The organism is Bacteroides sp. RTP21281st1_H5_RTP21281_210402 (assembly GCF_040918965.1).
Classification (GTDB): domain Bacteria; phylum Bacteroidota; class Bacteroidia; order Bacteroidales; family Bacteroidaceae; genus Bacteroides; species Bacteroides congonensis.
The window spans coordinates 495,447-553,117 of the sequence record NZ_JBCOWR010000001.1 but is presented as its reverse complement, the minus strand read 5'-3'; the positions used below and the strand labels follow the sequence as shown (position 1 = coordinate 553,117).

35 protein-coding genes and 1 pseudogene (1 of these 36 only partly in view) are annotated in these 57,671 nt (G+C 42.5%); 29 read left to right on the top strand and 7 right to left on the bottom strand.

Annotated features, from left to right (window positions below):
- The 19 genes from AB5443_RS02210 to AB5443_RS02120 all read left to right on the top strand — a co-directional run.
- Nucleotides 1-301, top strand: partial view of a TonB-dependent receptor gene (locus AB5443_RS02210; RefSeq protein WP_301424291.1) — the 3' portion only. Its footprint begins 2,951 nt before the window's first position; 301 of the gene's 3,252 nt are visible here — the last part of the coding sequence; its start codon lies off the left edge, out of view; the stop codon is at nt 299-301.
- Between the two features lie 28 nt (nt 302-329).
- Nucleotides 330-2,108 carry a RagB/SusD family nutrient uptake outer membrane protein gene (locus AB5443_RS02205; RefSeq protein ID WP_277131028.1) on the top strand — a complete coding sequence of 593 codons (1,779 nt, stop codon included), beginning with the start codon at nt 330-332 and terminating at the stop codon, nt 2,106-2,108.
- Between the two features lie 24 nt (nt 2,109-2,132).
- On the top strand, nt 2,133-3,308 hold the full coding sequence (locus AB5443_RS02200) for a DUF5013 domain-containing protein (protein WP_181990096.1): 1,176 nt from the start codon (nt 2,133-2,135) through the stop codon (nt 3,306-3,308).
- A 25-nt stretch (nt 3,309-3,333) separates the two neighbouring features.
- Nucleotides 3,334-4,830 carry a DUF5013 domain-containing protein gene (locus AB5443_RS02195; RefSeq protein WP_277131027.1) on the top strand — a complete coding sequence of 499 codons (1,497 nt, stop codon included), beginning with the start codon at nt 3,334-3,336 and terminating at the stop codon, nt 4,828-4,830.
- 24 nt (nt 4,831-4,854) lie between these two features.
- A complete protein-coding gene (locus tag AB5443_RS02190; RefSeq protein WP_022136967.1) occupies nt 4,855-6,177 on the top strand; it encodes an alginate lyase family protein in 1,323 nt (440 codons plus the stop codon).
- Between the two features lie 129 nt (nt 6,178-6,306).
- Nucleotides 6,307-7,896, top strand: coding sequence for a glycoside hydrolase family protein (locus AB5443_RS02185; protein ID WP_277131024.1), 1,590 nt, complete (start codon nt 6,307-6,309; stop codon nt 7,894-7,896).
- Between the two features lie 11 nt (nt 7,897-7,907).
- Nucleotides 7,908-9,815, top strand: coding sequence for a glycoside hydrolase family 97 protein (locus AB5443_RS02180; RefSeq protein ID WP_277131022.1), 1,908 nt, complete (start codon nt 7,908-7,910; stop codon nt 9,813-9,815).
- Nucleotides 9,816-9,965: 150 nt separating this feature from the next.
- Nucleotides 9,966-11,891, top strand: a complete 1,926-nt coding sequence (locus AB5443_RS02175; RefSeq protein WP_277131020.1) for an alginate lyase family protein — start codon at nt 9,966-9,968, stop codon at nt 11,889-11,891.
- 42 nt (nt 11,892-11,933) lie between these two features.
- Nucleotides 11,934-16,013 (top strand): hybrid sensor histidine kinase/response regulator transcription factor, encoded by a 4,080-nt coding sequence (locus AB5443_RS02170; protein WP_277131018.1) that lies wholly within the window; start codon nt 11,934-11,936, stop codon nt 16,011-16,013.
- A 115-nt stretch (nt 16,014-16,128) separates the two neighbouring features.
- The gene (locus tag AB5443_RS02165; RefSeq protein ID WP_277131016.1) at nt 16,129-16,503 is read left to right on the top strand and encodes a hypothetical protein; all 375 of its coding nucleotides are present in this window, start codon (nt 16,129-16,131) and stop codon (nt 16,501-16,503) included.
- Nucleotides 16,504-16,741: 238 nt separating this feature from the next.
- On the top strand, nt 16,742-17,272 hold the full coding sequence (locus AB5443_RS02160; protein WP_044655309.1) for a sigma-70 family RNA polymerase sigma factor: 531 nt from the start codon (nt 16,742-16,744) through the stop codon (nt 17,270-17,272).
- A 49-nt stretch (nt 17,273-17,321) separates the two neighbouring features.
- Nucleotides 17,322-20,570 carry a SusC/RagA family TonB-linked outer membrane protein gene (locus tag AB5443_RS02155; protein ID WP_368113124.1) on the top strand — a complete coding sequence of 1,083 codons (3,249 nt, stop codon included), beginning with the start codon at nt 17,322-17,324 and terminating at the stop codon, nt 20,568-20,570.
- Nucleotides 20,571-20,594: 24 nt separating this feature from the next.
- A complete protein-coding gene (locus AB5443_RS02150) occupies nt 20,595-22,382 on the top strand; it encodes a RagB/SusD family nutrient uptake outer membrane protein (RefSeq protein WP_277131006.1) in 1,788 nt (595 codons plus the stop codon).
- A gap of 36 nt (nt 22,383-22,418) precedes the next feature.
- A complete protein-coding gene (locus AB5443_RS02145; RefSeq protein WP_368119584.1) occupies nt 22,419-23,612 on the top strand; it encodes an IPT/TIG domain-containing protein in 1,194 nt (397 codons plus the stop codon).
- 40 nt (nt 23,613-23,652) lie between these two features.
- The gene (locus AB5443_RS02140; protein ID WP_277131004.1) at nt 23,653-25,719 is read left to right on the top strand and encodes an IPT/TIG domain-containing protein; all 2,067 of its coding nucleotides are present in this window, start codon (nt 23,653-23,655) and stop codon (nt 25,717-25,719) included.
- 68 nt (nt 25,720-25,787) lie between these two features.
- The gene (locus AB5443_RS02135) at nt 25,788-27,089 is read left to right on the top strand and encodes an alginate lyase family protein (protein ID WP_022136978.1); all 1,302 of its coding nucleotides are present in this window, start codon (nt 25,788-25,790) and stop codon (nt 27,087-27,089) included.
- 133 nt (nt 27,090-27,222) lie between these two features.
- Nucleotides 27,223-28,632, top strand: coding sequence for a glycosyl hydrolase family 28 protein (locus AB5443_RS02130; protein ID WP_195406881.1), 1,410 nt, complete (start codon nt 27,223-27,225; stop codon nt 28,630-28,632).
- 303 nt (nt 28,633-28,935) lie between these two features.
- A complete protein-coding gene (locus AB5443_RS02125) occupies nt 28,936-32,400 on the top strand; it encodes a family 78 glycoside hydrolase catalytic domain (protein WP_277131001.1) in 3,465 nt (1,154 codons plus the stop codon).
- A gap of 660 nt (nt 32,401-33,060) precedes the next feature.
- Entirely contained in the window at nt 33,061-35,553 is a 2,493-nt protein-coding gene (locus AB5443_RS02120; protein WP_368113119.1) for a family 43 glycosylhydrolase, read from the top strand.
- 111 nt (nt 35,554-35,664) lie between these two features.
- Here AB5443_RS02120 and uxuA read toward each other — a convergent pair whose 3' ends face one another.
- Both uxuA and AB5443_RS02110 read right to left on the bottom strand, forming a co-directional pair.
- On the bottom strand, nt 35,665-36,852 hold the full coding sequence (gene uxuA / locus AB5443_RS02115) for a mannonate dehydratase (protein WP_368113118.1): 1,188 nt from the start codon (nt 36,850-36,852) through the stop codon (nt 35,665-35,667).
- Nucleotides 36,853-36,892: 40 nt separating this feature from the next.
- The gene (locus tag AB5443_RS02110; protein WP_073348236.1) at nt 36,893-37,708 is read right to left on the bottom strand and encodes an SDR family oxidoreductase; all 816 of its coding nucleotides are present in this window, start codon (nt 37,706-37,708) and stop codon (nt 36,893-36,895) included.
- Between the two features lie 119 nt (nt 37,709-37,827).
- On the opposite strand from AB5443_RS02110, the gene AB5443_RS02105 reads away from it, so the two are divergent.
- Nucleotides 37,828-38,709, top strand: a complete 882-nt coding sequence (locus tag AB5443_RS02105) for an AraC family transcriptional regulator (protein ID WP_368113116.1) — start codon at nt 37,828-37,830, stop codon at nt 38,707-38,709.
- A gap of 2 nt (nt 38,710-38,711) precedes the next feature.
- On the opposite strand, the gene AB5443_RS02100 is transcribed toward AB5443_RS02105, so the two are convergent.
- Both AB5443_RS02100 and AB5443_RS02095 read right to left on the bottom strand, forming a co-directional pair.
- Nucleotides 38,712-39,167, bottom strand: a complete 456-nt coding sequence (locus tag AB5443_RS02100) for a PIN domain-containing protein (RefSeq protein WP_195406886.1) — start codon at nt 39,165-39,167, stop codon at nt 38,712-38,714.
- Complete coding sequence (locus AB5443_RS02095; protein WP_195406887.1) at nt 39,164-39,439, bottom strand: hypothetical protein; 276 nt, start codon at nt 39,437-39,439, stop codon at nt 39,164-39,166. Before AB5443_RS02095 ends, AB5443_RS02100 begins: the two co-directional genes overlap by 4 nt.
- Nucleotides 39,440-39,576: 137 nt before the next feature.
- Here AB5443_RS02095 and AB5443_RS02090 point away from each other — a divergent pair, with 137 nt between their 5' ends.
- Nucleotides 39,577-41,529, top strand: coding sequence for a glycoside hydrolase family 97 catalytic domain-containing protein (locus AB5443_RS02090; protein ID WP_368113114.1), 1,953 nt, complete (start codon nt 39,577-39,579; stop codon nt 41,527-41,529).
- Between the two features lie 234 nt (nt 41,530-41,763).
- Here AB5443_RS02090 and AB5443_RS02085 read toward each other — a convergent pair whose 3' ends face one another.
- Nucleotides 41,764-42,606, bottom strand: coding sequence for an aldo/keto reductase (locus AB5443_RS02085; RefSeq protein WP_044654913.1), 843 nt, complete (start codon nt 42,604-42,606; stop codon nt 41,764-41,766).
- 233 nt (nt 42,607-42,839) lie between these two features.
- Here AB5443_RS02085 and AB5443_RS02080 point away from each other — a divergent pair, with 233 nt between their 5' ends.
- On the top strand, nt 42,840-44,456 hold the full coding sequence (locus AB5443_RS02080; RefSeq protein ID WP_368113113.1) for an alpha/beta fold hydrolase: 1,617 nt from the start codon (nt 42,840-42,842) through the stop codon (nt 44,454-44,456).
- Between the two features lie 25 nt (nt 44,457-44,481).
- On the opposite strand, the gene AB5443_RS02075 is transcribed toward AB5443_RS02080, so the two are convergent.
- Both AB5443_RS02075 and AB5443_RS02070 read right to left on the bottom strand, forming a co-directional pair.
- Nucleotides 44,482-44,865, bottom strand: coding sequence for a DUF3037 domain-containing protein (locus AB5443_RS02075; RefSeq protein WP_022137430.1), 384 nt, complete (start codon nt 44,863-44,865; stop codon nt 44,482-44,484).
- Nucleotides 44,843-45,625, bottom strand: coding sequence for a HipA family kinase (locus tag AB5443_RS02070; protein WP_368113112.1), 783 nt, complete (start codon nt 45,623-45,625; stop codon nt 44,843-44,845). Before AB5443_RS02070 ends, AB5443_RS02075 begins: the two co-directional genes overlap by 23 nt.
- A gap of 164 nt (nt 45,626-45,789) precedes the next feature.
- Here AB5443_RS02070 and AB5443_RS02065 point away from each other — a divergent pair, with 164 nt between their 5' ends.
- From AB5443_RS02065 to AB5443_RS02035, 7 genes and pseudogenes are all read left to right on the top strand, one after another.
- Complete coding sequence (locus AB5443_RS02065; protein ID WP_368113110.1) at nt 45,790-47,721, top strand: glycoside hydrolase family 127 protein; 1,932 nt, start codon at nt 45,790-45,792, stop codon at nt 47,719-47,721.
- Between the two features lie 18 nt (nt 47,722-47,739).
- Complete coding sequence (locus AB5443_RS02060) at nt 47,740-49,662, top strand: alpha/beta fold hydrolase (protein ID WP_368113109.1); 1,923 nt, start codon at nt 47,740-47,742, stop codon at nt 49,660-49,662.
- A gap of 180 nt (nt 49,663-49,842) precedes the next feature.
- A pseudogene (locus tag AB5443_RS02055) lies at nt 49,843-49,956 on the top strand (type II toxin-antitoxin system RelE/ParE family toxin); the annotation flags it as partial.
- A complete protein-coding gene (locus AB5443_RS02050; RefSeq protein WP_004296976.1) occupies nt 49,928-50,230 on the top strand; it encodes a helix-turn-helix domain-containing protein in 303 nt (100 codons plus the stop codon). The pseudogene AB5443_RS02055 and the gene AB5443_RS02050, both read left to right, overlap by 29 nt.
- A 221-nt stretch (nt 50,231-50,451) precedes the next feature.
- Nucleotides 50,452-53,280, top strand: coding sequence for a two-component regulator propeller domain-containing protein (locus tag AB5443_RS02045; protein WP_368113108.1), 2,829 nt, complete (start codon nt 50,452-50,454; stop codon nt 53,278-53,280).
- Nucleotides 53,281-54,222: 942 nt separating this feature from the next.
- On the top strand, nt 54,223-54,738 hold the full coding sequence (locus AB5443_RS02040; protein WP_368113107.1) for a sigma-70 family RNA polymerase sigma factor: 516 nt from the start codon (nt 54,223-54,225) through the stop codon (nt 54,736-54,738).
- A gap of 181 nt (nt 54,739-54,919) precedes the next feature.
- Nucleotides 54,920-57,671, top strand: a 2,752-nt coding sequence (locus tag AB5443_RS02035; protein WP_368119589.1) for a SusC/RagA family TonB-linked outer membrane protein, incomplete at its 3' end; no start/stop codon positions are given.

Below are 57,671 nucleotides of genomic sequence, written 5' to 3'. Positions count from 1 at the left end.
AGAGTTCCCGCGTCTGACTGTTTATACAGACCGTTCAAAATGGAATTATGAGAACAATGACTTCATGTTGCAGAACAACCGGTATATCCGTTTGAAATCATTGGTTGTCGGCTACACCTTGCCGCAAGTATGGACAAGAAAGGCGAAACTGGAGAAAGTCCGTGTTTATTTCTCCGGCAATGACTTGTGGGAGGCAACGAGTATTAAGGACGGGTTTGACCCGGAAATGGGAGAGATGTCACAGAACACTGGTTATCCATTCTCCAGAACATGGTCGTTCGGTATAAATGTCGGTTTCTGATTGTGTAACTTTTATAAATTTGATGGATATGAGAAAATTATATATAACAATTCTTTCCGGTTTATTGCTTGGCTTGTCAAGTTGTGCGGATACATTTCTGGATTTGGAACCACAAGACAAGCGAACCAATGTGGTCTATTTCAAAAAGCCTGCGGATTTTAAAGAATACGCCACCGGTTTTTATAACCAGCTCCTGGGGTGGCGCACACCGTATGGCAAATACTCTATTTACGAGTTTATGGATTCCTCTTCGGATCTGGCTGCCAATTTTGTGACTTCGTCCGACGTAGGTCGTGGCACTATTTCTATTTCATCTTCCGACGAACGCTGGGATCAATGTTATACTTACATACGCACGGTGAATATCTTGTTCGAGAAAGCGAAAGATTATCCGGGCAGTCAGTCGGAAATAGCGCCCTATCTGGCAGAAGCTTATTTCTTTCGCGCTTACAATTACTTTACGTTGCTGAAAGCTTTTGGCGGTGTGCCTGTGGTTACTTCCGTGATGGATACGGATTCCCCGGAACTGCGTTCGCCCCGAAACAGCCGTTATGAGGTAATCGACTTGATTCTTTCGGATCTGACGAATGCGATAGCGTCTCTTCCTATCGAACAGAATATCCCGGAAACGGAGAAAGGACGTGTCAGCAAATGGGCTGCCGAAGCCTTTAAGGCACGTGTACTGCTTTACGAAGCTACCTGGAGAAAATACAACGGAACGTCTACCGACTTTGAAGGTTCGGCAGGCCCCGCCAGAGACCAGGTGAACGAATTTCTGGAGGAAGCTATCTCTTTGTGCGACGATGTAATGAAGAAAGGCGGATATCAAATCTGGAATTATAACAGCAATGACAAGATAAAGAATCAAAGCAATTTATATCTGTTTAACCTTGAAGATGCGGGAAGTAATCCGGCAGGACTGACAAAAAGCAGTAATAAGGAATTTATTCTCTATGGCGTTTACGATATCAATCTAAGAACAGGCGGGGTCAATTTGAGCCATACTGTGTCGCTGATGATTCCGAGCCGCAAGCTGATTGACATGTTCCTTTGCACGGATGGTAAACCTATTGACAAATCCGACCTGTTCCAGGGATATCATAAAACCGGTGACGAATTCAAGAACCGTGATTATCGTCTGATGAATTATATCAATGGCGGAGTAGACCCTGCACCGGGTTCGGTGACATTGGACAAAGGTCTGGCGGGTTATGATTGTGCAAAATTCAAGGCTTACAATTATCCTACCTACCGTAAGGCAAACGATGAATCCGCCAATTATCCGGTATTACGTCTGGCGGAAGTATATCTGAACTATGCGGAAGCCTGTTATGAACGTTACGGTAAAGTGACTGATACACAATTGGACGGAATCAATGAATTGCGTGCCCGTGCGGGTGTGGCCGCCTTGACCAACAAGCTGGTTGAAGATAATGGACTGGATATGCTGGAAGAAATCCGTCGCGAACGTGCCATCGAACTTTATATGGAGGGCGCCCGTTTCGACGATTTGAAACGTTGGGGAATTGCGGAGAATGCACTGAACACTTCACGTTGTGGTATGGTTGTCGGCGGTGACGGTTATGAAACAGAATTTAAATCGGCGGACGGGACTCCCACAAACCGTTATGCAAAGAATTCTTTCGTCTGGGGAGAGGAAAAAGTACAGACGGGAGACGGAGTCTTGAATTGTGTGGTAATCAGTAGTGCTGCCAACCATTCTTTCATGAAGAAGCATTATTTGTGGCCTATACCCCAGAAACAGATTGATTTGAATCCGAGCTTGAAACAGAATCCGGGATATTGATAAATTATTTAAATGGATAAGATTATGAAGCGTTTATTTATAAAAACCATAAGTTACTGTCTGCTGGCTTTGGGAACAGTAGTCTTTACAAATTGCGAAAAAGACAGTAATATCAAACAGTATGTATATCCTGCTCCCGAAGTGTCGGGCTATTCGCCTGCGGCAGGTTATGTGAAGTCGCGTGTGGCGATATTGGGACATAATTTCGGTGACCGTACAGAAGCGGTAAAAGTCTCTTTCGGCGGAATACTGGCGGATAAGGTATTGTCCTGCAATAATAATTGTGTGGTAGTGGAAGTGCCTGAAGAGGCGATGAGTGGTGACATTACCTTGCAGGTATGGACTAATTCGGTAACAGTGGGAAGTTATGAGATATGGCCGTCGCCTATTGTTTCCGAAATGCTGACGGAGAGTGGCTCTACTATTATCAGGCCGGGAGAAACGGTGACAATCAAAGGTACAGGTTTCGGTACGGCAAAGGAAGATGTTGTTGTGAAGTTCGGTGGTGTTAATGCGGTAGTGACCAACTGGTCTGAAACAGAAGTCCATGTAGTCGCGCCGGAAGAGTTTCCTACCGGCGAGGTGGTTATCGTTGTGAATGGCTTTGAAGTAGTAGCCGGAACGGCGTTGAATCCGTTAGCCAAAGGAGATGTTTCGATTGCTTATTTGAAGAATTACAGGCAGCCGTTCAAGATTGACCCTAATATGACGGATGCGCAACTGGGTACTTCTCCCGGAACTTACCTTCCGGCTGACTGGATAGTGAACGATGCTGCACGCAGTATGCAGAATGGGGGAGCTTCAGAGAAAGTGGCCGGGTTGAACAGTGATAATCTGCTTTTGCAGGCCGGTTGGGGAGCAAACGACTTTACAAATGGTAAACTTTATCAGACAACGACATTGCCGAAGGGAAAATATCGTCTGACAGTAAACCTGAAAGAGTATGGAGTGAAGAAGAGTACGCTCTATATAACTGTTGCTGAAGGAAATGAGTTGCCTGACGTTACTGATATTAATAAGGAGAATGAAAAGGTGAAAGGTTTTTACTTGTTTAATCAGGTAGAGAACATGAGCCCTTCTTCAGTACAGTTTGAGTTTGAACTTACGGAGGAAAGTACGGATGTTGCTCTCGGATTTGTTTGTTCTATGACCGCCAACGGCTGGTTTAGAGCAACAGAATTGAAATTGGAGTTATTATAAACAGATTCTAAAAACAAAGAAACAGATGAGAAAGATATATTTAATATTACCGTTGTTGTTCTCATTGCTAGTCATTTCTTGTGATGACGATGCGGAAATAGTACAGTTGACAAATGAAGACCCTGTTCTGTCGGTTTCCAATATTTCACCCCAACGTGGCTATGCCGGAGCGGAAGTTACTATTGAAGGGACTAACTTCGGAGCCGCGAAAGAATTGGTGAAAGTATTTTTTGCCGGTATGGAAGAATCTGCGGAACTGCTTACTTGCGAGGATACCAAATTAGTAGTGAAGGTTCCTGAAAATGCAACCAGTGGTGCTTTGACTATCGAAGCGAACAAGATGAAGATTGTAACGTCGGATCAGCCTTTTACGGTTATTCCCGATCCTGAAATGACGGAGATATCTTCGGCAAGAGTAGTAGGCAATGCGGAAGTAACGATTACCGGTGAGAATTTTGGTACAGTGATAGAAGATGTGCAATTATATTGTACGATAGACGGAGAGGAGATGCCTTTCATTGTAACTTCATGTACGGATGAGGAAATAAAGGCTACAGCTCCCGAAACTACCGTATTTGGAGAGTTTGACCTTAAACTACGCATTCAGGGAAAAGCTGCAAAGAATACGCTGAAGATTACCTTGTTGGAGAAACCGACTATTACCTCTGTGAAGTCTGACAATGTCTTGAATGAAAGTTTTGCATTCGCTGGGGACAAAGTGACAATTTCCGGTACAGGCTTTGGCACCGAATCTAATGCTGTTACAGTGAAATTCGCAGGTATTGACGCCGCCGCTTCCATTGAATCTTGCGTGAATGATAAGATAGTCGCAATAGTTCCGGATGGTTTTACCGGTGGTACGGTTACCGTGACGAAAGACGGACTTTCTTCTACTTCTACGGATGAACTGAAAATATTGGAAGATGATACGGATATCTCAAGCTATGTTTTGAAGAACTATAAAGCTCCTTTTACTCCGAAGCCTTTTGAAGACGGACAGGGAGGTAATAATAACTCTTGGGCTGTACCTGCTGACTGGACGGTGAATGAGGCGGTGCAGAATATGTTTAACAAACAGGATGGACAGTTCTGTTCAAAGCCTGTCGGAGGATTGAATACGGATGCACAGGTATTGACTATGCAGGCAGGTTGGAATAATGACGCTGTTGAGGCTGCCAAAGTAATGACGAATGGTAAGATGTATCAGAACATTACTTTACCAAAAGGCTCTTATGAAATGGTAGTAACTTATGGGGAAGTGGTAGTGAATGGTGGACATCCTTATATGGCGGTTTGTAAGAATAAGACCGAATTGCCGAATTACGGAGAATTATCAGAAGTAAATGGCGATGTGTATTGGAAATTTGAAGGTCATAACAGTAGTCTTACTACTCACACTCTCAATTTTGAATTGACGGAGACGACGGACGTTTGCCTTGGCTTTACGGCAAGTATGCCTCAAAATTCTTGCTTTAAGGTTAAAGAACTCCAACTGGTTTATAAAAGTAATGCTGTGCAATAGTTCTAATTTATAAAAAGAATAGGTATGAAAAAAATATATTATTTGATGTTCACAAGCTTGTTATCATTGTCGGCAGCTTGTGGTGATGATATTGACCCGATAGAAAGAGATTGGGTGACAGATAACGGTGAAGAGGATATTCCTCACAGCATTGTAATCAAGGATGAAAGTGAACCGATGATTCATCCGGGCGGATTGCATAGTGCGGAAGACCTTGCACGTGTGAAAGCTAAGGTAGCAAGCGGCACATCTCCCTGGATTGATGGATGGAATAAACTGTTTACTAATGACCATTTTGCGGCATCTTCTTCGCCTGTGTCGGTTGCTGACGAATCTACTCATCCTGATGTTGCGGTAACTCCCAATCCTACAGTAAAGATAGTCAGGGGAGGAAACACAATTTGGGAATCTGATGGAGATAATTATACGAATGCATCCAATCAGGCTCATGCCGCTTATCATTATGCTTTGGCCTGGAAGATTACGAACAATGTGAAATATGCGCAGGCTTCTATCAATATTCTGAATGCGTGGGCTACCACCTGCAAGTCAATCAATGGAGACTCCAACATGTCATTGGCCGCAGGACTGTATGGCTATCAGTTTGCTAATGCCGGAGAACTGATGCGCGACTATTCCGGTTGGACTTCTGATGAGTTCAAGGCATTCCAGCAGTGGATGATAGATGTCTTTTATGTGGCCAATCATGATTTCATAGTCAGGCATCATGGCACTCATACGTTGAACTATTGGGCAAACTGGCCGTTGTGTAATTTGGCTTCTATGTTGTCTATCGGTATCGTTTCGGATCGTCGGGATATTTACAACGAAGCCGTCGAGCATTTATTGAATGGTGATAGCAATGGCTGTCTGAAAAAGACGATTGTTCATGTATTTGACGGAGAAAATGCCAGTCTGGCGCAGATTCAGGAAAGTGGACGCGACCAGGGACATGCCACATTGGTAATCGGACTGTTGGGAATGATTGCCCAGATGACATACAATCAGGGAGACGATTTCTACGGTTACAATAACAATGTCATTTTAAAGGCTGCCGAATATGTAGCCAAATACAACGTGGCTATGCTGGATGTTCCTTTCGTGCAATATAACGGATATAATGTAGTACATACGGAAATCAGCGCGGATGCCCGGGGAACATCGCGTCCGATGCATGAAGTGCTTTACTGGCATTATGCAAGAGTCAAGAATCTGGAACCCCAATGGATGAAATATACATTGATGGGCGTAAATCAGATGCGTCCGGAATGGGGAGCGCAATCGAAAGATGGCGGAGGTGCGTATGACTTGTTAGGATGTGGTACATTGATGTATCCGAGAGATTAATTATTGATAAATACAGGCTGGATTCTTTGGAATATCAGCCTGTATATTTTATTTTCACAGGAATTTAAATGATTGATGTTGCAAGATATTGTATGTAGAAGACATTATTTTTACAAAAACAGGTATAAGATGAGAAGGAAATTGTTACTGTTGATCGGACTGTGTGGTTTCTTTGCCGGTATGAACGCGCAAGTCACAGAACGCGAGCGACCGAAGGAATGGCAATCTTTGATTAAAGGAGGGCGTTTTATGGATCGTTTCTTGCCAATGCAGGGGAGCATAATTTCAAAAGATGTATGGGGAGCCGACAGTGTGCGTCTCCGGTACGTGGACAATGGTATCGAACTTCCAGCAACTTCTTTCTGGGGTGGAAATATAGTGCAGACGCCTGATAGTTGCTATCATTTATTCGTTTGCGGATGGCCTGAAAACTCTCCCAAGGGTCATATGTTCTGGCCGAATTCGACTGTTTATCATGCTACCGGTAAACATTTGCATGGGCCATTCACTGTGCAGAATTCAATAGGTAAAGGGCACAATCCCGAAGCTTTTGTCTTGAAAGACGGGCGTATCGTGGTTTATGTAATTGATGGTTATTATATTTCGGACAGCATGGATGGCCCTTGGACGTATGGCAAATTTGATTTTGATGCCCGTGACCGGAAAGTCATAGAGGGATTGTCTAATCTGACTTTTGCCCGTCGTCAGGATGATTCTTATCTGATGATCTGTCGTGGTGGTGGCGTGTGGGTTAGCCGTGACGGGCTTTCTACTTACAACCAGTTGACGGATAAAAGGGTATATCCGGAGGTGGACGGACGGTTTGAGGATCCTGTCGTATGGCGGGATTCCCTTCAATACCATTTAATTGTAAATGATTGGCTGGGACGAATTGCCTATTACCAACGTTCGAAAGACGGGGTACACTGGGTGACCGAGCAGGGAGAAGCATACGTGCCCGGTATATCGTTCCATGAGGATGGATATGTAGAACACTGGTTCAAATATGAACGTCCGAAAGTCTTTCAGGATAGGCAAGGGCGTGCTGTCCAGATGAATTTTGCCGTCATTGATACCATCAAGTGGGAGGATCTTCCTAATGACAATCATAGTTCGAAGAATATTTGTATCCCGCTGAACAAGGGGCTGTTACTTTCTGTCCTGAATCAGGAACCGATAAAACCGACGACACGCACCATTGAAGTCAAGATAGCGGCAGAGGAGGGTTTTAATCCGCAGACAGAAGTTGATATCGAGTCTTTGCGCTTTGGTTCGTATACGGAAGTGAATTTCGGACGAGGCTGTAAGCCTCTCCGGACACGGAAATCCGGTAAAGACCTGATTGTCGTTTTTAACGGGAAGGGCAGTGGCATTACAGAAGAAGAGTTCGCTCCCAAGATGATAGGAAAGGATAAGAAGGGTAATTTGATATACGGATATGCCCGTTTGCCTTATGTTTGTTATACACCGCCATTACTTTCGGCACGTCGTCCTGTTGTGGATGATGCCGGGACAGAACTTGCAGTTGAGATACAGAACTTTGGCTTGTCCGCTTCTCAAAGGACGGGAGTAAAAGTATTCTGCGACGGCAAACTTCTGACGCAGGGGATGGTTGAACCGTTGAAACCTTATGAACAGGTGGTGTTGACCTTGAAAATAGAAAATAAGGTTGTCTTCGGACAGCCCTCTTATGAAGTGGTCTTTTTAAATTATAAATAATAGATTGAACAATGAAAGATTTTAAGTATATAATAGCTTTGTCGGTTCTGATGCTGGCAGGCAGTATGTCATGTTATTCTGAAGAATCCCGTGGTGTATCTTCTCCGGATGGAAAACTTCATTTGATAGTTCCGCCAACCGGAGAGAATGACGGAAAGGCTTGTTTCACGGTAGAATACAATAACCGTTGCATACTTTCACAGGCACGTTTGGGAATGAATACAGACCAGCAAAGTTTTGCGGGAGATTTAAAGTTGAAGTCTGTATCGGAGACAAAGTCGGTAAAGGATGATTATGAAATGCTGACGGGAAAAAGAAGCCATTGTACAAACGAGGCTTTTGAAAGGACTTATAATTTCGCTAATTCCCGAGGGCAGGAACTGGCGGTTACTTTCAGAGTCTACAATGACGGAATTGCTTTTAAATATGGGATAAAAGCAGTTTCTGCTGATGAACGTCTCCTTAATGAAGTTACTACTTACCCGATACCCGCAGGGAATAAGAGATGGTTTCAGCAATATAGCAAAGATTATGAAGGTTTTTATCCTTTAGCCGTGGACGGGACATCAACTGTAGAAAAGAAGAGAACATATTGCTGGGGATATCCTGCCCTTGTTGGGTTCCGGGATTCAGTATTTATGTTGATTACCGAAGCCGATATACTGCGTGGACATTGTGCTTCTTTTTTATATAATGGGATCGACCCGAATGAATATCAAGTACGTCTGGCTACCGATAATCTGCCTTTGAAAGAGACATGGGAGTCTCCCTGGCGTCTGCTTGTTATCGGTTCTTTGGCTGATATTGTAGAATCTACGTTAGTTACCGATGTGTCCGAACCTTGTAAGTTGGCAGATACGGACTGGATAAAGCCGGGAATTGTATCATGGGTGTATTGGGCATATAATAACGGCTCCAAAGACTTTAAAATTGTGAAGGATTATATTGATTTGGCTGTGAAGATGCAATGGCCGTATAGTCTGATTGATTGGAAATGGAATGAAATGGAGAATGGCGGAGACGTGCATGATGCATTGCAATATGCGTTGAAGAAAGGAATAAAACCTCTTTTATGGTATAATTCGTGTACTGCGTGGGTTGGAAACGGAGCTCCGGGGCCTATGGACAGGCTGAATAAGAAAGAAAATAGGGAAAAAGAATATCAATGGCTTGCGGAGCAAGGGGTAGCCGGTGTTAAAATCGACTTCTTTGCCGGTGACAAGGTGGAAACAATGGATTATTATCTGGATTTGCTGGAAGATGCGGCTAAATATAAATTGATGGTGAATCTTCACGGAGCCACCATTCCCCGTGGATGGCAACGGACGTATCCGCATTTGATGACGATGGAAGCAGTGTATGGGGCGGAGTGGTACAATAATACTCCGAGATTGACCCCGCTGGCGGCGAGACATAATGCCACATTGCCTTTTACGAGAAATGTGGTCGGTTCGATGGATTATACGCCCGGAACTTTTTCCGATTCCCAGCATCCTCATATTACATCGCATGGTCATGAATTGGCATTACCGGTTATCTTCGAGTCAGGATGGCAACATATGCCGGACCGGCCTTCCGTTTACAAAGCATTGCCGAAGGAAGCCGGAAAGTTGCTTTCCCAATTGCCGGCAGCCTGGGATGATACAAAGCTTTTGAGTGGATATCCCGGAGAATCAGTGGTTTTGGCTCGTCGTAAAGGCAACGTCTGGTATATTGGGGGCATTAACGGAACCGATGATAAACAGACATTGACTTTTGCGTTGAATGCTTTACCCGACTTGGGAAAGAAAATAGTCATATTCAAAGATGGCAGTGAGGAAAAGCAATTGGATATAAAACGCTCCCGGTTGTCAAAAGGTCGGACAATGATGAGTATAGATTGCCTTCCCAGAGGTGGTTTTGTAGTTGTGGTCGAATAGCATTTTCCTTCATTTGCAAGGAAAGGTAGTATATGGTAGTTCATTCTCATATAGGGAATGAACTATTTTATTATTCAGGGATATCTTGATTTTATCTGCTAAATGCTATCTTTGCTTATTATTTGGAATCTACAGAAATTAAGTCAGACTATGATTGACAGGATTATTTGCTTTATTATTCTTGTATGGATAGGGAATGGCCATATTCCGGTGCAGGCACAAAGAAGCTTTGTTCATCCGGGCATCACTTATACCCAAGGTGATCTTGACCGGATGAAAGCAATGGTCGCAGCAAGGCAGGAACCTTATTTTTCAACTTTTCTAAAATTGAAAGAATCTCCTTATTCTTCATTAACGGCTGTAGCAGCTAATCAGGGTAAACAAATCAAAGAGGGGCGTTTTAACGCTACTATCGGAATAGATGGCAGGCGTGCCCATGATTTGGCATTGCTTTGGCATTTAACCGATGATGAAGCCTATGCCCGTAAAGCTGTGGAGTATTTGAATGCTAATTCTTATTATACGAATACCAGTGCCCGTGGAACGGGGCCATTGGATAATGGAAAGATTTATCTGTTGATAGATGCTGCGGAACTGATGCGTGATTATCCGGGATGGGAGGAAGCGGATCAGCAGAGATTCAAAGATATGCTGGTTTATCCGGGATACAGTTCGATGGAGGATTTCTGTGCCAAATATGCGGATTATTGGGACGATTCTAGAAATGGAATAACTTTCTACTGGAATATCTATAATTTCGATGCGGCGCGTTTTGGAAATCAGGGATTGTTTGCAGCCCGCAGTATGATGGCTATGGGGATTTATCTGGATAACGAGAAAATGTATGAACGCGCCTATCGTTATTTGTTGGGGATGAAGCATCGTGAAGATGATTTGCCTTATCCGTCCGGAGCACCGGTTACGAGTGAAGAGCCGATTCGGAAATCACCGGCAATTATTGATTATAAGTTGGTGGGAAGAGAAAACAAAATTCCTGATTATGGTTATGATGAGCAACTGCAATACTATATCTATCCGAACGGGCAATGTCAGGAATCCAGTCGCGATCAGGGACATGTGTTGGCGGGAGTCCATAATTATGTAGCAATAGCGGAAATGGCATGGAATCAGGGAGATTCCTTATATAGCTGTCTGAATAATCGTCTTTTGACCGGACTGGAATGGAACTACCGGTATAACCTGTCGAAAGTCCGTTCTTATGAAGAGCAGAAAGAACCATGGGAACCGACAGGATATAGCAAGAATCCGGACGAGGTCACTTTTGAGAACGGGAAGTTTCTGCAAATAAGGAGTCGTAGCGGACGTTGGGAATCCATAGCCGTATCTCCTCACGGACGTGGAGACGTAGCAGGCAGTGGCGGAACCCGTGAAATGGCATTGGCGCATTATGCAGTACGTGCCGGACTGCCTGCAAACGACTATACCTGGCTGAAACGTTACCGTGATTATATGATAGAACATCACGGTTGCGAAAACTGGGGGATAGCACCCAACTGGTTTTATGAATGGACAGGATGGGGAACATTAACCAAGCGACTGACTCCCTGGATGGCAGGCGATCCCGTTTCCTTTTCTACAGGAAAGCGCGTATCGGGAATCCATACGTTACCTTGTGAGATATTGGCTGCTGACTATGACTATTATTGTCTGTCGGAAGATCCCGAAGGACATACCTATCACAATGTAGGGAAGAAACGTGGAAATGCATACAGGCCTGACGGGGCGGTAGAACTACGAAAAGAAGGACATGGCTATGTCGTTACTCAAACAGAAGATGGAGAATGGATGAATTATACAGTAAGCGTTCCTGCGGATAAAGTATATACAATTAGTCTTGTTTATCGCTCGAAAGGAAATTCTCTCTTGTCAGTAGTTTCTGATTCGGGAGTTGGAACAAAAACAGCGCAGTTACCTCAATCCGGACAATGGGCGGAACGGGAGATTGGAAAGCTCACTCTTTCCGCCGGAGCTTGTGTGCTCCGCTTGCAGATAGAGCAAGCCGGCAATAAGCTTGAAATTCAGAAAATAATAATAAAGCAGGATAAGGGGATTTGATTTTTCGTTCGTATTAATGGTAGTACTACAAAAGAAATGGCCATGAAAATTCGAATAGGTTTGTTAATCATATTAGGAGGATTATTGTATCCGGGTTATATTAACTCGCAGGAATCCCCTTATGTGTTCCGTCAGATTGGAGTTGTCGAAGGATTGCCGGATAACTATGTAAAGAGTGTTTTCCCCATTCCCGACGGACGTATCGGTGTCCGGAGCACTGTGCTGCTAAGTCTCTATGATGGTGCGAACTATTCAAACTTCCCTTTCAATATTCATGGCGAATACTCGATTGCGTACAACCATATTATTCCTGAACAATATATCGATGCCGATAAACGTTTGTGGATGAAAGAACGCAAGAGCTTGCGTGTCTTTGATTTGACTACCGAACAGTACATCTATAACGTAGATTCCTTATTTCAGCAATTCGGCTTGAAGGATAAAGTGGCGGATCTGATTATTGATTCAGAGAAACATTGTTGGTTTCTGATACCGGGCTCCTCTGTTTATATGTACGATGCAGAGACAAAGTCAATTGAACAGGTTTGCAGGAATGATGAGTTTATGGAATACTATGGAGGATTGCTCGGAGTGGAAAGTCATGGTAAATACAGTTGGATGGTACATCAGAAAGGAGCTATCCGTTGCTACGATTTGGAAAAGAAACGTTTTGTGCAGCAACTTGATTTTCTGAAAGACCAATTGAAACCGGATGATCGTGTGATTCTAAAGATACTCGATAATGGTGACTTTTGGCTGATGTGGGATCGGGGAGTAGGTTACTATGATGTTTACAATAAAAAATGGAATCAAATCTCCGGTATCCAACTCGAACACTATTCATGGTTTACTTCTATGGATGTGGATAAAGGGGGCAACGCATGGGTAGGAACTGTTATGGATGGCTTTTACGTCATTGATATGCATAATTTCTCCGTAACCCGTACGTTGGACATTCCTTTATTATCTGGCAACACTGTACGTAATGGCATTCAGAGCATCTATTGCGACCGGGAGAATAATTCCGTATGGATAGGACTCTATAATCAGGGAATGTGCTATTATCATCCTAGCATGAATAAGATAGTGCTGTATAATAAAAAGATGGTTAATGGCGACTGGAAGGGGGAAGAAATCCGTTGTATGCTCGAAACATCCAAGGGAGAAATCCTGATGGGTACAACCCAAGGTGTCTATCGTTATGAGCCGTCGACTAAGAGAATGAACAGCTTCTATCATGAATTTAATCAGAAAAATTGTCGTGTACTCTATGAAGACAGCAAGAAGCGCGTTTGGGTAGGGACATACCACGATGGACTGTACTGCATAGATCGTGGAAAAGTCCGTTCGTATGATTACCCCGATACGGATTATCAGAACGAACTGGATTTCAGTAATATACGTACTATGATCGAAGATCCTTCCGGCCGGTTGTGGGTAAGTATATATGGCGGTGTAGGACTGTTCGATCCTGAAAACGGACAGATAAACCTATTGTCCGAACAGTTCCCCGAATTAAGGAAATACAAGGTAGCCAATGCATTAGCCATAGATAACCAATCCCGACTGGTCGTAGGAAGTGATAACGGACTTTACATTTACGACCCTGCGAAGAATAAAATATGGATACCCGAACAGGACGGCCAAGCCAATTCAATCTTTAATCAGGGAAGCATCAAGTACAACCAGATATTGAAAGACCACGAAGGCACTTTATGGTTTGCCACTCAATATGGCTTGAACATCCTGACCCATAACGGTCAGAGTTATACATTAGGGAAAGAAGAGGGTTTGTCTACAGCCATATTGAATGTCGTGGAAGATAAAAACCATGATATATGGATATCGACAGTTACCTCTATCTATAAGGTAAAGGTTGACCGCAGAGCGGATAAATATAACTTTCATGTGATAAGTTGCCTGTCGGAAGATGAAATCCGTCAGGATGATTTATATAGTTTTCCTTCCTTAATGACCCGGGACAATCAGCTTTTCTTAGGGTTGATGAATGGCTTTATCGCTTTTTCGCCGGAGAACATGATAGACAATCAATGTCTCAACCGCCCCTTGTTTACCTCATTCCGCCTGTTTAATGTTCCGGTTGTTTCGGGCGAATCATATAACGGCCGTGTTTTGTTTGATAAGGCACTAAGCTATTCGGATGAGGTACAATTAGAGTATGACGAGAATTACATAACACTCGAATTCTCCGGCCTGAACTTTCCCAATCCTTCTCAGACTTCTTTCCGTTACCAACTCGAAGGATTCGACAAAGAATGGACGGAAACCCTTTTTGAAAATGGACAGGGACGTGTTGTCTATAATAACCTTCCTTCGGGCGAATACATTTTCCGTGTTTCTGCTGCCGGAAACGACCGTATATGGGGGCCGGAATCCGAATTTAAGGTTGTTATCCGTCCGCCGTTTTGGGATACATTAGCCGCCCGCATCCTTTATGCTATTTTAGGCATTCTGTTTGTCTTCGGGTTGATTTATGTGATTAACCGCCGTAATCGTCGGAAAATGATTCGTATGCAAGAGGAAGAAGCCTTGAAACAAAAAGAAGAATTAGATCAGATGAAATTCCGTTTCTTCACCAATATAAGTCACGAACTTCGTACTCCGCTGACACTGATTATCACCCCATTGGATATGATGATACGCCGGTTGACGGATGATGCAATGAAGAAACAACTGAATACTATCTATAAGAATGCCCAAAACCTGTTGTCACTGGTGAATCAACTACTCGATTTCCGCAAACTGGAAATGAAAGGGGAGAGGCTACACCTGATGAACGGCGATATGGAAGAATTTATAGTTTCTGCCTACAACAACTTCATGCCGATGGCAGTGGAAAAGCATCTGAATTTCGCTAACCAGTCGGAACATAGGGCACTCTATATGTTCTTCGACCGTGATAAGGTGCATAAGATAGTGAATAATCTCCTGTCTAATGCTTTCAAATACACCCCGGAAGGCGGTACAGTAAACTTACTGTTCTCAACGGAAGAGATAGAAGGAAGGAATTACGTAAGAATATCCGTATCCGACACCGGAATCGGAATATCCGAATCAGACCTTCCGTATATATTTGACCGTTTTTATCAGGTGGGAAATGAAGGGGATGAAAAAATAGGCAGTGGTATCGGACTTCATTTGGTAAGGGAATACGTAAATATACATGGCGGCCGTATTAAAGTAGACAGCCGGATAGATTGCGGATCGGTATTTACCATTTGGCTGCCGATGGATTTGAAACCGGAATCGGACGAATTGCCGGAAGAAGTTATCGGAACGGAAACACCACCGGATACAAAAGAGAAAGAAACTACTGCATCCACAGTCGATGATAATCTGAAGAAACTGCTGTTGGTAGAAGACAATCAAGAGTTCCGTACTTTCCTGAAAGAACAGTTGGAAGATTTTTATCAAATCATTGAAGCGGCAGACGGCGAGGAAGGAGAGCGGAAAGCGATAGAGGAAAACCCGAACTTGATTATCAGTGACATCATGATGCCAAAAGTAGACGGTATCGAACTTTGCCGCCGAATCAAGACGAACGTGCAGACATCCCATATACCTGTGATATTATTGACAGCCCGTACCGCTGATGATATTAAGATTAACAGCTATGAAGTAGGAGCGGACTCTTATATGTCGAAGCCCTTCAACTTTGATATGCTGATGGTGCGCATTGAAAAACTGATAGAACAACAGGAAAAGAGAAAACAAGAATTCCGCAAGAATATAGAAGTAAATCCAAGTGCTATCACCATCACTTCAGTGGATGAGCAACTTATACAGAAGTGTCTGGAATACATAGAAAAGAACATGGACAATCCGGAATATGGCGTAGAAGAGTTGAGTGGTGATTTGGGCATGGTGCGTATGAGCCTTTACCGTAAGTTGCAATCCATCACCGGACACACGCCGACCGACTTTATCCGCAGTATCCGTTTGAAACGCGCGGCACAATTATTGCAGGGAAGCCAATTGCCGATTGTCGAAATAGCGAATCGGGTAGGATTCAGTTCTCCTAGCTACTTCTCGAAGTGTTTTAGAGAAATGTTTGGGATGCTACCCAAGCAATATGCAGAGGAATCGGGAAGAAAAGGATGACATTGTGCTTGCATTTATAGTTTAATTGTTACATTTGCGTCGTATTAAACAGGATAATTGTAAAATCTTGATTGTATTGGGGCTGAAAAAGTTTTATTTTATAATATATATTGATATGAAAGTATTAGTTTTAATTTCGTTGGTAGGAGGTTTGTTGTTATCCTCTTGCGGAGGTGGCAGTTCAAAAAATAATGCAAATAGTGAGAATGTAAATCCGGCAGATACAATCTATTTGGGTGACTTGCGTGAAAAGTTTGCAGGAGATAGTGTTTTCTTTAAAGTAGTAGCGCCGGATTTGATGTTGATGGATTATCAATACTTCTGGGCGGTGACAGAATCGGACGCAATAGGGAAAGGACTTACAAAAGAGTACTATAAACGCGTAAAGAAAGAAATTACCGATACGAATGAAGCTATCAAAAGAGGTGTGATGAAAGGTGCGAACGTAAAGCGCATACCGGATTTCCAGGCAGCTCAGGAAAGCAAATAATATATCCTTCCGGATGAAAGACATTCATCCATGAAAATTTAAGAACAGGGGAACCGTCAATTGTAACGGCATCCCCTTTTTTATTGCACTGACGGCTGGATTTATCCCGATGAAATGGGGAATTTTTGCAAAATAACACGCTTGTTACGATAGTTTTGTTATCTGTTACTTATGTGGTATTTGCTTTTAAAACTTATCCCTACTTTTGTATCATCGTTAAACGGATAAATTTAATGCCATGGAAAAACAGCAGACTACATTTGACGACTTCTTCTCTGAATGCTACCTTAAATATAGGGAGTATATCAAAAATTATATCGCTATCCGCATTTGCCATCCGCACGAAGCGGAAGATCTGGCGCAGGATGTCTTTGTCCGCTTATGGGAGCATAGGGCATTCGTGAATAAAGACACTGTCTGGTCTTTGCTCTTCACCATCGCCCGCAATATCGTAACGGACAAGATACGTCGTTATTACAAGCAGGAAGATTTCATCGCCTATATATATAATAAGGTGGAAGATTCCGCCCGGAACACGACGGAAGATGCCGTCCACTATCGTGAACTGAAGAAACTACATGATAAGGTGGTAGAAACGCTTCCCGCCAAACGTCGCCGGATTTACGAGTTGAGTTTCAATAATGAACTCTCTTGTCCTGCCATTGCGGGAAAATTGTCTTTGTCTCCCCGTACGGTAGAATGCCAATTATTACTGGCACGCAAAACAGTACGCACTTATTTGCAGAATGAATTCTCCAAAGTCGGTTAGATACCAGATTCGGAAAAACACATATTAACTTTAACAATTTAATAGTATTATGGAAATTAAATCCAAATTCTTATGTTCAAAAGGAGTCGCATTGGCTTTCGCCATGCTGCTGGGTGGTTCGCCCGGTGTATTGCTCTATGCAAATGATTCTGTAGAAGAGAGTTTGATGGTAGCCCAGGCAGGGCGTACTATCAAAGGACTTGTTACGGACGCGAATGGTGAACCGCTGATTGGTTGTAATGTGGTGGTCGTAGGAAGCAATGCAGGGGTAATTACCGATATTGACGGTCGGTTCGCGCTGAATGTTCCTGTGGATGCAAAACAAATTAGAATTACTTATATCGGGTATGCAGATCAGATTGTCAATTTGAATGGGCGGTCAGATTTCAAGGTTGTGTTGAAAGAAGATAATAATGCATTGGACGAAGTGGTGGTAGTAGGTTATGGTACACAGAAAAAAGCCACATTGACCGGTGCGGTAGAACAAGTCAGTAGTAAAGTTCTCGAGAGCCGTGCCATTACGAATGTGGGTGTAGCCTTGCAAGGAGCTACTCCGGGCTTGGTTGTTACCCGTTCGTCTTCACGTCCCGGTAATGAAGGACTGAACTTTCAGATTCGTGGAGCAACTTCTGTCAATGGTGGCAGTCCATTGATTATAGTAGATGGGGTTCCTATTTTGAATAGCGAATCTTTCCAGAATTTGAATGCGGATGATATTGAAAATATCAGTGTCCTGAAAGATGGTTCAGCTTCTATTTATGGAGCCAAAGCTGCTAATGGTGTAATCCTGGTGACTACAAAGAAAGGAAAAGGAAAAACAACAGTTGATTATAACTTTAATATGCGTTTCACTACCAACGGCATTATGGCTTTCTCTCCTAGTATGCAACAATATGCTACCATGTGGTTGGAAGCGAATAAGGAGATGCCCGAACATGACTGGTGGGGCTGGGGAGAAGAAAACCTCAAGAGAATGGCACAAGGCATCGAAGGTATTTATGAATCGACTATATCAGATTGGGGCACTATGTTTGTGGGTAATGCCAATCGTCTGGATGAGCTGTTTGCACGTCGTTATTCCTATCAGCATAACTTGAGTGTGTCCGGTGCCACTGATAAATCCGATTATCGTATTTCCTTGGAATATGCAGATAATCAGGCAAACTTGGCAACAGCCTATGATGGGCAGAAACAGTTGAATTTACGTCTCAATTATGGGATAAAATTGACCGACTGGTTTAAACTGGAAACTTCTGCCAGTATGATTAAGACAAATACTGATACACCGACACATGGTATCGACCGTACACTTTATGGAAACGACGCTCCTTTCTTTCCAGCTAAAAATTCTTATGGTCAGTGGTATGCTAACTTTGGGAATGTAGGCGATCGTAATGCCGCTGCGGCTACAACCGACGGCGGACGTGATGAGAGAGAAAAGCTGACTACCCGCGTAGACTTTAAAGCCTTGGTCGACATTTGGAAAGGGATAACTTTTGAAGGTACGGCTTCCTTCCAGAATGAGGAATATCGGCGTGAACGTTATTCATTACCGGTCCAATGTTATAACTGGTTTGGTGAGAAATCTTCCAAATTAGTGTATGAAACTACGCAGACACTTAGTACGCCACAGGACGTAATGAACTTTAAAGATTCCCATCAGCCGGGATATTTGGTACAGGCAAATAACGCCCGTTATCAGTATTATTCAGCATTACTTAAATACAAACGTACATTTGCAGAGATGCACAACGTGGATGCAATGTTTGGTATTACAGCTGAAAAGTATATGACTAAGAAGGTGGTGACGGCACGTGAAGAATTTGAAGATGTGGGTATTTATGATTTGAATCTGGCTGCAGGCAAACAAGGTAACGGGGGAGGAAAGTCCCAAAATGGAACCTATTCTTATATCGCTCGTTTGAATTATAACTATGCAGAAAAGTATATGGTTGAGTTATTGGCACGTCGTGATGGAAACTCTAAGTTTGCCGCAGGCTACCGTTTTAAAAATTTTGGCTCTGTATCCTTGGGATGGGCGTTCTCTGAGGAACAGTTCATGCACTTCTTAAAACCTGTTGTCTCCTTTGGAAAACTACGTTTCAGTTATGGTACTTCAGGAAATGATGTCGGTTTGAGTGATTTTGATTATGTAGGTACTATCGGGCTGGGTACAGCCGGATTTGGATTAACACCTGCCAATCAAGTTTCTTCCAGTTTTGGCGGATTGACTTCTTATGAACGTACGTGGGAGAAAGTGAAACAAAAAAACTTTGGTGTTGATTTGAATTTCTTTGATAATCGTTTGAGAGCATCCTTTGATTACTTTATAAAAGATAACATCGGTATGTTGGTGAATGTCACTTATCCGGGAGTATTAGGTGGTAAGGCACCGAAGACAAATAGCGGTCATCTCAATGTGAAAGGTTGGGAATTTAATTTGGGATGGCGTGATCAGATAAAAGACTTTACATATTATGCAAATTTCAATATCGGTGACACAAAAAGTCTGCTGAAAGACATGGAAGGTGCGGACAATTATGGTGCCGGATGGAATGCCCAAGTGAACGGCTATCCGTTAAACTCGTATTTCCTTTATCGTACAGACGGATTTTTCAAGGATCAGGCAGAAGTGGACCGTTATTATGCACTTTATGAAAACGGTGCAGAGCTGCTTGGCAATTTAGGTTCCGGTACCTCGAGCCAATTACGTCCCGGTGATACAAAACGACTGGATTTGAACGGAGATTATAAGATTACCGGTGCAGGTAATGAAAACAGTGACTTGCAGTTTATGGGAGATTCAAATCCGCATTTCGTTTTCGGTCTTACATTAGGGGGCTCATGGAAAGGTATTGATCTTACTGCCATGTTCCAGGGAGTCGGTAAGCAGTATGTGATCCGTAACGATTGGATGGCATATCCGTTCCAGTCACGTACATCTAACCAAAATCCTACGTTTCTTGGTAATACATGGACAGCGGATAATCCCGGAGCGGAATATCCCCGTTTGACTACTAATACGGCAGTTTCTCACTGGAATTATGAGAATAATGATTTTATGTTGCAGAACAATCGTTATATCCGTCTGAAATCCTTGATTGTGGGATATACTTTGCCCCAGATATGGACTCGTAAGGTGAAACTTGAAAAGGTACGTCTCTATTTCTCCGGAAATGACCTGTGGGAGACTACCAGTATCAAGGATGGTTTTGATCCTGAAATGGGAGCTGCTTCCAATAATAGCGGATATCCGTTTGCTCGTACGTGGTCGTTCGGCTTGAACGTCACTTTATAATAGTCATTTTAAATACAGAATAATATGAAAAATATAAAGACTTACATATTGGCCGGTGCTTGTATTTTGGGATTTTCTTCCTGTGCTGATACTTTTCTTGATTTGAAACCGTTGGATGCCAAGACCGATTTGATTTATTTTAAGACACCGGAGCATTTTCGCGAATATGCCAACGGGCTTTATGGGCAGTTGTTGGGATGGCAGTCTGCATATGGAAGTATATGGGATCATATGGATATGTCATCTGACCTTGCTACCTGCATGAAATATTCGTCAGGTGTGGGTACCGGTGTGATGGGAATCCCTGATTCTGATGGCCGGTGGGGCAATTGTTATGCGAATATCCGGGCTACGAATCACATGTTTGAAAGGGCAGCTTCTTCCTATACAGGTGATTTGGCAGATATCAAGGGTGAACTGGCAGAGGGACATTTCTTCCGCGCTTACAACTATTTCTATTTGTTGAAATTCTTTGGTGGTGTACCTATTGTAACAAAAGTGCTTGATGTAGAGTCACCAGAATTATACGGTGAACGTCGGAGCCGTTATGAAGTCGTAGATTTGATTCTTTCTGATTTGCAGGAGGCTATTGACGGATTGCCCACAGAACAGAATATTGCCGCTGCCGATAAAGGAAAGATAAGCAGACAGGCTGCGCAGGCTTTCAAGGCTCGTGTCTTGCTTTATGAGGCGACATGGCGTAAATATAATGGAACGTCTACTGATTTCGAGGGTTCCGCAGGTCCTTCATCCGATCAAGTAAATGCTTTTCTGGAAGAATCCATCCAATTGTCCCAGACGGTGATGAATGACCCCGCTTATTCGTTATGGAATTACAATAGTATTCCTGAAATGAAGAATCAGAGCAACCGTTATCTGTTTAACATCGAAGAACCGGGTAGTAATCCGGTAGGTGCAGGGAGAGATACGAATAAAGAATTTATTATTGCCTCTATTTATAGCCAGGATACTCGCAAAGGGCAAATTGACTTGAACCGCATTATTTATTCCGATATACGCCCGAGCCGGAAATTGATGGATATGTTCCTGTGCAACGACGGATTGCCTGTCGGCGTATCGAACCAATTCGAAGGGTATCACAATCCTGGTGATGAATTTAAAAACAGGGATTATCGTATGGCCTGCTATGTCAATACTTACGCTTCCAGCCTGAAAGTGGAGAATTGCGGATATGGGGTTTGTAAATTTGCCATAACCATCAACCGGAATGCCAAGGATGAGTCTCCCAACTATCCGGTACTTCGTTTGGCAGAAGTATATTTGAATTATGCGGAAGCTGTTATGGAGCGTTACGGGAAGATTGAAGATCAGCAGTTGAATAATTCGGTCAATAAAATTCGTGCCCGTGCGGGAGTAGCCAATCTGACCAATGCATTGGCGGAACAGATCCGGCAGAAAACAAATACGGAGAAAACAAAAGACCAGGTGCTGCTTGATGAAATCCGTCGTGAACGTGCTGTGGAACTTTTTATGGAAGGACATCGGTTTGACGACTTGAAACGTTGGGGAATTGCGGAAGAAGCGCTTAACCAGTCGCGTTGCGGAGCTGTAGTGGGAAGTGCAGATTACCCGACAGCATTTATAGATGAGGAAGGTAACGCTACCAGTGAATATACTCCCGGCGTATTTACAAGAGGAACAGAGGTTGTAACGACGGGAGCCGGTGATTTACCTTGTGTGGTACTTCATAGGGCGACTGATTGTGATTTTGGAAAGAACGACTATCTATGGGCAATTCCCAGGGATCAGATTAATCTCAACAGGAACCTGAAGCAAAATCCGGGATATTAATTAATTTATCATTCAATGTATTACTATACAGAACTTATGAAACTATTGTCTAAATATACATTCCGTTTGGCGGTGCTTGCATCTGTGGCTCTTATGGCTGCTTGCGAGCAAGACCCCAAGTTCACAGTTTATGATTATCCGGTTCCGGTAGTGGAGAACGTATATCCTACGGACGGATTTGTAACTACGCAGGTCGTTATCACGGGAACTAACTTTGGCGACCGTGCGGAAGCTGTAAAGGTTTTCTTTGGCGATATCCAGTCAAAGAAAGTTGTTGATTGCAAGAACAACCGTATTGTGGTGGAAGTGCCCGAAACAGCTAACACCGGTGATTTGTCTTTGCAGATTTATAATAAGAAAGTAGAAAATATAGGTCATTATACAGTGTTGCCGACGCCCCGTGTCATCACAACGCTTTCCAATAGCGATTTTGGATATAATGTGGCAGATACGGGTGACAAGGTTACCATATCCGGCGAGAATTTTGGTACGGATGCTTCCGATATTTCTGTCGATTTCAATGGCACACCGGCAGTTTTTGAATTGGTAGATGAAAAGACAATCATCGCAACTGCTCCTGAAGGTTACGTGACAGGTAATGTGATTGTAACCGTTCATGGATATGCCATGACAGGAGGGGCTATGTTTAATCCGAATTCGAAGGGAGATGTGACGGTACTTTATCTGAAGAATTATCAGCAACCTTTTGCCAGCGAGGAAGATAACCCGGGCGACTGGAGCAAACCTATGTATTGGAATCAGAATGCGGCGTCCATGAATCCGCATGGATGCAGACAATATGTTAAGAATGGAAATTTGACTTTCCTTTGCTTCCAAAGAGGATGGGGTAAAAATGCCATGACCAACGGTAAGATATGGCAGGGTGCCAGTTTCTTGAAAGGTACATATAATATGGAGATTACCTATGATACGTCTTGGTTCCCTAATGATGGGGGTAATTCTCTTGTCGCTATGATTGTGCCGGGAACGGATGAAAGTGCTATTCCCGATTTGGCGGATATTGCTACTGTCACAGAGAGAGGAGGAGCATATACGGTGTTCGATGACTGGTCATATCTGGATGGAAAGAATCAGGTATTGACGTCAGGGAAGCTTACTGTGGAACTGACTGTGGACGAAGCAAAAGATATGGTGGTCGGTTTCCTTGTTACAGTGGGGACGAACGATACTTATTTCAATGTGACGAGTGTGAAACTGATTCTTCAGTAATGATAAATAAATGGTCAAAAAGGAATAAATAACATAGATTATGAAGAAAATATATAATTATCTGTTTCCGGTTTTCCTCTCTTTGTTTGCGGTAGCGGCATGTGATGAGGACAATGAAGAAATCGTTCAGATGACTTACGAGAATCCATGTGCTATAGTAACAGGCATATCTCCTGTTCGAGGATATGTCGATACTGAATTTACGATTAGTGGTGAAGATTTTGGAGTCCGTACGGATGACGTGAAAGTGTATATCGGCTCTCAAGAAGCTTCTGTTATTTCTTGTGAAGACAAAGCTATTGTTGCAAAAGTTCCTGTATCTGCTACGGACGGAAAAATAACAGTTGAAGTGTTTGGTCAAAGGGTAGAAACCGACTTGTCATACAGCGTATTAGGGAAACCGGGTATCAGTGCTGTGAAACCTTCTTTCGGATTTCCCGGTACGGATATTGTTTTTGAGGGACATGATTTGGGAGTCTCCAAGACTTTATATACTTTGCTTTTCGTTGGTTGTACGGACAAAGCGGAGATAATAGGTACTCCTACTGATGAACGTTTTCAAGTAAAACTGCCCGAGTCTGCTGAAAGCGGAATTATGACTTTGAAAATTTCCAATCAAGCAGTCGATTTGGCATCGTATCCGTTTACGGTGTTAAAGCATGCTACTCTTGATTTGCCGAAACAGGATGAACCGGTTCCTTCGGGATATGCAGGAAGTACATTTACTATCACCGGAACCAATCTTGCTCAGGAATTATTGAAACCTGTTGAAGGGTTGCAGCCATTGAGAGTTACTTTTACTGCTAAGGCGGGAGGAGACCCGGTGCAAGCTGTAATTGATGTGGATAAACTAACTGATAAGAGCATTACAGTAACTGTTCCTGAAACGTTGATTGCCGGAGATTATGTTGTCACTGTTATTACTCCGTTTGAAACCATTGAGTCCACATTGGCATATACAGTGCTTCCAATGCCGGAGGTGATGGAGGTTACTCCATTAAGAGGATATGTGGGTAGTACAATGACTATTACTGGAAAGAATTTTGTGAATGACGTGAAGGATATCGAAGTTAAGTTTGGTGATACGCCTGCCACGGAAGTGACGTTGGAAGGGGATAAGACTGAGATTGTGGTTAAAGTTCCTGCAATGACAGATTTTGGAGAAAAAGAACTTTCTCTCTTTATGTATGGCGTTGAAATACCTATGGGTGATTGGAAAACTTTTGAATTGTTGACATCTCCTGTAATTACTTCCGTTATTACTGATAATAGATTTAGTCGGGCTGCGGTTGAGCAAGGTGATATTATTACTGTTACAGGAACGGGCTTCCAGAACAGCAGGGTGACATCGGCTATGTTTAATGGGCAACCGTTGACTGTGACTGTTGAAAGTAACACTCAAATAACAGCAACTGTTTCAGAAGATTGCAGTGTGGGTGAAGGCGTGATTACGTTACATTTTGAAGGTGTTGATGCAGATGTTGTCAGTACGGATAAACTGAATATGCTGAAAACTGGTAGTGATATTTCAGAGTATGTGCTGACTAATGGGAAACAACCATTTAAGGCGGTGGAAGAATTTAGTGGTAAGGGGCATTATACACCTGTAGGATGGAAATTTAATTATGGAGGTGGAAATAATGGTTTTCAACATTTGGGAGAGGGAAAAGACCCTCATGAAGGTCTGTATTTAAGTTCCGGTGATGACCCCGGATTATTGGTTATACAGAATAGTTGGGATAAGTTACCACATAAACAAAATGGTAAGATGTGGCAGACCATTGAACTTCCGGCAGGGGTTTATGATGTCGTTTTGAATCTAACAGAGGTGAATGTTATGGAAGGCGGCAGGCATCAGGCAGGGTTCTTTGTGCAAAAAGGAGATGATACCACATTACCGGACATAAATCCGGATCGTTATCAGTGGGAAGGTACCGTAGATAATATACTTGCAGGTGTCAATATTGCCACAGGAAATTATAATAATCAGCAGTTGATAATGAATGATGTAGAAATAGATGGTCAAGTGACTATGGGATTTGTGGTGCAATTTAATCAAAAAGCTCATTGTTTGAAATTATCCTCTATAGAGATTCGTCTGAAATAAGAAATTTAAAGAAATGTAATGCTGCCTTTTGACGGTGGCATTACAATAAATAATTTAAGTGAAGTATCATGAAGAAAATATATTATTTAGCCGCAGCATTCGTTGCTTTATCTTTCGCAGGATGCGGTGATGGCATCGACCTACCGGATGTCAACGTAGAGAAAGATTTGAATATGATTCCTCTGCCGGAGGATCAGTTGGATTTGGTACAAGTAGAATCGAAAGATGCGAGTGTATCAATGGAACATATAGGCGGTTTGCACACGGATGCAGATTTTGATTTTGTGAGAGAAAAAGTGAAAGCAGGTGAGTCGCCCTGGGCGGAAGCTTACGAGCAGTTGAAAAGCAGCAAGTATGCCCAGCTTGATTGGACAACCTGGCCTACAGAAATTATAATTCGTGGCGAAGGAGCGGAGAATTATATGAATGCGGCTCGTGGTGCAGCAGCAGCTTACCAGATGGGTTTGCGTTGGAAAATAGAACAGGACGACCGTTATGCTGATAAAGCAGTCTCTATTCTGAACCAATGGGCAGATGTTTGTAAAGGATTGGGGGGCAACTCGAATGTATCGTTGGCATCCGGTATTTACGGGCATGAATTTGCTATTGCCGGAGAACTTCTTTATGATTATATCGGGTGGGATTCACAAGATCGTCAAGATTATGTGGATTGGATGTTGACCGTGTTTTATCCTGCCAATAAAGACTTTCTAGTACGCCATCATGGTACTAACCATTTGCACTATTGGGCGAATTGGGGACTTTGTAATATTGCTTCTACTATGGCAATCGGTATTCTTGCCGACCGTCGTGATATATACAATGAAGCTATCGAGCATTTTCAGACAGGAGTGACAAATGGACGTCTGACACGTGCTATTTATCATGCATTTACCGGACAATATGCTAATTTTGCTCAACTTCAGGAAAGTGGACGTGACCAGGGACATACATTAATGTGCGTAGGACTGATTGGCGTTATTTGTCAGTTAGCATGGAATCAAGGAGATGACTTCTTCGCTTACAAGCAAAACCTTTTCCTTAAAGCTTGCGAGTATGCGGCATGTTATAATTATACAAGTGATCCTGTTCCTTACACTACATATACATGGCAACAACATAATGCTTGGGGAGGGATATCGCCCGTTGTTCAGTCTGCATTGGGAGAAAACGGGCGTGGCAACGACCGACCTATTTGGGCACTTCCTTATTATCATTATAAAGCACAGGGGAGCATCAAGGATGAGCAAATTAAGTATACGAAAAATGCTGTGGAAACCCGTGGCATAGAAGGCGGAGGTGGAAATTATGGCGAGACTTCCGGTGGTTTTGATGTACTGGGATTCGGCACATTGATGTATACCCGGTAAAACTGCATTTGAGTAAAAAGAAAGATTTGTTCGAATTATACTGATGAAAGACAATGGAAGTATTGCCGGTGCTTCAGCCCGGATGGTTTACCGGCATGCTTCGTTGTCATATATCAGCAGATAAAAAATAGGTATGAATAAATTAAGAAGAATGGCATTGATTTCTCTTTCTGCGCTTTTCGGATGGAACTGTGTGCAGGCGGAAATCATCACCTATCCCGTACCGATGGGCATTTACTATGCCCGTCACAACGATGATTACACAGTAAAAGTACGGCAGGCAGGTGAAAAAGATTGGGTTGACCTTTTCGAATATAACGTAAAGGTGGATATGGATACCAAGTCCGATGCGACCATGGTACAGTTTGATTTCTCCGGTAAAGTGGAAGTGCTGGTGCAAAAGAATAACGGAGACATCCGTTCTGCCGTAGTGCGTCCCCTTTCCAAAGGCATTCAACCGGAGATAGACGGGAACTTTCTTTTGTTTACACTGGATAAACCGCAAAAACTCTCTGTCGAATTCAACGGCGACCGTTTGAATAATCTGCACGTATTTGCCAATCCGATTATTAAGAATGTGCCCGACAAGAATGACCCGAATGTGATGTACTTCGAGTCCGGCATCCATGAACCTACCGATGTGGCAGGAAAGTGCTTCCGTATTCCTTCCAATACGACAGTTTATCTGGAAGGTGGAGCAGTATTGAAAGGCTGCCTTAATTGTGACAGTGTGGAGAATGTGAAAATCTTGGGGCATGGCATGTTGCTCGAACCGCAGCAGGGAATATCCGTAGCCTATTCCAAGAATGTGCTGATTGACGGGATTACCGTTGTCAACTCGCGCCACTACACCGTTTCCGGCGGGCAATCTACCGGCATCACCATCCGAAACCTGAAATCATTCAGCTATCAGGGATGGAGTGACGGACTGGATTTTATGTCTTGCTCGGATGTGACGATTGATGATGTCTTTCTGCGCAATTCGGATGATTGCATAGCTCTCTATACCCACCGTTGGAATTATTACGGGGATTGCCGTAATATCCGTGTACTGAATTCCACCCTTTGGGCGGACATCGCACATCCTATCAACATAGGTACGCATGGCAATACGAAAACCGGGGATGAAGTTCTGGAAGACATATTGTTCAAGAACATTGATATACTGGAACATGATGAGGACGACCGTGATTATCAGGGATGTATGGCTATCAACGTAGGTGACCATAACCTTGCGCGAAATATTACTTTTGAAGACATTCGTGTGGAAAATATTCAGGAAGGGCAGTTGTTCCATCTCCGTGTGATGTATAATCAGAAGTATAACACAGGGCCGGGCCGGGGTATAAAGAATATCGTGTTCCGCAACATCTCTTGTACAGCCAAGTATGTCAATCCTTCGCTGATAGAAGGGTATGATAAGAACCGCAGAATCGGGAATATCCTGTTCGAGAATATAGTCTTGAACGGTAAACGGGTGACTTCACTGGAAGATTTGAACGTCAATATGAAAGGGTTTGTAGATAAAGTGAGTATCAAGTAATATTTTGTTTCTCATGCTTATGAACTAATTTCGAGTTTGTGCAGATTTATTTTTAGTGTTTAATGGATTTATGGCTAATGATACATGACTTTATTCGTCTGACAACCGTTTCTTTTTCGTCTGACAGTTGTCAGACGAAAGAATAACAATTGTCAGACGAAAGTTCGACAACTGTCAGACGAATAAAGTTATGTGTTACGGGTATTAAATCATTGCATGTTAGCAATTAAGTTTTAGAAAAACTACGATTAGTTTATTACTGTACAAGATAGATTATATGATTACAAACGTATTGTTGAAACAATGAAGAAATACATTTGCCTTTTATTCCTTATACTGATAAACAACCTGCCGGGAGTAGCCGATATAGCTTTCCGACTGAAAAAACTGCAAGTGGAATATGCGACAACCCCGCTAGGGATTGATGTGGAGAAACCCCGTTTCAGTTGGCAGATGGAAGCGCTTACAGATGAAAGGGGATTGACACAAACAGCCCGCCAGATAATAGTGACTGATGAAGCTGGTACACAAGTATGGGATTCCCGAAAGATTGCCGACGATAAATCATTGAATATCGAATATGCCGGACTTCCCTTGAAAGCAACTACACGCTATTTATGGACAGTTCGCGTATGGAACAACAAAAATGAGGAAACTTCCGCTTCTTCCTGGTTCGAAACCGGACTGATGAGTACCGACCGTACTTATCAGGGATGGAGCGACGCCAAATGGATTGGAGGGGGAGAGGATGACAGGATGTTATACTCCCATTATCTTCCCGTTTTCAAGTTGAACTTTTCATTGCAGTTGGACAAGATTTCAAGAAGTACCCGTGCCGGATTCATCTATGGAGCCAATGACGAGCGTCTGATGGGGCAAAATAGGAATCTTTATCACTTGGAGAATAATAAAGACGAATCGTATATAAAGATAGAGTTGGATATTGCTCCTTTGCTTTCCGGTAAGGAAGCCGTACTGAATGTATATAGGACTGGATATCACCCGAATGATAAAAAAGAGGTTCCTTATAAAAGTTTCGCTGTTCCTCTGACAATCATCAATGAGGACAACAAATACGAACGTCATCATATAAGCCTTACTTCAGAATTAGGTTTTACACGTTTTTATATAGATAATATCGACAAGGAAATAGGCTCGCTCAACCTGAATCCGTTAGGGCGGGGTGGTGATTTTATCGCTTTTCCGGTGGTCGGAGATATAGGTTATTCTGTCTCTGCCGGTCAATCCGCTTCCTTTTCAAAGGTAGAAATTGCGAATTTCAGAAGTCCCTCGAATGTGATAGCGGCAGTGCAGGTTGAAGATTACCGGATAGAAGGTGGTGCTTCCGGTACTCTTAAAACATTTACGCCAAAAGGTCATTCGGCTCCTATGCTCAGGACGGTCTTTGCCGCTTCAGATGCAAAAATAACTAAGGCGCGTTTATATGTAACATCACGTGGCATCTATGAAATTTATCTGAATGGCAGACGGATAGGGGATGATTACTTTAATCCCGGACTTACCCAATATAATAAGACTCATTTGTATCAGACGTTTGATGTCACAGAGCATATTCATTCCGGAAAGAACGCTCTCGGCGCTATATTGTCCGAAGGTTGGTGGAGTGGTGGAGCGACTTTTACAGGGGATAATTGGAATTTCTTCGGCGACTGCCAGTCTATCCTGGCAAAATTAGTTATCACTTATGTGGACGGACAAGAAAAAGTGATTGTTTCCGACCCATCCACCTGGCAATGTTTCAACAGAGGGCCTGTGCTTTATGGCAGCTTCTTTCAAGGGGAAGTATACGATGCTTCGAGAGAGGTGGAAATAGAGGGATGGAGTACCCCCGCCTATAATGCATCCGGTTGGCATCCGGCCTGTGAAGTTACTTTGGACGGTCATATTAGTACGGAAGGAAATCCGAATAAACCGAAAGTGGATGATTACTCTGATTTTGAACTTGTTGGGCAGTTTGGTCAGACGGTGAAGGCTATAAAAGAATTGACTGCTCTGTCTGTGGAAGAAGTCCGTCCGGGTGTATTTGTTTATGATATGGGACAGAATATGGCAGGTGTGCCAAAAATCAACCTGTCCGGAATGAAGCCCGGAACGAAGATAAATTTGCGTTTTGCGGAAGTGAAATATCCCAATCTTCCGGAGTATGAAAGTAATATCGGCATGATAATGCTTGAGAATATCCGTGCAGCTATGGCACAGGATATTTATATAACGAAAGGTGGTGAAGAAACAATCCTTCCCCGGTTTACCTATCACGGTTATCGCTTTGTAGAAATTACCGGTATTGAAAAAGCATTGCCTGTGGATGCGGTGAAAGGTATAGTACTTAGTTCCATTCACGAGCTTTCTTCTCATTATGAGACATCCAATGCGAAAGTAAACAAACTTTGGGAAAATATTACATGGTCTTCGTATGCCAATTTCATGTCTGTCCCTACGGATTGCCCGCAGAGGAATGAACGTTTGGGTTGGACAGGGGATATTTCCGTCTTTTCCCGAACTGCTACCTATTTGGCAGATGTCTCGCAATTTCTGAGAAGATATCTTCGATCTATGCGAGATGTGCAGCGCAAGGACGGACGTTTTCCTGACATCGCCCCTTTGGGTGGTGGATTTGGCGGAGTTCTGTGGGGAAGCGCCGGAATCACGGTACCTTGGGAATGTTACCAACAATATGGAGACAAAACACTGTTGAATGAGCATTATGACTCAATGAAACGGTATATTTCCTACATCCTTAATGAAACAATCGACCCGAAGACGAATTTGCTTGTCCAATACAGGGCATGGGGAGATTTAGGTGACTGGTTGGGGCTTGAGGACTCAAAGAATGATAAGTCACTCTTATGGGAAGCTTACTTCCTCTATGATTTGGAACTGATGAATAAGATTGCAACTGTCTTGGGCAAAACCGCTGACGCTGAATGGTTTCAGAAACTTCATGCTGTTAGAAAAGCTTTCTTCAACAAAACCTATATACAACCCGGTACCTGCAAAACAGTCTTTTCCGCTTTTATTCCTGAAAAGCAAGGGACATTGGTGGATACACAAACATCCTATGTACTTCCATTGGTCTTTGGTATTGTTGAGGAAGATAACAAGCCGCAGTTCATTCATAATTTGATAGAAACAATTCCTTCTTATTCACTCATGACTGGTTTTATCGGAACTGCTTGGATTAGCAAAGCATTGTCGGACAATGGCTACAGTGATCTGGCATACAGGCTGTTACAGCAAACCAGTTATCCTTCCTGGCTGTATTCGGTAGAGCAGGGAGCTACCACGATATGGGAAAGATTGAACTCCTATACCCACGAAGATGGATTCGGAGGAAATAACCGCATGAACTCCTTCAACCATTATTCTTTTGGGGCAGTCGGTGCATGGATGTACAACCGTTCTCTAGGAATAGAGCGGGATGAAAACTCCCCCGGATTCAAGCATTTTGTGTTGAGGCCGGAAGTAGATACGACTGGTGGCATGACTTACGCAAAGGGATATTATGATTCGATGTATGGGCGTATTGAAAGCAGTTGGAAAAAGGAAAACGATGTAGTTACCTACCAATTTACAGTTCCTGCCAATACGACTGCTCGGTTATATCTGCCGGCTGTTTCAGTAAAGAAGATAACCGAAGGGAATAAATCTTTAAAGAAGAGCAAAGGAGTGGAGTATGTCGACATGAAGGATGGAAAGGTGATATTGGAACTTTCGTCAGGTAGTTATTCTTTTGAGATTGGCAAGTAGGATAAATTACTTTTTACCCCTGATGCAGATGAGTTATGGAACGGTGATATGCAGAACAAGTAGTGGAGCAGGAATTACTGGGAGCCACTGTAACTTTTGGAGAGAAAAGAATGTTTTGGGTACGGGATGCACGTAATTCGCAAGCGGAGGTTGATTTTGTTTATAGGTTTAACTCTCATTTATTGCCGATAGAAGTCAAGACCGGGGATAATTCAAAATTACGCTCTTTGCATCAGTTTATGAATGACTCGAAAGAGACTGTGGCTTTGCGTCTGTGGAATGGAATTTTATGCTCGGATGTAATCAAACTACCTGATGGCAAAAATATACGTTATATAATATACCCTTTTATTACGCAGGACAATTGGAAACATTCTTGAAAAATAGGGTTTCGTTGCAATAGAATGAAGAGTTAACCTATTGTAAAGGCGTGGCTGAACCTATATAAATACGTTCTATTTTCAGGGAATTGCCGTTCATTTCTAATAGCTCTGTTACTGCCTGTCGGCTATTTCTGCTGTATAGTGAATTATTGAGTCTCTTGATTACGAATCGGATACATTATTCAATAGGTGTATAGAGGTTTCTGTTCGTATTTAAATATAGAAACATACATAAAATGGTCTATTAATATTGCTAATTGAATAAGATTTGAACATGATGAAAAAGTGTATTTTGCTATTCTTGTTTACATTGATGAACTGGTCGTTTTACGCACAAGAGTATCCGAAAGTTATTATTCCGGGAGATTATCCTGACCCAAGTATTATACGCGACGGGGAGGATTATTATATGACTCATTCACCGTTCTATTATGCTCCCGGCTTTTTGATATGGCATTCCCGTGATTTGGTAAACTGGGAACCAGTGTGCCGCGCCCTGACAGATTGGACAGGTTCGGCTATGGCTCCTGATCTGGTAAAGTACAAGGATAAGTTCTATATATATTATCCTGCTGCCGGAACTAATTGGGTGATTTGGGCAAATGATATTCAGGGGACGTGGAGCAAGCCTGTTGATTTAAAGATTGGGGGGATTGATCCGGGACATATTGCTGACGAAAACGGTAATCGTTATCTGTATGTCAATGAAGGTGAAGTGATTCGTCTGACCGATGACGGATTGGCTACTATCGGAGAAAAAAAAGCGGTTTATACCGGTTGGGAATATCCCCAAAAATGGAATACAGAATGTATGTGCCTGGAATCTCCGAAGTTAAATTACAGAGATGGTTATTATTATATGACTTCCGCCCAAGGCGGGACTGCCGGACCTGCTACAAGCCACATGGTTGTTGCTGCCCGTTCTAAAAGTCCGCTCGGACCGTGGGAGAATTCTCCATACAATCCTATTGTACATACTTATAGTTCACATGATAACTGGTGGTCGAAAGGGCATGGTACACTAATAGATGACATAAATGGAAATTGGTGGATTGTGTATCATGCTTATGCGAAAGGTTATCATACCCTAGGACGTCAGACTTTAATAGAACCTATTGAATGGACAACGGATGGCTGGTACCGTACCAAAACTACTGCTACTCCGATTAGGTCGGATAAACAAATCAAGCATGGAATAGAGTTGTCTGATGACTTTAGCGAAGCAAGTTTAGGACTCCAATGGACTTTCTGGAAAGAATATGCCCCGAAATCTTTGACTTTTGATAATGGCACCCTTTGGATAAAGGCTAAGGGAAATACTCCTGCTAACGGACGTCTCCTTCTAACAACTGCTGAAGATAAGAATTATGAAACCCAAGTGGAAATAAATACCGGTAATGGTAATAGAGCCGGGCTTATCTTGTTTTATAATGAAAAGGCTTATGCGGGAGTTGTTTCTGACGGAAAAAAGTTTATTGTATATCAGAATGCAAACAAACAATTTGAATTACCTAATGAGTTGGGTAACCGATTTATTGCTAAAATCCATAATCAGGGTAACAATCTGCGTATAATGGTGAGCAAAGATAGCAAGGAGTGGATTACCCTTGCGGAAAATGTTGATGTGTCACAAATGCACCACAATAATTATCATGGTTTCTATGCTTTGCGTATAGGATTGTTGTCTGCTGGAAAGGGAAGTGCTGGATTTAATCAGTTCTGTTATAAGAATGCCGTTCCTCAAGAAGCGGATATGGGTGCTTATCTGATGGTATTTCACAAGGACGAAACGCATGGCTTGTATATGGCTGTCAGCCGTGACGGATATACTTTTACAGCCATGAATGACGGGGAACCGGTAATTGCCGGCGATACGATTGCCTATCAGAGAGGTATTCGTGACCCGCATATTTATCGTGGACCGGATGGCGCCTTCTATTTGGCAATGACAGACTTGCACGTGTTTGCAAAGCGGGACGGTTACCGGGAAACTGAATGGGAACGTGACCGTAATATGTATGGTTGGGGGAACAATTATGGACTGGTATTGATGAAGTCTTGGGATCTGGTTAACTGGAAACGCGCGAATATCCGTTTTGACAAGTTGACTGCAGGCTTGAGTGAGATTGGTTGCGCATGGGCACCGGAAGTGACTTACGATGAGAAAAAAGGGAAACTGATGATTTATTATACGATGCGTTTTAGAAATGAAGCGAATAAACTGTATTATGTATATGTAAATGATGATTTTGATACCATTGAGAGCTTGCCGCAGATTTTGTTTGAATATCCTAATGAGGGTGTTTCTGCCATTGACGGAGATATCACGAAAGTAGGAGACAAATATCACTTGTTCTATGTTGCCCACGATGGGACGGCAGGAATCAAGCAAGCAGTTTCGAATCGTGTGAATAGGGATTATGAGTATGACCCGCGCTGGTATGATTTTGAGCCTAAAGCTTGTGAGGCTCCTACTGTATGGAAGCGCATCGGTGAAGATAAATGGGTATTGATGTATGATGTATATAGCGTGACCCCTCACAATTTCGGTTTTATTGAAACATCGGACTTTGCGAACTTTAAAAACTTGGGACGTTTCAATGAAGGAGTAATGAAAACTACTAATTATAGTGCTCCCAAACATGGTGCAGTCATCCATCTGACTGCTGAAGAAGCTGATAAACTCGAGAAATATTGGCAGAAGAATAAAAGGAAATTTGTACCTATGACATCTGTCGAAGTTGCACAAAACAACAGGGACGGCGAATGATGGAGCATTCCGTTAGTAGGAAAGCAGTCTTTCACCTTTCTGAAAAGACTGCTTTCTGTTTTTATAGCCGAGGATTTCCTTAATGCATAACGAATACTCAGACTTTTTTATTTATAGTTTTATCTGTCGTCCTTTCTCATCATCCACCACAGCCATCATCCCTTCCACTTGTGCCAGAGCCAACATACGCCCGTGGAAAGAATATCCCGGATTATATCCTTTATCTTCGTCTCCAAGCATCATCCGTCCATGGTCTACACGCATGGGCAGTCCCGGATTTTCCTTTTCAAAGATACGGATAAGGTCAATCAAATGTCCCCGTCCTGTGAGATGGGAACTTTCAATGAAGTTTCCGCCCGGCATGGCAGCCGTGCTACGTAAATGTACAAAGTGGGTGCGTTTGGCAAATTTCTTTGCCAGTTCACGGGTATCGTTATGTTCACCTGCACTCAAAGAACCTGCACAGAAAGTCAGTCCGTTATGTGAATTATCTACGGCATTCAAGAACCATTCAATATCACTTTCATTGGTGACAATGCGTGGTAATCCCAGGACTTGGAATGGCGGGTCGTCAGGATGTACACACATATTGACATCATATTCTTCGCATACAGGCATGATTGCAGATAAGAAATAACGCATATTTTCACGCAAAGCATCCCGGTCTATATCTTTGTACAAAGTAAGTAACCGCTTGAAGATGGAAACCGGATTTTTGTCCCCTTCTTTGATATTACCATTGACAAAACCTTGAGTCTTGACAATGATGGTATCAATCAGTGCGTCTTTCTCTGCATCTGTGATTACCTTATCCAACTCGGCAACTTTCTGAAGTTCTTCTTCAGTATAATCTTTTTCTGCTCCTTCACGTTCCAGGATTCGGATATCGAAATAAGCAAAACGGATACGGTCGTAATAAAGTGAACTGGTTCCGTCCGGCCAAGGGTGTTGCAAGTCTGTACGTATCCAGTCGATAACGGGCATGAAGTTGTAACACACTGTCCTTATGCCGCATTTACCCAAATTGGCAAGGCTTACTTTGTAGTTCTCAATCAACTGTTCACGTTCCGCTCCTGCGTATTTGATTGCTTCGCATACAGGAAGACTTTCCACTACCGACCAACGCAAGCCGTATGATTCGATGTATGATTTCAAATCATTAATAGCTTCCATTGTCCATATTTCACCGTTCGGTACATCATGCAGGGCAGTGACAATCCCTTCTACCCCTATCTGTCGGAGCATCGGCAGAGTTATCTTATCCTTTTTGCCGAACCATCTCCATGTCTTTTCCATCATAGTCTTTTTCTTCTCTTTATTACAGGCTATTATTTATTACTTAAACTCCGCTGAATGCACTGAAACCACCGTCGATAGGCAGCATTGCTCCGGTTACGAAACTGGCAGCTTCACTACACAGGAAATGCACCGCACCATTCAACTCTTTAATGTCGCCGAAACGTTTCATCGGAGTTTTAGCCAATACTTTCTTGCTTCTGTCTGTCAATGAGCCGTCAGGGTTGATGAGTACACGACGGTTTTGGTCGCCGATAAAGAAGCCCGGTGCGATAGCGTTTACACGGATACCATCACCGTATTTCAGTGCCATTTCGCTTGCCAGCCATTGAGTGAAATTGGCTACGGCAGTTTTGGCAGCCGAATATCCCGGTACACGGGTGATAGCACTGTATGCTGCCATTGAGGATACATTAATGATACATCCTTTACCCTGCTTAGCCATTACCTTGCCAAATATCATAGACGGATATACTGTTCCGTTCATATTCAGATTAGTTACTTTCTCCCAACAGGAGATATCCATGTCATAAAAATGTTGTTCCGGTTCAAGAGTGGCTCCCGGCATATTGCCACCGGCAATATTCAGCAGAATATCAATCCGTCCCCATTTGGCTACGATTTCTTCGGCTACTTTTTCCAAGCTAGAGATGTCAAGGACATTGCCGATGATACCGATTACATCGTCACCATATTGTTTGAGTTCAGCTACACGGTTATCCAGTTGCTCCTGACGAATGTCAATAGCTACTACTTTTGCTCCCTGCTGTACAAAGTGTTGGGCGATATTTCCACCCAGTACACCACCTGCTCCGGTAATAACAGCAACTTTACCGGCAATACTAAATAATTCGTTCATGGTTCTATCAAATGTTTTTATGAATTGATGCAAAAATAGCGGGTTTTTACACATGCTATGATGCGTATATTTGCAAGATATTTACTTATCTTTGCAAAAGTGGTTTAGAAAGAAAATTTATGAAGAAGATAATGAATGAGAAGTTGACGATTACGACTTCCAATCCCGTCCGTGCCCGCTTTTATGAATATCCGCGTTTCACGTATCCGTGGCATTTTCATAATGAGTATGAAATTATCTATGTGGAGAAAGGGGAGGGGGATTGTCTCGTAGGTGACAGCATTATTCCTTATTTGAAAGGTGATTTGATTCTTTTCGGTTCTGAACTGCCTCATAGCATGCAGAGTCCGCCGGATAGCGGGGAAGAATCTGATGACGGAGAAAAAAACGAACAGAAAGTAAAAGGCGTGAATATCCAGTTCGAGAAAGACTTCATGCATTATTCCATCTCTCAATATTCCCAGTTTATTCCCATCAGGAACCTGTTGGAAGATGCTTGCAGGGGAATTAAATTCACTGTTACCCGTTCGGGAAAAATCATTAAGTTATTAAAACAGATACCTTCTGCCAAAGGAGCCGACCAAATCATCCTGCTGCTTTCACTCCTGCAAATGATGGCTACCAGCAATCACAGGAAGTATCTGACTACTTCCCATTATACTCCGTCCCCTTCCATCATGCGTAATGAAAGGATGGAAAAAGTGATTGCCTATCTGAACAAACATTATACCGAATCCATCGGCTTGGATGAAATCGCTTCTTACACAGCGATGAATCCCACCGCCTTCTGCCGATACTTTAAAGAAAACACAGGAAAGACATTCAAAGAGTATGTGCTTGATATGCGTGTCGGATATGCTTGTAAATTATTGAATAGTAGCATGATGAATATATCGCAAATTAGTGCTACCTGCGGATTTGAATCTCCTGTGCATTTCAATCGTATCTTTAAACGGGTGACCGGGATGACGCCGACTGTTTATAGGGAGCAGATGGAATAACATCAAAGTTCAGATGATATTTTTCTTATAAATTCTTCGGGAGTTACAATCTCTATTTGGTCATTGTCGGTATAGAAGTCTTTTTTATTCAGAGTTATTAGGTACTCACATTGTTCGGCTATTGCATTTTGATATTGATAACTATCTTCTATATCTGTAAAATTAGCATCCCATATGCCTTTGCTTAATTCTTCATTGGAAATATCGCAAATATCTGACATTAATAATATGTTATTAAGTATATTACGTAGCTTATCTAAACGTTGATCTTTGGATAAAGACTCCGTCTTCTTTAGGTACGCTTCTACAAGATATGTGATTGTGTAAAAAGAACCTTGGGAAATATAACAGTCAATAACACCGTTTTTATATAGGTTATATATACGGGCGATTTCAATGGAATGCGAACGATTAGTAATGGATTCCATTAATATATTGGTATCTAAAAATACTCTCATTCTAAGTTGAATTTTTCTTTTAAAATATTACCTCTCATATCTTCCCAGGGAATTTCAGAATCAATGCTTCCTATTAGGGATTGGCTATCGAACAATTCTCTTCTTTTTTTTCTGGTAAGATTAATTTGTCCCTCTTTTTCTTTTTGAAACTGCATGTACTGTTTTAGTACATCAACGTTTTCTTCTTCTCTGATGGACTTAATAATTTTGCGCCTTATATTTTTGATATACGACTGAGAATAATATTCACCTATGGGTTCTTCTGCTTTCATATCTTGCTCTGTTTACAATCTAAACAAAGATACTATTTAAATAGCGGAACTAAAAATTATATTTTATTTTTTATCGTATATTTGATGTTGAGTATAATTTCTTCCCCGTTCGTATATAATAGGAAAGAAGAATAAACATGAACGTAAATAGAATGAAGAAAAGATTTTTGCTTTTGTTGCTGGTAATACCGGCATTGTTGAAAGCGCAGGATGTGATGACAGAAACCCGTCAGGAACTGACCTCTCCCGATGGAGCTTATCGTTTTACCTTTTATCAGCGTGCGGTAGGAGAGGATAATGCACAAATGTATTATACCTTGACTTATAGGAACCGTCCGGTGATTGAAGAAAGTAAATTGGGGGTTCTGATTGAAAATCAGTTGTTTGAGTCGGCGTTGGGGGTTCCGAATGATACTTGTCATTTTTGGTGTGAAAATCTCAAGTTGACAGGGACAGAACAACGAAAAACGGATGAGATATGGAAGCCTGTGTACGGGGAACGTGCGGAAGTGCGTGATTGCTACAATGAGATGACTTTGAAATTCAAGAAGGGAGAAGGGAATGGCAACCAGGACGGCGGCTATGATAAGCGTAAGAATTACTTTATGAACATTATCGTTCGTGCCTATAATGAAGGAGTTGCTTTCCGTTATCATTTCCCGGAAACGACAAACGGGCTTTTCTTGCATATCGTCGGCGAACAGACCAGTTTCACAATGCCGGAAGGAACGATGGCTTATTACGAGCGTTGGGCACAAGGCCCTTGCGTACTTCGTCCGTTGGAAGGATGGGGAAAAGAGGAGAGTGAACGTCCGTTGACCTTGAAACTGCCTGATGGATTATCAGTAGCCTTATTGGAAGCGGAGATGGTGGATTATGCCCGTGGCAAGTTCCGTTTATCGGCAGAGAAACCTTCCACTTTGGAGACAAGTCTGTATAGCAGTGTCGATATTATTTCTCCTTACAGCACTCCGTGGCGTGTCATCATGGTCGGCGAACGTCCGGTTGATTTGATTAATAACAATGATATTGTCTTGAATCTGAATCCGGCTTGCAAACTGGCTGATACTTCCTGGATTAAATCCGGAAAAGTATTCCGTTCGGGCGACTTGAAACAAGATAGGGTGAAAGCAGCCATTGACTTCGCGGCAGAGCGTGGTATCCAGTATGTGCACATGGATGCAGGTTGGTACGGGCCGGAAATGAAGGTGAGTTCGGATGCCACTACTGTTTCTCCGGACAAAGACCTCGATATACCCGCTTTGTGTAAATATGCCGAATCGAAAGGAATCGGACTTATGGTGTATGTCAATCAGCGTGCGTTGGTGCAGCAGTTGGATACTTTATTGCCTTTGTATAAGAAATGGGGATTGAAAGGTATCAAGTTCGGGTTTGTGCAGATTGGTAATCAGCGATGGAGCACCTGGCTGCATGATGCAGTCCGTAAATGTGGAGAATACGGCCTGATGGTAGATATTCATGATGAGTATCGCCCGACAGGTTTCAGTCGTACTTATCCCAACCTGATGACACAGGAAGGTATCCGTGGAAATGAAGAAATGCCGGATGCGACACACAATACGACTCTTCCTTTTACCCGTTTCCTTGCAGGCGCAGGAGATTATACGCTATGTTATTTCAATAACCGGGTGAAGAATACGAAAGCACATCAGTTGGCGATGGCAGCAGTGTATTACAGTCCTTTGCAATTTATGTACTGGTATGACAGACCGGAATTCTATAAAGGAGAAGAAGAGCTGGAATTTTGGAAAGCCATTCCGAGTGTATGGGATGACAGTCGTGCATTGGATGGAGAAATTGGTGAATATATCGTTCAGGCTCGTCGCTCAGGAAATGACTGGTTTGTAGGGGCAATGACGAACACCGAACCCCGTACTGTTACATTGACTACGGATTTTCTGGAATCGGGGAAAAAGTATATGCTTCATCTGTATGAAGATGACGACAAATTGAATACACGCACGAAAGTGCGGACTACTCATAAGAAAATAAAGGCAGGCGATAAGCTTGTCTTGAAGTTGAAAGCAAGTGGTGGAGCCGCGTTACATTTTACTCCGCTGAAAAAATGACTCAATTATTTAGATGACCATTGAGTATGTGAAAATGACAAGTAAATGATATTTTTTTAGCAGACAGATTAATAACTTTCTATTTAGACAGAAGAACATAAGAACAAAAGATGAAACAGTAGCAGTTTAATGACCGGCAGAAATAATTTTCCAAGCGCAGCCTTTATGTTCTTTTGTTCTTATGTCTAAATTAAATTCCCATTAGTGGTCTCTGTTGAGAATTGCTACTTACCACTATTTACCATAATTAATCAACCACTTCACCATCTCCGGGTCATTGTGAGAGAAGAAAAGGGTTTTAGCCGTATCAAGCGCAGCAATAGCCGCCATATCATCCGGTGTTAACGAAAAATCGAAAACATTGAAATTCTCAATCATACGTTCTTTATGAGTAGATTTGGGAATCACGATAATATCACGTTGAATCAGATAACGCAGTGCGACCTGTGCCACTGATTTGCCATATTCTTTACCGATTTCCTGGAGAGTCGGGTTGGTAAAGAAGTCATTCCGACCTTCGGCAAACGGGCCCCATGACATAATTTTAGTACCATATTCCTTCATTACTTCCTGTAACTTTATCTGTTGGTTGAAAACGTGTGTCTCCACCTGATTGACGGCAGGAGTGATTTCGCAGAATTCTGCCAGGTCTACAAAGCGGTCGGGATAGAAGTTGCTGACACCGATTGCACGAAGTTTTCCGGCTTTGTATGCTTCTTCCATAGCCCGGTAAGTTCCGTAATAATCACCGAATGGCTGATGAATGAGCAACAAGTCGATATAATCACTCTTCAATTTGCGCAGCGATTCATCAATAGAAGCTTTGGCCTTTTCGTAACCGGCATTTGAAATCCATACTTTTGTAGTGATGAACAGTTCCTCACGCGGCACACCACTTTTACTGATTGCATTTCCTACACCTTCCTCATTGTGATAGGCTTGTGCCGTATCAATAGAGCGATAGCCTACACTAATTGCATCTGATACGCAACGTTCACACTCCTCAGGCGTAACCTGATAAACACCATAACCCAAAACAGGCATTTCAATGCCATTGTTCAATTTTACTTTTTCCATAATCAAGCTATATTAAAATAAAAGCGTATTCTAATGTTTTTATTATCTTTATTTCCTCTATGCAAAGTTAGCCTGTAAATAGTAATCTGTCTTTATATAGATTACGGGTTTTGCTACCATTTTTACGGATAGCCCTATCTTTGCATTTAATCTCTCATATATATAGTCATTTTTTGAGTGTTTTGTTCTCCATATTCGTAGTATATGAAGTTAAATCAATTAAAAGAAGCATTATGAATAAATATTTTCTTGTTGTTTTGTTATCCCTGTTCATGCAGGCTGCCCGGATTGCAGCCGCCCCCTGGCAATGGTCAGTAGAAATAAAAGAGCTGATTTCGGAAGAGACAAACGCTCATCCTTCCGCCTATCTATGGATACCGGAAAATTGCAAGCAAGTCCGTGCCGTCATCATCGGGCAACATAATATGACCGAAGAAACGATTTTCGAGCATCCCGAATTCCGGAAGAACATGAGTAAGCTGGGAATCGCGGAGATATGGATAACTCCCGGAATAGACCAACGATGGGACGTGACCCAAGGTACTCGGCAAATCTTTGAAACAATGATGAAGAACCTGTCTGAAACAAGCGGGTATACAGAACTCGAATTTGCCCCGGTCATCCCTGTCGGACACTCGGCAATGGCTACTTATCCGTGGAACTTTGCCGCGTGGAATCCCGAACGGACATTGGCCGTACTCTCTATTCACGGTGATTCTCCCAGAACTCATCTGACAGGTTACGGGCGTGCGAATTTGGATTGGGGAACCCGTACAATAGAAGGTATCCCCTCATTAATGGTAATGGGAGAGGATGAATGGTGGGAAGACCGGTTGATAACCTCTTTCGATTATCGTCGTGAATACCCGAATGCCCCTCTTTCATTCCTTGCAGATGCAGGACATGGACATTTTGATATTTCCGATGAATTGATTGATTATCTTTCACTCTTTCTGAAAAAGGCAGTGCAATACCGGTTGCCGATACATTCGCCATCGGATACTCCCGTCCGGTTAATCCCGGTAGAAGCGAAGAATGGCTGGCTGGCAGACCGTTGGCGGAAAAATAAAATGCCTGCAAGCGAAGCCGCTCCCTATGATAAATATAAAGGAGACAGGAACCATGCATTCTGGTATTTTGATAAGGAAATGGCGGATGCCACAGAAAAATACTATGCCAATGAACGCGGAAAGACAGAACAGTATATCGGCTTTGAGCAAAAAGGAAAACTGATTACTTTCAATCCGGAATCCCATGTGCGTATGTCCCCTTCTTTTCAACCCGATGCGGATGGAGTCACTTTCCACTTGAAAGCAGTGTATACAGATACACTAAGGAACGAATATTCAAAAGAACATGGTACACGTCCGATTCGGATGTCGAGAATCTGTGGCCCTGTGGAAGTTGTGAATGATACGACTTTTACTGTACGTTTCTATCGGATGGGGTTGGATAATCCCAAGCGTACAGGAAGCATCTGCCTGATGGCTTCCGTAAAGCAAGACCATAAATACCGGAGTGCCGTCCAGCAGGTAGAGATTCGTATTCCGCATCGGAATAAGGAAGGGATACCACAACATATTACTTTCCCGAAACTATCGGATGTAAAGGCTTCAGTGAAAGAAATAACACTGAAAGGAACTTCAGATTCCGGCCTTCCGGTCTGCTATTATGTAAAGGAAGGCCCGGCAGAAATAAAGGGCGACAAGCTTGTATTGACAAAAATTCCCCCGCGCGCAAAGTTTCCGGTAAAAGTTACGGTAGTAGCCTGGCAATATGGACGTAGTGGAGAACCCCAAGTGCAGACTGCCGAAGCGGTAGAACAGAGTTTCTACATTGCTGCCCGTTAGTTTGACGGAGAGATTGTTCAGCGAATCAGAGTACCAGTTCCTTGAACAATCTTTCCAAAGTCTTGTCTAAATCAGCCGAAAATCCCGGATGCGGGCGGGACACCTGTATGCAGGAACTTTTGACCGCAGTCAGCCAACGAAACCTGTCGGGAATATCCATATTGGCTATGGCTCCCCCTTCTTTATTTCCTATACATATCTTGTCAAATACCTGTAATCCTTCTCTCAGACAATGAATATCCAGTTCGGAAGAAAACAGTTTCAGTTTATTCTCATTTATCATATAGAGGGACTTCAGGTATTTAGCTCGTTTGGAAAACAGTACAATCCCCACGTTGATAAACTCCTCACGTTCTACTTTGGGAACGAAGCGGATAACTGCGTATTCATATAAGTGCCTTTCTTGCATTTTGTGCTTCATTTACAAATGTTTCGGAATGCTTCATCCTTTCTTCTAAGAATTGAATATAAACCTCTCTCAAATCCTGTGGCGTTTCTGTGCCTTCCGTCCAGTTCAACCAGTCGTCGGGAACAGCATTGACTATATCACGTATTTTATCGGAAGTCAATAACTGCCTGAATTCAGCGTCTGCTTCTTCCAGTTTATCGGCAAACGGTAGTAGTACATGGTCTTTTATCTGTACAAAAGGAACAAGTGCCTGTTTCTGCCAGTTAGTCCAGGAATGGTGGAAATAGAGGGAAGCCCCGTGGTCAATCAACCATAGCTCTTTGTGCCACATCAGCATATTGGTATTTTTGATGGTGCGGTCTATATTAGTCAACAGGGCATCCAGCCATACTACTTGCGAAGCAGTCTTTCCATCCACCGTATGCACTATCGGGTCAAAAGTCAGTGAACCGGAAAGGAAATGCAGTCCCATATTCAGCCCGCGGCTCCATTGAAGCAAATCCTGTATTTCTTCATCCGCTTCCGTCTGTCCGAAGGCTTCGTCCAGATTCAGAAAAACGATTTCGGGGACTCTGAAACCCAGTGCACGGGCTATCTCCCCACCAATCAGTTCGGCAATCAGTGCTTTCGTACCGTGTCCTGCCCCTCTGAATTTGACTACATACTTAAATTCATCGTCAGCTTCGGCCAAAGCAGGCAATGAGCCCCCCTCACGCAGAGGAAGAATATATCTTGTAACATTTGCCGTACGTAAATCCATGTAGCTCCTTTCTTTGATTCGGGCAATAAAGATAGGACGTTTCAGATGAATTTTATAAGAAAGTGGGCTTTAAATTAAAGAATTGTAGCTTAATTAAATAATTTTGTGGCTTTGAGTGTTTAAGGCACCTTGTTCGTATCTTATAGATAAAAGATAGAAATAGTATGAATAAGAAAGTTTTAGTTACGGCCTTCTTGTTGGGCTCATGGACAGTATCAGGTATAGTGTCTGCCCAGTCTGTATATCCCGGACAACATCAGGGAAAGTTGAAAAAGGAAACGGTAGCTCCCCTTCAGGTAGAGAGTTTTGATTTGAAAGACGTCCGCCTGCTGCCAAGCCGCTTTCGCGATAATATGCTTCGGGATTCTGCCTGGATGACTTCAATAGATGTCAACCGCCTGCTGCATAGTTTCCGTACCAATGCCGGCGTGTTTGCCGGACGTGAAGGCGGATATATGACAGTGAAAAAACTGGGTGGCTGGGAATCTTTGGATTGCGAACTTCGCGGACATACTACCGGACATATGCTTTCGGCGCTTGGTTTGATGTACGCATCTACCGGCAGTGAAATATTCAAGCTGAAAGGCGACAGCCTGGTTAATGGACTCGAAGAGGTGCAGAACGCATTGAAAAGCGGGTATCTGAGTGCCTGGCCTGAAGAACTGATAAACCGGAACATTCAGGGAAAAAGCGTATGGGCTCCCTGGTATACTCTGCATAAACTTTTCTCCGGACTGATAGACCAATATCTGTATGCGGATAATAAAAAAGCATTAACTATTGTCACCCGGATGGGCGACTGGGCATACAATAAACTGAAGCCCCTTAGTGAAGAAACACGTAAACTTATGATCCGCAATGAATTTGGCGGTATCAATGAGTCATTCTATAATTTGTACTCAATCACGGGAGATGAACGTTATCGCTGGCTGGCGGAATATTTCTATCATAATGACGTAATCGACCCATTGAAAGAACTTCGCGATGACTTGGGGACAAAGCATACCAATACTTTTATCCCGAAAGTATTAGCCGAAGCACGTAACTATGAGCTGACAGAGAATGAGACTAGCAAAGAACTCTCGGAATTCTTTTGGCACACCATGATTGACCATCATACTTTCGCTCCCGGATGCAGCAGTGATAAAGAGCATTTTTTCGACCCGAAGAAATTTTCTAAACACTTGACCGGATATACCGGGGAAACCTGTTGCACATATAATATGTTGAAGCTTAGTCGCCATCTTTTCTGCTGGACGGGCGATTCATCTATTGTAGACTATTATGAAAGAGCATTGTACAATCACATCTTAGGACAACAAGACCCTGAAACGGGTATGGTGGCTTATTTCCTGCCTTTGCTTTCCGGTTCCCATAAACTGTATAGCACAAAAGAGAATTCTTTCTGGTGTTGTGTAGGCAGCGGATTCGAGAATCATGCCAAATATGGAGAAGCTATCTACTACCACAACGACCGTGGAATATATGTAAACCTGTTTATTCCCTCACAAGTAACCTGGAAAGAAAAAGGGTTAACGCTCCGCCAGGAAACAGAATTTCCCAAAGAAGAAACGACACGTTTTACTCTTCAGGCGGAAAATCCTGTCCGCACGACTATTTATCTGCGCTATCCTTCGTGGAGCAAGGATGTAAAAGTTTCGGTGAATGGTAAGAAAATATCTGTAAAACAGAAACCGGACTCTTATATTGTCATTACCCGTGAATGGAAAGATGGCGACCAAATCTCGGCTACTTATCCGATGCAAATCAAATTGGAAACTACTCCGGATAACCCGGATAAGGCAGCCCTGCTATACGGCCCGTTGGTATTGGCGGGAGAACGGGGAACTGAAGGTATGCAGGCACCTGCTCCTTTCTCAAATCCGGCTCTTTACAATGATTATTATACCTATAATTTTCATGTCCCTGCACATCTGCGCACTTCTTTGAAACTGGATAAGAAACACCCTGAACGTGCTTTGCAACGTGTAGGACGTGATTTGATGTTTACGACAGAACAAGGAGATGTGATTCGTCCGCTGTATGATTTACATCACCAGCGCTATGTCGTATATTGGGACTTACAATCAGAATAATAGATAGTAAACAACGATATGAAGAATCTATTAATTGCCGCTTTTGTAGTAAGTATCAGCTTTTTGAGTGGTTCTTGTAAAGTATCATCCGATCAGGGGAATCAGTATGACTTCTCATCTTTGGATTCTGTTATCCAAGGATGGGTAGACAAAGAATATTATCCCGGAGCATCTATTTGCGTAGTGAAGAATGATACCGTCATTTTTCAAAAGAACTATCGGGACTATACACCTGATACGAAAGTATATGTCGCTTCTGCCGGAAAATGGGTCGCGGCTGCCGTCATCGGTGCAGTGGTAGACCGTACAGATTTGGGATGGGATGATTCGGTAGAGAAATGGTTGCCTGAATTTAAAGGTGATCCCAAAGGCAGGATTCTTCTCCGGCAATTATTATCCCATACATCAGGAGTACGCCCGTATCTTCCCGAACCTCGTGTAGATAACTATAATCATTTGGATTCGGCAGTCGCAGAAATTCTCCCTTTGGATACAGTCTTTACCTCCGGCACTCGTTTTGAATATGGCGGACTTGCCATGCAGATTGCCGGAAGAATGGCGGAAGTAGCAATGGGAAAGGAGTTTGAAACTCTTTTTCAAGAACTGCTTGCACAACCTTTGGAAATGAAAAACTCTCATTTTACCCCAATCAATACGGACGGTGGACACGCTCCAATGTTAGGGGGCGGGCTATGTACCACCATGAATGATTATCTTCATTTCCTGTCTATGATTTATCACGATGGAATATATAATGGCAAGCAGATTATATCAGCAGAAACTGTGAAAGAAATGCAGGCCGACCAAGTGAAAGATGCCATAATCCCTTCGAATGACTCGGATAATTATGTGGCGAAAGGACTGGGACAATCCCACAATGGAATCTATGGATTGGGAGAATGGCGTGAACTGATAGACAAAAAGACAGGCGAAGCTTATCAGATCAGTTCACCAGGATGGGCTGGTGCTTACCCATGGATAAATAAGCGTGATAAAGTTTACGGATTCTTCATCTCCCATGTAACAGGTTCTTCCGCTAAAGAAGACGGTTTCTCTTCTTTCTTCGGCAGCCCTGTCATTTCACGGACTGTTTCAGAAATACTGAAAGGTAACTCACTAGTCATTAAGCAAGGACGGATCAATGTAGGAAACGGCTCTCTATACTATGAAGAAGCCGGTCAGGGTGAACCTATCATCTTTGTACACGGTCATTCGCTCGACCATCGTATGTGGGATGAACAATTTTCGGTATTTGCGAAAAAGTATCATGTCATTCGTTATGATTTAAGAGGATACGGCATTTCTTCTTCCCAAACAGAAGATTATCAATTTATGCACGCTGAAGACCTGATTACTTTAATGGACTCTTTACGCATCCAAAAAGCACATATTGTCGGGCTTTCTTTGGGCGGGTTCATTACTGCTGATATGTTGGCGTATTTCCCAGACCGGATGCTATCAGCTTTTCTAGCCAGTGGAAACATCCGGAAATCAAAAGGCCCCAGTGAACCGATGACTAAAGAAGAAGCAAAGATGCGTGATGAAGAAATAGCTGCCCTGAAAAAGAAAGGAGTGGAGGTGATGAAGAAAGAGTGGTTTGAAGGATTGATGAAATCCGGAGGAACCCAACGTGAACGGATGCGTGTACCTTTGTGGCAGATGATTGACGAATGGGATGCATGGCAACCGCTACACAAAGAAGTACGGGTAGTAGCAGGGTTGGATGCCATTGAAAAATTAGAGAAAAGTCACCCTGCTGTACCTGCTTTAATTGTAGAAGGTCATTCTTCTGATAATAAATTCTCAAAAAATCCCCCAATATTAAACTATCTACCTAATGGAAAACTGAAAGTTATAGAGGATTGCGGACATATGATGAATATGGAACGGCCGGAAGAGTTTAATGCAGCTTTAGAAGAGTTCTTGAAATCGAATTTTTAAAGCAATCTTTCGTGATTGATAAGTATTGTGCTATGGGTACTTCGCATTCTGACTCCTTGAAGTTGTGTATTGATTAGGGAGTTATAAAGAGATTATAGTCTTTTTTACTGTTAAAATCTAATGCCAGGTTGCATAATTGTACAACTTGGCGTATATTTGTAATATGAAACGTAAGATTATGTCTTATTTAATGGCTTTCAGAAAAAAAGTCAGAAGACACCATCAGGAGAGATAGAAAAGGCGTTAAAAATAAAGGAGGCTTATTATGGAGACAAACAATCATCAAATCGTTGATTACAGTGCTGTGTTAGAAGCACAGTATGGAGCACTGGGCACTCCTGAACGTGCGAAGTTTGACGAAGAAGCTTATGCTTTTTATACGAGTCAAATACTTTTGGATGCGCGAAAGAATGCCAGATTGACGCAGGAAGAACTTGCAAAACGTATCGGTGCCAACAAATCATACATCTCACGCATTGAGAAAGGCATTACAGTTCCGAGTGTTGCTACTTTCTATCGTATCATAAATGCTTTAGGATTAACGATTGAGCTTAAACCTGCTTTATGATTTAGGTTATTTTGCAATAATAAAAAGTCCCATTCCATTTATTTGGTTCGGGACTTTTGTTTTTATTAGGATTGTATTGAGTAAATTATTTACCCCCTTCGTATTTAGCTATGTACATATAGAGAATACGAAGGGACTACTTTTTTAAAAAAGGAATGTGCTCTTTTGGAGATTTTTATGTATGTTTGTCACATGTTTAATATGAAAGGAAGCAGTTGTAAGTGAAAGACACGATTAAATATCTGATTCTTATATTAATATATTTGGCTTGTGGTATGGAACTGCAAGCCCAGAATTACACATTCCGTAATGTCGTCATGTCCGATGGACTATCCGGACTGTTGGTGAATGCCATTTATAAGGATTCCGAAGGTTTTGTATGGTTGGGGACGGATAATTGCCTCGACCGTTTTGACGGTGTGAAAGTGCGCCATTTTGAATTCCGGGGCATTGAGTCGGGAAGAAAGAAACGTGTAAACAGCATTACAGAAACAGCCAATAAACAACTGTGGGTAGGAAATGGAATCGGACTTTGGCGATTGAACCGTACAAACAGTCAATTGGAAAGAATTGTCCCCGAAAAGATTGATTTTGCTGTAAATACGTTACTGGCTGACGGGGATATTCTTTATATCGGCACAGAGAAAGGCTTGTTCATTCATAAAGACGGTCAGTTGCTTCAAGTCTTGACAGACCGGAATATGCTTGCCGCTTGTAACAGAATCATGGATATTTGTCTGAATGAAGATAAAACCGTATTATGGTTGGCTACGGTGCAGGGGCTGTTCTCTTATTCGCTGAAAGATGGCAAGATTGATTCCTGGCATTTTCAGGAGAATGTGCCCGAAGCCGATTATTTCCGTTGCCTTACCCGTATCGGCGAAACGCTCTATCTCGGTACAATGAGCCAAGGTGTAGTACGTTTCGATACAAAGAAGGAATCATTCTCTCATGCGGTATCTTTAGGGTGCGATGTCATTTCCGATATTTCCAGCGATGGTAAAGGGACTGTGTACATAGCTACTGACGGTAATGGCGTCCACTTCCTTTCACACAAAGACCAACAAGTGACACGTCGTTTTTACCATGATGTCAATGATAAGGAAGGAATTCGCAGTAACTCTATTTATTCCTTGCTTGTAGATGACAGAGGGGCTGTCTGGGTAGGACATTTTCAGGCAGGATTGGATTATTCACTCTATCAGAATGGTCTTTTCCGTACGTATGCCTATCCGCCTTTGTTCAATTCGGCCAATCTTTCCATCCGTTCTTTTGTAAACAAAGGGCAAGAGAAGGTCATCGGTTCGCGTGACGGCTTGTTTTATATAAACGAAGCTACCGGAGTAGTGAAGAGCTTTGTAAAACCCGTCTTGACCTCGGATTTAATACTGACAATCTGCTTTTATCAAGGAGAATATTACATCGGTACGTATGGTGGCGGTATGATGGTATTGAATCCGGAAACGCTGTCTTTGAAATATTTTGCCCAAGGTGATACGGAGCTTTTCCAGAAAGGACATATCTTCTGTGTGAAACCGGATGCCAAAGGAAATCTTTGGATAGGTACTTCACAAGGACTTTTCTGTTATAACGGGCAGACCAAACAGATCAAGCACTTCACCAGTGCCAACTCCCAACTGCCGGAAGGCAATGTGTATGAAGTCAGTTTTGACTCTACTGGCAAAGGATGGATTGCCACCGAAACCGGTATGTGTATTTATGACCCGGCTTCCCAAAGTTTGCGTTCCAATGTCTTTCCCGAAGGATTCGTGAATAAAGATAAGGTGCGTACAATCTACGAAGATGCTGAACACAACCTCTATTTTATCCGTGAGAAAGGAAGTCTGTTTACATCCACTTTAACGATGGATCGTTTTCAGAACCGCTCTATCTTTTCTACTCTTCCGGACAACTCGCTGATGTCCGTAATAGAAGATAACCAGGGATGGCTGTGGGTGGCCTGTAATGACGGGTTGCTGCGTATCAAAGAAGAGGGAGAGGAGTATGATGCTTTCACTTTCAATGATGGAGTGCCGGGGCCAACTTTTACGAATGGAGCTGCTTATAAAGATGGAAAAGGACTATTGTGGTTTGGTAACACTAAAGGACTGATTTATGTCGATCCGAAACATGTGGACGAAGTGCGTGGCAATGTTCGTCCGATCGTATTTACCGACATATTAGCTAATGGTGTCCCTTTTACCAGCTCCTCTTTGAAATACAATCAGAATAATTTGACTTTCTGTTTCACAGACTTTGCCTATGGTCTCCCATCTGCCTTGCTATATGAGTATCGACTGGAAGGAGTGGACAAGGACTGGAAATTATTGGCGGCACAGAACGAAGTTTCTTATTACGGACTTTCTTCCGGGACTTATACTTTCCGTGTACGCCTTCCGGGAAATGAGCAATCGGAAGCTATCTGTCAAGTGACAGTGCGTCCAATGATACCTTGGTGGGGATGGTCGCTTTCCGTTTTATTAATCGTAGGAATTATAGCCTTTATACGGTATTATGTCTGGAAACGTATGCGTCGTTTGCATGTTTCTTCTGCTTCATTGGTTTCGGCATCATTAGCAGAAGAGGAGATACAGCAAAGAGAACAGTCTGTAGAACATCCGGAAGTAATTTCAGAGCAACAACCGTCCGTTGCTGAAGAGAAATATAAGACCAATAGACTGACTGAAAAGGAATGTAAAGAACTTCATAAGAAACTGGTGGCTTATGTGGAGAAAGAAAAGCCATATATCAATCCTGATTTAAAAATGGGTGACTTGGCATCTGCATTGGATACTTCCTCACATTCATTATCGTATCTCTTGAACCAGTATCTTAATCAGTCTTACTATGACTTTATCAACGAATACCGCGTTGCCCAATTCAAAAAGATGGTAGCGGATATCCAATATTCCCGTTATACTTTGGTTGCACTGGCGGAACTTTGTGGATTCAGTTCGCGTGCCTCTTTCTTCCGTTCATTTAAAAAAAGTACGGGGGTGACTCCGAATGAGTATATTCGTAGCATTGGTGGCACTACAAAAGAAGAGTAATACCGGTCTGGTATTTCTTTCTGTGGTTTCTTGTATGTCATTCATGTGTTTCATGTACTTCTTTCTGTGGTCTCATGTACTTCTTTCACCGGATTCATGTACTTGAATTACTCCGATGTCCTACATGTTTGGCTCCTTGCTTGTACTTGTTTTATTCCGACTCTCTCACTTGCATCGTTTTTATTGAAATTTGTATATATTTTATATCATATAAACAGTTGGGGTTTACTGCCACTACTGCCAACTGCCACCATAGGCATATTTGACAGTACTTTTTTCCTTGTTTTTCTTTCTATTTATTGATAATCAGGTTAGTACATTGTTTTTATAGAATTCGTTTTTATTTTCTTTCTATCTTGAAGTCTTCTTCTTTAATACTCATGTTTTACTTATATTGTTTATATAAATTAATGATCGAGAACCCATGGAGAGTATAGGGCTATTGCAATGCGAGAAAAACGGAATAGTAATAATTACTTATATTTAGACTTTAACATACTCGGTTTTTCAAAAAAAATATGCCTATAGGTGGCAGTTGGCAGTATGGCAGTAACTATGGAAGTGACTGTTCTTTATATATGTATGATATAGAGTGATTTATGGTGTATCTGCTTGTTGGCGTACTGCCAAATGTATCATCTGTTACTGCCACTCGAAATGTTAATTTGAAAATCCTTGTATGGTAATTATTGCTTATGCTCCTTCGGGCGTTATGGAGCTATCGTAAAAAAGGTCTCCGATACTCTTCGAATAGCGCTTATTGAGTCTCATTCTATAAAATGAGACTCAATGAATTGTCTATGTAATTCTCTGATAATGAGAAATATAATTAAAAATTAGTCTGTCTTGATGCGTTGAGATTGATATGCTCTGTTTTTCGGCTGTTATATCCGGAATCCCCTCTATATTTGCACCGTGATTAAAACCGAAAAAGATAGTATTATGGAGACAACGACCCACACTTCCGACAGTATCATCACCCGTTCTTATGAAGAATATTATCAGGTGATTCTTACCTATATTACTTATCGTATCACTCATCGTTACGAAGCTGAGGATCTGACTCAAGATGTATTTGTGCGTCTGCTGGACTATAAACAAATGCTTCGTCCGGATACAGTGAAATATTTCCTGTTCACTATTGCCCGTAATATCGTGACCGACTATATCCGCCGTTATTATAAGAAGCAGGAGATAGACAGTTATATCTATGATACGATATCTACCTCAACCAATGAAACCGAAGAAAAAATTATCGGTGATGATTTAATGACAATGGAACGGACACGTCTGGCTGCCATGCCCGAACAGCGTCGGTTAGTTTATACATTGAACCGCTTCGAAAATAAAACCTCTCCAGAAATCGCCGATGAACTCAACTTGAGCCGCAGGACGGTAGAAAACCACTTGTTCCTCGGGCGTCGTGAAATGCGCGAATTCTTTCGGAATTGTATATAATCTTATTTCATTAATAAATAACCCTTTGTGCTTATGGAAAAGGAACCGAAATCTACAAGGAGACATCTATGTGTCCCCATTTATTTTAGAGAACAAAAAATTAATATTATTTTTAAACCTCAAATTTAATTGTATGAATAATATCTTAAAAAGCTCATCAAAGAAAGTAGTATTTCCGCTGATGATGGCTTCCGCCTTGTGGGCAGGTATTCCTCAGACGGCGTATGCAGACGCTCTGGAAATACAGACAGTCATGCAGGCTATTACTGTGAAAGGAACGGTACTGGATGCCAATGGTGAACCTGTGATTGGAGCAAGTGTGCTGATGAAAGGCACAACTACAGGTACGATTACGGATATTGACGGTAATTTTACGCTGTCTAATGTGAATCCGGGTATATTGGTAGTGTCCTACATCGGATATAAGACGCAAGAGATTCAGGCGAAAGGTGGCGCTCCGGTAAAGATTGTACTGAAAGAAGACTCGGAAGTGCTTGAAGAAGTAGTGGTCGTCGGATACGGTACGCAGAAAAAAGCGACAATGACAGGTTCCGTTACAGTAGTGAATGATAAAATGCTGGAAAGCAAAGGTACAATGTCCAGTCCCGTACAGGCGTTGCAAGGACAGGTTCCGGGAGTTATCATTACCCGTAGTTCTACTGCTCCGGGCGATGAAAGCTGGAATATGAGTTTGCGTGGTGCTGTTTCTAAAAACACGACAGCTCCGTTGGTAATTATTGACGGTGTGGAATACGAAAGTGTAAACGAACTTCGTTTGCTGAATCCTTCGGATATTGAATCCATGAACTTCTTGAAAGACGCCTCTGCTTCTATTTATGGTAGCAAGGCCGCCGGTGGTGTAATATTGGTGACTACTAAAAAGGCTAAGGAAGGTAAGGTGCAAGTAGAATACAGTGGCTCGGTGACGGCAAAGTTTATCGGCCTGTCTCCTGACCTGATGAGTCTGGGAGAATGGGCTTCTGCTTTGGTAGAGGCGCGTACTAATGATGGTTATAATGATGACGATATCTGGATGCGGTACGCAAAGATGGCTTTAGCTTACAAAAACCAATATATAAATCTGGACAACACTACCAATCCGTTTAATGGATTTACCGATGTGGCAGATTTTGTATTCTTTGATACGGATTGGCAAGATATCATGTGGGGAACAGCAGCTTCAACGCAACATGAACTGGCTGTTTCCGGTGGTTCAGATGCATCCAGATATCGTCTTTCTTTAGGATATATGTTTGATGATAGTAACTTGAAATGGGGAAATAACAATAACAATCGTTATAACCTGCGTCTGACCAATAGTTTTAAGTTGTCGAGCAGGGCATCTATTGAGTCGGTGATTGCTTATAACCGCCAGGATCAGGTAGCCCCAACCCAGATTGGTTCTGCTCTGTCCACGGGTGTGCAACAGCCGGGCTTCCCTTCAGCAACAGCGGATGGAAAACCTTATGCTTGGGGTACGTGGGGTGGCCCTAACTGGTTTTGCGAACTAGGAGGTGATAATAAACTGAAAGTATCGGCTATTAATATCAGCGAGACTTTTAATTATTCGATAATGAAAGACCTGAAGTTTTCTGTTACAGCCGGATATAATACATCTACCGCGACTCGTGATACTCAGAAAAAATCTATAGACTGGTATAATTATGCCGGCGACCGTGTGGTTCGTACTTCTCCGACAGAAGCTGAAAGCTCATATACAAAGTCAAATTCACGGACAGATTTCTACTCTGTTTCAGGACATCTTGACTGGTCGCACCTGTTTGCAGATGTACATGATGTGAAAGTGATGGTCGGCTCTCAGTATAATATGAAAGAATATGAATACACTTATATTCGTTCAATGGGTATTTTACCTTCTTTGGAGATTCCGAATAGTCAGGACGGACTGATTTATTTAACGAGTGACGATAAAAAGACAAGTTCTTCCAAATGGCAGGAAGCTGTCATGTCTTATTTCGGACGTGCCAATTATAATTATCGTTCCAGATACATGTTGGAAGGCCAGTTCCGTTACGACGGCTCTTCCAAGTTCCAGCCTGAAAACCGTTGGGTATTCTATTGGGGTGTTTCCGGCGGATGGCGTATCTCTGAAGAATCCTTCATAAAAAAAATGGACTTCATTGATGAACTAAAATTAAGGGCTTCTTATGGTAGTGTTGGTAACCAGGCGGGCGTAGACCGTTATGACGGTACGCAATTGTATAACTTTAAAGCAACGCAAGGAGCCTTACTGGGTAATGGAAAAGTATCTTATGTAAATACAAACGAGAAATTACCAAGCCTTGACCGTACTTGGGAGCGTATTCATAATTATAATATCGGACTTGATTTCGGTTTCTTCCGCAATCGTTTGACGGGTACGGCCGAACTGTTCTGGAAGAAAAGTGATAATATGTTGATTGATGTGATTTATCCGGGCATATTGGGTGATAAAGCACCTACGGCAAACAAGGGTAAATTTAAGGCTCGTGGTTGGGAAGGTATGATTAACTGGTCTGATAAGATTGGCAGGGTGAATTATCACGTAGGCGGTACATTCACTTACGCCACCAATGAACTGGTAGATAATGGTGGTAGTGGCGTTATTCAGGCAGGGGTACGTTCTGACCGTGAAGGATATCCGCTGAACTCTGTATTCGGACTCCGTTATTGTGGTAAGATACAGAAAGAAGAACAATTGCAGAAATATGTAAATAAGTATAAGAACAACAGTTCTGTCGGCACATTAACCAACCTGCGTTTAGGTGACAATATGTTTGAAGATGTGAATAAGGACGGCAAACTGAATGAAGAAGACCTTGTATATTTAGGTACGGATGATCCGAAGATGCAGTTCTCATTCAACGCAGGAGTCGAATGGAACGGATTCGATCTCTCTATTGTGTTCCAGGGAGCGGGCAAACGTACCGTAT

What these genes read in the sequence shown, in the direction of transcription:
- AB5443_RS02100 (WP_195406886.1), bottom strand. Translation starts at nt 39,167, where the DNA reads ATGAGAGTATTTTTAGATACCAATATATTAATGGAATCCATTACTAAT.
- AB5443_RS02135 (WP_022136978.1), top strand. Translation starts at nt 25,788, where the DNA reads ATGAAGAAAATATATTATTTAGCCGCAGCATTCGTTGCTTTATCTTTC.
- AB5443_RS02080 (WP_368113113.1), top strand. Translation starts at nt 42,840, where the DNA reads ATGAATAAATATTTTCTTGTTGTTTTGTTATCCCTGTTCATGCAGGCT.
- AB5443_RS02150 (WP_277131006.1), top strand. Translation starts at nt 20,595, where the DNA reads ATGAAAAATATAAAGACTTACATATTGGCCGGTGCTTGTATTTTGGGA.
- AB5443_RS02125 (WP_277131001.1), top strand. Translation starts at nt 28,936, where the DNA reads ATGAAGAAATACATTTGCCTTTTATTCCTTATACTGATAAACAACCTG.
- AB5443_RS02090 (WP_368113114.1), top strand. Translation starts at nt 39,577, where the DNA reads ATGAACGTAAATAGAATGAAGAAAAGATTTTTGCTTTTGTTGCTGGTA.
- AB5443_RS02120 (WP_368113119.1), top strand. Translation starts at nt 33,061, where the DNA reads ATGAAAAAGTGTATTTTGCTATTCTTGTTTACATTGATGAACTGGTCG.
- AB5443_RS02200 (WP_181990096.1), top strand. Translation starts at nt 2,133, where the DNA reads ATGAAGCGTTTATTTATAAAAACCATAAGTTACTGTCTGCTGGCTTTG.
- AB5443_RS02040 (WP_368113107.1), top strand. Translation starts at nt 54,223, where the DNA reads ATGGAGACAACGACCCACACTTCCGACAGTATCATCACCCGTTCTTAT.
- AB5443_RS02185 (WP_277131024.1), top strand. Translation starts at nt 6,307, where the DNA reads ATGAGAAGGAAATTGTTACTGTTGATCGGACTGTGTGGTTTCTTTGCC.
- AB5443_RS02050 (WP_004296976.1), top strand. Translation starts at nt 49,928, where the DNA reads ATGGAGACAAACAATCATCAAATCGTTGATTACAGTGCTGTGTTAGAA.
- AB5443_RS02175 (WP_277131020.1), top strand. Translation starts at nt 9,966, where the DNA reads ATGATTGACAGGATTATTTGCTTTATTATTCTTGTATGGATAGGGAAT.
- AB5443_RS02130 (WP_195406881.1), top strand. Translation starts at nt 27,223, where the DNA reads ATGAATAAATTAAGAAGAATGGCATTGATTTCTCTTTCTGCGCTTTTC.
- AB5443_RS02060 (WP_368113109.1), top strand. Translation starts at nt 47,740, where the DNA reads ATGAAGAATCTATTAATTGCCGCTTTTGTAGTAAGTATCAGCTTTTTG.
- AB5443_RS02065 (WP_368113110.1), top strand. Translation starts at nt 45,790, where the DNA reads ATGAATAAGAAAGTTTTAGTTACGGCCTTCTTGTTGGGCTCATGGACA.
- AB5443_RS02095 (WP_195406887.1), bottom strand. Translation starts at nt 39,439, where the DNA reads ATGAAAGCAGAAGAACCCATAGGTGAATATTATTCTCAGTCGTATATC.
- AB5443_RS02105 (WP_368113116.1), top strand. Translation starts at nt 37,828, where the DNA reads ATGAAGAAGATAATGAATGAGAAGTTGACGATTACGACTTCCAATCCC.
- uxuA (WP_368113118.1), bottom strand. Translation starts at nt 36,852, where the DNA reads ATGATGGAAAAGACATGGAGATGGTTCGGCAAAAAGGATAAGATAACT.
- AB5443_RS02110 (WP_073348236.1), bottom strand. Translation starts at nt 37,708, where the DNA reads ATGAACGAATTATTTAGTATTGCCGGTAAAGTTGCTGTTATTACCGGA.
- AB5443_RS02170 (WP_277131018.1), top strand. Translation starts at nt 11,934, where the DNA reads ATGAAAATTCGAATAGGTTTGTTAATCATATTAGGAGGATTATTGTAT.
- AB5443_RS02155 (WP_368113124.1), top strand. Translation starts at nt 17,322, where the DNA reads ATGGAAATTAAATCCAAATTCTTATGTTCAAAAGGAGTCGCATTGGCT.
- AB5443_RS02160 (WP_044655309.1), top strand. Translation starts at nt 16,742, where the DNA reads ATGGAAAAACAGCAGACTACATTTGACGACTTCTTCTCTGAATGCTAC.
- AB5443_RS02205 (WP_277131028.1), top strand. Translation starts at nt 330, where the DNA reads ATGAGAAAATTATATATAACAATTCTTTCCGGTTTATTGCTTGGCTTG.
- AB5443_RS02075 (WP_022137430.1), bottom strand. Translation starts at nt 44,865, where the DNA reads ATGCAAGAAAGGCACTTATATGAATACGCAGTTATCCGCTTCGTTCCC.
- AB5443_RS02140 (WP_277131004.1), top strand. Translation starts at nt 23,653, where the DNA reads ATGAAGAAAATATATAATTATCTGTTTCCGGTTTTCCTCTCTTTGTTT.
- AB5443_RS02190 (WP_022136967.1), top strand. Translation starts at nt 4,855, where the DNA reads ATGAAAAAAATATATTATTTGATGTTCACAAGCTTGTTATCATTGTCG.
- AB5443_RS02070 (WP_368113112.1), bottom strand. Translation starts at nt 45,625, where the DNA reads ATGGATTTACGTACGGCAAATGTTACAAGATATATTCTTCCTCTGCGT.
- AB5443_RS02195 (WP_277131027.1), top strand. Translation starts at nt 3,334, where the DNA reads ATGAGAAAGATATATTTAATATTACCGTTGTTGTTCTCATTGCTAGTC.
- AB5443_RS02180 (WP_277131022.1), top strand. Translation starts at nt 7,908, where the DNA reads ATGAAAGATTTTAAGTATATAATAGCTTTGTCGGTTCTGATGCTGGCA.
- AB5443_RS02085 (WP_044654913.1), bottom strand. Translation starts at nt 42,606, where the DNA reads ATGGAAAAAGTAAAATTGAACAATGGCATTGAAATGCCTGTTTTGGGT.
- AB5443_RS02165 (WP_277131016.1), top strand. Translation starts at nt 16,129, where the DNA reads ATGAAAGTATTAGTTTTAATTTCGTTGGTAGGAGGTTTGTTGTTATCC.
- AB5443_RS02145 (WP_368119584.1), top strand. Translation starts at nt 22,419, where the DNA reads ATGAAACTATTGTCTAAATATACATTCCGTTTGGCGGTGCTTGCATCT.